This window comes from Rhabdaerophilum calidifontis, assembly GCF_008641065.1.
GTDB lineage: Bacteria > Pseudomonadota > Alphaproteobacteria > Rhizobiales > Beijerinckiaceae > Rhabdaerophilum > Rhabdaerophilum calidifontis.
The window spans coordinates 169,484-226,066 of sequence record NZ_VTRS01000004.1; the positions used below are offsets into that span (position 1 = coordinate 169,484).

A 56,583-nucleotide genomic window follows, 5' to 3' on the forward strand; every position below is an offset into this window, starting at 1 on the left:
CATGACATCCCTGTGATTGGGCATCCCTCGGATGCGGAGGTGGAATCAGGCCCGATATCGAGGCTCGGGACGCGAAAATCAAGCCGCAGAGGGCGGCGCGCCGGACGCGTCGATGCCATCGCTGCCCGAGAGCACCGCGATCAGTGCCTTGCGGAGCCGTTGCTGGCGCGGCGCCTGGGTGATCTTCCCGCCGGTCAGGTCAGTGACATAAAAGACATCCACCGCCTTCTCGCCATAGGTGACGATGCGGGCGGAATTGACATTGAGGTTCTGCTTGCCGAATTCGGTCGTCAGCTCGTAGAGCAGGCCCGGCCGGTCGAGCCCGGTGACCTCGACCACGGTCGCCTTGGCGGAAAGCTCGTTGTCGATCACCACCTCGGGCGGCACCGAGAAGGCCGCCGGCACCACGCTCTGCGCCTGACGCGAGGCGACGATCTCCGGCAGCCGGACCTCGCCCTTCAGCGTGGCGACGATATGGCGTGCCACGCGCTCGGCACGGCGCATCTCGTCGTTATCCTGGTCGAAGGCGCGCGAGATCGCGATCGTGTCGAGGGCAAAGCCGTCATTGGTCGTGAAGATCTGCGCCTCGACGATGTTCGCACCGGCCGCCGCGCAGGCGCCGAAGATGATCGAGAGCAGCCGCGGATGGTCGATCGCCATCACGGTCAGTTCCGTGACGCCGCGGAAGGCATCGGTCGCGGTCTCGACCTGGAAGCGCTCGCCGCTCCGCTCGGCCTTCTCCATCAGCCGCGCGTGCTTGACCTGGTGGGGCAGGTCCACCTTCATCCAATAAGCCGGGGCATGGCGCTGGGCATAGAGGCGCAGCCGCTCGGCGGGCCAGTCCGGTAGCGCGGCCGCCAGCGCCCGCTGCGCCTCGGCGATGCGCGCCGAGCGCTCGATCCCGCCGGATTCGCCGGAGAGCATCACCTCGGTCTCCCGGTAGAGCGCACGCAGGAGCTGACCCTTCCAGCCGTTCCACACGCCGGGGCCGACACCGCGGATATCGCAGACCGTAAGCACCAGCAGCAGCTTGAGCCGTTCGAGCGTCTGGACGATGCCGGCGAAGGTCGCGATGGTGCGCGGATCGCCGATATCGCGCCCCTGCGCCGTCTGCGACATCACGAGATGGTTCTCGACGAGCCAGGAGACGGTGTCGGTCTCCTGCGGCGTCAGCCCGAGCCGCGGGCAGAGCGCGCGGGCGATCCGCGCGCCGACATGCTCGTGCGCCTCGTTCCGCCCCTTGCCGATATCGTGCAGGAACAGCGCGACATAAAGCGCGCGCCGGTTCTGGAGCGTCGGCATCATGTTGTGGGAGAGCGGATGATCGTCGCCGAGTTCGCCCCGGTCCAGGCGCGCGAGGATGCCGATGCAGCGCAGGGTGTGCTCGTCCACCGTGTAATGGTGATACATCGAGAATTGCATCATCGCCGAGATGCGCGCGAAATCCGGGATGAACCGGCCGAGGACGCCGCTCTCGTGCATCAGGCGCAGCACCACCTCGGGCGAACGCTTCGAGGTGAGGATGTCGAGGAACAGCGCGTTCGCCTCGGCATTGCCGCGCAGCGCATCGTCGATATGGCGCAGCGAGAGCGTGACGAGCCGCGTCGCGTGCGGATGGATCGCGAGCTGGTCGCGGTCGGCATACCAGAAAAGCCGGATCAGATTGACGGGATCATCGCGGAAGACGTCGGCATTGGCGATCGAGATCCGGCCCTTGTCGAGGATGAAGGCCCGCGTGCCCTGGAGGGGGCGCGACCGCCGCCGCAGCCGCCGCACGAAACGGTCCAGCATGGCGCGCGGCTTGTCCTCGCGCGCCTCGAGCGCCGCCGAGACGATCGCCGAGAGATCGCCGACCTGTTTCGCGACCAGGAAATAATGCTTCATGAAGCGCTCGACCGCGCTCAGGGCGCCGCGATCGGCATAGCCCATCCGCTGGGCGACCAGGCGCTGCATGTCGAACGAGAGCCGCTCCTCGGCACGGCCGGCAGCGAAATGGAGATGGCAGCGCACGCGCCAGAGGAATTCCTCGCAACGCCGGAACAGCCCGACCTCGCGGGCGGTGAAGAAGCCGGTCTTGATCAGCTCGCGCGGATCCTGCGTGCGGAAGGCGTATTTGACGATCCAGTACAGCGTCTGCAGGTCGCGCTGGCCGCCCTTGCCTTCCTTGACATTGGGCTCGACGAGGTAGCGCGACTGGCCGGCGCGCAGGATGCGTTCGTCGCGCTCCGCGAGCTTGGCCTGCACGAATTCCGCCGCGCGGCCCGCGACGACCTGCCGGTCGAACCGCGCCTGGAATTCCGCGAACAGCGCGGCGTCGCCCGCGAGGAGACGCGCCTCGAGCAGCGCCGTGCGCACGGTGAGATCCTCGCGGCCGGCGCGGATGCATTCATCGACCGTGCGGGTGGCGTGCCCGATCTTGAGGCCGAGATCCCACAGGGCATAGAGCATCGCCTCGGCCACGCTCTCCCCCCAGGGTGTCGAGACCGGCAGCAGGAACAGGATATCGGTGTCCGAGCCCGGCGCGAGCGTGCCGCGCCCGTAGCCGCCGACGGCGAGGATCGCGATCCGCTCGCCGGCGGTCGGGTTGTCGGCCCGGTAGAGCCGCGTCCGCGCGAGGTCGAACAGGGCGCGGATCACATGGTCCTGTGCCTCGGCGAGATAGCCGGCGCAGGCGAAGCCGCCGGAGCTTTCGAGCACGCGCTCGGCCTCCCGGTGCGCGCGGGCGAGGTAATCGCGGGCGGCACGGACGAAGAGGGCGCGGAGTTCGTCCGGCCCCGCGGTTTCCGGGGCCGGCGGGAGGGCGAAGCCGGGCGCCCGCGCCGTCACCCGCGCCGCCTTTCGATCGCATCCCAGATATGCACGGCGAGATCCGGCCCGCCGAGCCGCTTGATGGCGCGGATGCCGGTGGGCGAAGTGACGTTGATCTCGGTGAGATGGCCGTCGATCACGTCGATCCCGACGAAGATCAGCCCGCGTTCCTTGAGCAGCGGGCCGATGCGCGCGCAGATCTCGTGCTCGCGCGGGGTGAGGTCGGTCGCCTGCGCGGCGCCGCCCCGCACCATGTTCGAGCGGATATCGCCCGGCGCCGGCACGCGGTTGACGCCGGCGATCGCGGTGCCGTCGACCAGGATGATGCGCTTGTCGCCGGCATGCACAGCCGGCAGGAAGCGCTGGATCATCCAGGGCTCGCGCCCCGCACCGGCAAAATGGTCCATGAAGCCGTTGAAGTTCATGTCATCGCGGCCGACCTTGAACACGCCGGCGCCGCCATTGCCGTAAAGCGGCTTCATGACGAGATCGCCATGCTCGGCGCGGAAGGCCTCGATCTCGGCGCGGTCACGGCTGATGAGCGTCGGCGGCATCAGATCGGGGAATTCCGTGACGAGGATCTTTTCCGGCGCGTTGCGGACCCAGAACGGATCGTTCACCACGAGGGTGCGGGGATGCACCCGTTCGAGCAGATGGCTCGCGGTGATATAGGCGAGGTCGAAGGGCGGGTCCTGCCGCATCAGCACGACATCGAAGTCGGCGAGATCGGCGCGGATCTCGGCACCAAGATCGGCATGGTTGCCCGGCTCGTCCCGCACCCGCACGGGGCGCATGCGCGCGGTGAGCCGGTTGTCAAGCAGGCTCAGCGCCTCGGCGCCGTAGACATGCATCTCGTGGCCGCGCGCCTGCGCTTCCAGCATCAGCGCGAAGGTCGAATCGCCCTGGATGTTGATCCGCTCGATAGGGTCCATCTGGACGGCGACGCGCAGGGGCATGGGCACTCCGGGCGGAATCAATCGAGCGGAAGTTCGCCGATCGCCTCGATATGGCGCGGCAGCCGCCAGGGCGCAACCAGGATCGCGTCGCAGCGGATGGTTTCGGGCAGGCGCGGCTCACGCGCCAGAAAGGCCCGGGCCGCGCGCCCGATGCGCCGCAGCTTCGCGGCCGAGACCGCGGCCAGCGCCGCGTCGAGATCGGCCCGCGCCTTGACCTCGACGAAGACCAGCGTGGTGCCGCGCCGCGCGACCAGATCGATCTCGGCGCCGGCCGCGCGGAAGCGCCGCGCCCGGATCGCGTAGCCCTTCAGCCGCAGCAGCACCTCCGCCCAGAACTCGGCATCATGGCCGAGCAGGAAGGCAGCCCTGCGGTCAGGCATCGCCGCCCTCGCCGGCCGCAAGGCGCAGCGCACGGGCATAGACGCGCTTGCGCGGCAGGCCGAGTTCACCCGCCACCAGCGCCACCGCGTCGCGCTGGGAATGCGTCGCGAGCGCGGCGGCGAGCGCCCGGTCGATCGCGACCTCGTCGGCCTCCGCCTCGCCGAGCGGCGGGCCGACGATCACCACGATCTCGCCCTTCGGCGGCGGCTCCGCGGCGAAGCGCTCCGCGAGATCCGGCAGGATGCCGCGGCGGATCGTCTCGAATTTCTTGGTCAGCTCGCGCGCCACCGCCGCGCCGCGCGCGCCGAGCAGGGCGGCAAGATCCTGAAGGGTCTCGGCGATGCGATGCGGCGCCTCGAACAGCACCAGCGTCGCGGGAATGGCGGCAAGGGCGCGGATGCGCCGGCGGCGCTCGGCGGTGCGCGAGGGCAGGAAACCCTCGAAATAGAACCGCTCGCCCGGCAGCCCCGAGAGCACCAGCCCCGCCAGCACCGCCGAGGCGCCGGGCACTGCGGTCACGGGATGCCCGGCCGCGATCGCGGCCTCGACAAGACGCTGGCCGGGATCGGAAACGAGCGGCGTGCCGGCATCCGAAACCAGCGCGAGCTTCTCCCCCGCCGCCAGCCGCGCGAGGAGTTGCGGCTGCATCTCGGCGGCGTTGTGCTCGTGATAGGGAATGAGTGGCGTGGCGATGCCGTAATGCGCGAGCAGGATTTTGGTCACCCGGCTGTCCTCGGCGAGCACGCGATCGGCGGCGGCGAGGGTCGAGAGCGCGCGCAGTGAAATATCGCCGAGATTGCCGATCGGCGTCGCGACGATATGCAGGCCGGGCGCCAGGGGCTCGGCCTCGGCGGCCAGCCCCAGAACGGTGTAGCGGGAAACCATCGGCGCCGCCCCCCTCTCTCGCATGGCGCCAACCGGTCTGCCACAGCCGGCGCGGCTTGGCAAAGCCCCGGCTCCGGGCGGCATGGTTTGCAAATATCGTTAACGTTCCTGTGAGAGCATCCTTGAACTTGCCTCAATTTCTGGTTCTGGTGAGGGCTGGCGATCGTCCGGCACCGTTAATCCGGGCCAGGGTCGCAGGCTGGGGACGGTCGCCGGCGCGAAATGCGCCCGGCCGCCGCGAGTGGAGTGGGTCGAATGCGTGTTTCCGGTCAGGATGGGCGCCGCGGCGAAAGCATCGGCATGCGCGGTGTTCCGGGAACGCGCCGGTCCCTGCTCCAGGCGGCTGCGATCGGCGCGCTCGCCGCGGCCTGCGCCGGAACCGGCCTCGACGGCCTCGTCGAATCCAACGCCGAGACGCAGCCGGGCCAGGGCGGCGACGTGATCGGCAACGGCCCGGTCAAGGTGGCGCTGATCCTGCCGCTCTCCGCCGCCAGCGCCCAGGGCGCGGCGCAGAGCCTGCGCAACGCCGCCCAGCTCGCGATGAGCGATTTCGGCAATTCCAGCATCCAGATCCTCGTCAAGGACGACAAGGGCACGCCCGATGGCGCGCGGCAGGCGACGCAGGAGGCCATCCAGGCCGGTGCCGAGCTGATCCTCGGCCCGCTCTTCGGCCCCAGCGTTCAGGCGGCGGGCCAGGTCGCGCGCGCGGCCGGCAAGCCGGTGATCGCCTTCTCCTCGGATGCTTCGGCGGCGCAGCGCGGGGTCTATCTCCTGAGCTTCCTGCCGCAATCCGACGTGCAGCGGATCGTCGCCTTTGCCGGCAGCCGCGGCAAGCGTTCCTTTGCGGCGCTGATCCCCCAGAATGCCTATGGCAACGTGGTCGAGGCCGAGTTCCAGCAGGCGGCGAACCAGGGCGGCCGGCGCGTCGCGCTTGTCGCACGCTACCAGCCCGGCAACAAGGCATCGATCGACGCCGCCGTGCAGCAGATCAAGGGCGTCGTCGGCTCCGCCGACACGCTGTTCATCGCCGAGGGCGCGGACGGGCTCGGCGCCGTGACGCAGAGCATGGCCGCAGCCGGGATCAGCAGCCAGCAGATCCAGATCGTCTCGACCGGCATCTGGAACGATCCGCGCGTATTCGGCATCGGCATGCTGAACGGCGCCTGGTTTGCGGCGCCCGACAATGCCCGCTACAACGCGCTGGCCGGGCGCTACCAGAGCCAGTTCGGCGCGGCGCCGACGCGCATCGCCACCCTCTCCTACGACGCGGTAACGCTCGCCAGCGCGCTGACGCAGAATTTCGGCACCCAACGCTTCAGCGAGGCGACGCTCACCAACCCGAACGGCTTTTCGGGCCAGGACGGGGTGTTCCGCTTCCGCTCCAACGGCGTCAATGATCGCGGTCTCGCGGTCTACGAGATCCGCTCGGGCTCGGCGCAGGCGATCTCGGCCGCGCCGACCAGCTTCACCGGCGCCACGAACTGAGATCTCCGCCTCAGGAGGCGGCGAGATCGGCGACGATCGCGTCGAGAACGGGGAACCCGGCCGGCGCGACGCGCAGGCGGCCATCCGGACAGGTCTCGATCAGCCCCTCGCGCGCGAGATCGGCGACCCGCGCATGGTCGAACCGGCGCCCGGCAAGGGCTTCGAACCGTTTCGGGTCGATCCCCTCCCGCAGGCGCAGCCCCATCAGCAGGAATTCGTCGGCCTCATCCTCGCGGGCCAGCACCTCTTCGGTGACGATGCCGTGGCCGTCGCGCTCGACATAATCGAGCCAGGCTTCCGGGGCGCGCTCGCTCACGAAGGCCCGTCGGCCGCGGGCGGTGACGAGCCGGCCATGCGCGCCGGGGCCGATCCCGGCATATTCGCCATAGCGCCAATAGAGCAGGTTGTGCCGGCATTCCTCGCCGGGGCGGGCATGGTTGGAGACCTCATAGGCCGGCATGCCGAATTTGGAGCAGATATCCTGCGTGACATCATAGAGTTCGCGCGCGCGGTCGGCATCCGGGACATGGAGCTTGCCGGCCGCATGCAGGGCGGCATAGGCCGTGCCGGGCTCGATGGTGAGCTGGTAGAGTGAGAGATGCGTCGGCGCATGTGCGAGCGCCTCGACCAGTTCTTCGCGCCAGGCATCCGGCGTCTGGCCGGGCCGGGCATAGATCAGGTCGAAGGAGAAGCGCTCGAACAGTTTCGCCGCGATTCCGACCGCGACCAGCGCCTCGCCCACCGTGTGAAGCCGGCCGAGCGCCTTGAGATCCGCCTCGACGAGGCTCTGCACCCCGAGCGAGACACGGTTGACACCGGCCGCACGATAGCCGGCGAAGCGCCCGGCCTCGACGCTGGTCGGATTGGCCTCCAGCGTCACCTCGCAATCCGCCGCGATCGGCCAGTGCCGGCCGATCGCGTCGAGGATCGCGCCGACGGTCGCCGGCTTCATCAGCGAGGGGGTGCCGCCGCCGAAGAAGACCGAGCCGACCGTCCGCCCCGGCGCCAGCGCCGCCATATGCGCGATCTCGCGCGCAAAGGCCGCGACATAGCGCGCCTCGTCGATCCCCGCGCGGCGCACATGCGAGTTGAAATCGCAATAGGGGCATTTCGCCTGGCAGAACGGCCAGTGGATATAAACGCCGAACCCGGCATCGAAAGGAGGCATGGCTTGTCCCATGATCCGGCGACCTCCCCGTCAAGGTCGGCCGAGGCCGGCCCGCCCGACGAGACGGATGAAAGCGCGCGCCCGGTGCGAAAGCCCCTGAAGCTGGCCGGCGACCCGCGTCAGGCCGTGCTTCTCCCCGGCATCCATCTCGCCGAAGGTCCGCGCATGACCATCCGGCACAAAGATCGGATCGTAGCCGAAGCCCAGGCTGCCGCGCGGCGGAAAGGTGAGCGCGCCGAACACGCGCCCCTCGGCGATCAGCGTCTCGCCATCCGGCCAGGCGACGACGAGCGCTGAGACGAAATGCGCCCGCGCCCCCTCCGGCTCGATCTCGCGCAGCCGCAATTCGCGCTCCACCCGCGCCATGGCGGCGGAAAAATCGCGCGGTTTTCCCGCCCAATCGGCGGTGAACAGGCCCGGCGCACCATCCAGCGCATCCACCGCCAGGCCGGAATCATCCGCAAGCGCCGGCAGGCCGGTCGCGCGCGCCGCGGCGAGCGCCTTGATCGCGGCGTTCTCGGCGAACATCGTGCCGTTCTCGACCGGCTCCGGCAGGCCGAGCGCGCCGGCCGAGACGAGATCGAGCCCGTAGGGCGCCAGCAGATCGCGCATTTCGGCCAGCTTGCCGGCATTGTGGGTCGCGAGGACGACGCGGCCGGTGAGCGGACGCACGCTCATTGTCCGATCGCGGCCTTCTGAAGCGCGACAAGCTCGCCGATACCCTTCCGCGCGAGCGCCAGCATCGCCTGGAGATCGGCCTCGGAGAACGGCACCCCTTCGGCCGTGCCCTGGACCTCGACCAGGCCACCCTTGCCGGTGAGGACGAAATTGGCGTCGGTCTCGGCGACGGAATCCTCGGCGTAGTCGAGGTCCAGCACCGGCGTGCCGCGATAGATCCCGCAGGAGATGGCGGCGACATGATCGCGCAGCGGGATGGCGGCGAGCATGTTGCGCGCCTTCATCCACTGGAAACAATCATGAAGCGCCACCCAGGCCCCGGTGATGGCGGCGGTGCGGGTGCCGCCATCCGCCTGGAGCACGTCGCAATCGAGGGTGATCTGCTTCTCGCCGAGCGCGGGAAGATCGACCACGGCGCGCAGGGCGCGGCCGATCAGCCGCTGGATCTCCTGCGTGCGCCCCGTCGGCTTGCCAGCGGTGACCTCGCGGCGGGTGCGCTCCAGCGTGGCGCGCGGCAGCATCGCGTATTCCGCCGTCACCCAGCCCTTGCCGGAGCCGCGCAGCCAGGCGGGGCCGCGCTCCTCGAGACTCGCGGTGCAGAGCACATGCGTCTCGCCGAACTTGACGAGGCAGGAACCCTCGGCATAGCGCGCGACGCCGCGTTCGAGACTAACCTGGCGCAGCGTGTCGGGCGCGCGTTTGGACGGACGCATCGATCTCGTTCCTCGTTGAGGCGGCGGGTTGGCGGAAGACGCGCGCTTGTAGTGGGGATTGCGGCCCATCTCAAGCGGGTCTCTTTCAACCCAGCCATTCCACACTAGAATATCGCGGCGGCCGCATCCGCCCCGGAGGCGGCGCGCCATAAGGAACAAGCCGATCATGACCAAGGATCCCAGCGAATCCGCGTCCGGCGCCGCGCTGGCAGAGCTCGACCAGCGTTCGCGCGACATCTTCCGGCGCATCGTCGAGGGCTATCTCGAAACCGGCGAACCTGTGGGCTCCCGCAACATCTCCAAGGTGCTGCCGATCGCGCTCTCGCCGGCCACCGTGCGCAACGTGATGCAGGATCTCGAGGATCTCGGCCTCGTCTACGCCCCACATGTCTCGGCCGGCCGGCTGCCGACCGAGCAGGGGCTCAGGCTCTTCGTCGATTCCATCCTCGAGATCGGCGACATTCCGGCGGAGGACCGCGCGCGGATCGAGACCCAGCTCGCGGCCGGCGGCAGCCGCCGCAGCTTCGAGGACGCGCTTGCCGAGGCCACCTCGCTGCTTTCCGGCGTCAGCCGCGGCGCGGGCGTCGTCGTCACCTCGAAATCGAACAAGCGGCTGAAGCATATCGAATTCGTGCGGCTCGATCCGAGCCAGGCCCTGGTGGTGCTGGTGGCGGATGACGGCTCGGTCGAGAACCGTCTCGTCGCGCTGCCGCCGGGGCTGCCGGCCTCGGCGCTTATCGAGGCCTCCAACTACCTCAATCATCGCCTGAAGGGCCGCACCATCGGCGAGGTGCGCGCCGAGATCGCCGCCAACCGGGCGGCGATGGAGGCCGAGATCAGCGCGCTGACCTCGCGGCTCGTCGAGGCCGGGCTCGCGAGCACGGCGGACGAGGCCGGCGAGATGCGCCTTATCGTGCGCGGGCAGGCGAACCTGCTCGAAGACCTCACCGCGCTCGCCGATCTCGAGCGCATGCGCCGGCTCTTCGCCGATCTCGAACGCGAGAAGGACGTGATCGACCTGCTCTCCCGCGCCGAGGAGGGTGACGGCGTGCGAATCTTCATCGGCTCGGAGAACAAGCTGTTCTCGCTCTCCGGCTCATCGATGATCGCCGCGCCCTTCCGCGATTCGAGCCAGAAGATCGTCGGCATCGTCGGCGTCATCGGCCCGACGCGGCTCAATTACGCACGCATCGTGCCCATGGTCGATTACACCGCGCGGGTGATGGGGAAGCTGCTCGAGCGGGGGTAAGATATCCCCGGCGAGAGGGGCGGGGCTATTCTCCGGCAATCTTCGTTGATGAAGAGTGCCCGATGCTTGTCGCCAGCCGAACTGCCCTTGCCGTCTTGCGCCTTGCAGAGGCCGCGCGCCTTGAGCGCCTCGAACACCTGCGCGCAGAATTCAATGCGATCCGCGAAGAGATCAAGGCCCGACGGGAGATCAAGTATTCGCTCGACCAGCCCCGCGACCAACGTGGCCGCTGGACTTTCGGACAGGGGAGTGGATCGGACCAGGCGCGCGACGACGCTAATCTTGACCTGAACGATCTTGATAACGGCTCAACCAACGGAGCGGGCTTCGGCGAAGCTCCCGATGGGACACCGGTCGAGCCGGCCGGGGGCATTCCAAAGGATAAGTTGAACTGGACGACACAGCAGTTTGTGTCGCAACACTGCAAAGGCAGCATCCGTTCCGTCATGCCTGGAGAAATGCTCGGGCTGGCACTTTCAGAAGTACTCCGCCTCGCCAAAGAGGGCAACAGAAGCGCCAGGACCTGTCTCAAGCTCTTGAATCAGGACGAGTATCGAAAATGACAAAGCCAATCTCAGCCCCGCGCGACATTCGTGATATCTTTTGTTTTCTGAACGAGTTGCGCGCGCTTTCGATCAAGTTCAGGCTTCGATCAAGCCGAGATGATTCGATCTCGGTTGATTTCACCCTTGTCGGATGCCGGGTCGAGGTCGACTTTTTCGACGATCACATCGAATTCAGCTATTTCACCGGCGACGAGGGCGTACATGACGATTGGGCGCTGATGCAGCGCCTGCTCGACACCCACTGGAGCGACGATTGACGAAAAACCCCCGTCTCCGGGGGTTTCGCGCATTCTCAAGTCGCGGTTGACCGGGTCAGGCCCAGCTTTGACGCGCTGGTGATTGCTTACGCCGCCACCAGCATCTGCGGCGCGGCGCTCTTCACGTCCTGATCCACATGCGCCTCGAAGCGCGTGAAATTCTCGCGGAACATCATCACCAGCCTGCGCGCGGTCTCGGCGAAGGCGGCCTTGTCCTGCCAGGTCTTCACGGGGTAGAGGATATGCGGCTCGACGCCCGGCACGCTCTGCGGCACCGCGAAGCCGAAATAGGGGTCGCGGCGGAATTCGGCCCTGGCGAGCGAGCCATCGAGCGCCGCCGAGAGCAGGCGGCGCGTGACGCGGATCGGCATCCGGCGGCCCACGCCGTATTTGCCGCCGGTCCAGCCCGTGTTGACGAGCCAGCAATCGACATGATGCTTGGCGATCAGGTCGCGCAAGAGGTTGCCGTAGACCGCCGGATGGCGCGGCATGAAGGGTGCGCCGAAGCAGGTGGAGAAGGTCGCTTCCGGGTCCTTCACGCCCTTCTCGGTGCCGGCGACCTTGGCGGTGTAGCCCGAGAGGAAGTGATACATCGCTTCCGCCGGCGTCAGCTTGGCGATCGGCGGCAGAACGCCAAAGGCATCGCAGGTCAGCATCACGATGTTCTTGGGGTGGCCGGCGCGCCCGGTCGCCGAGGCATTCGGGATGAAGGGCAGCGGGTAGGCGGCGCGGGTATTCTCGGTCTTCGAGCCGTCGTCGAAATCCGGCACGCGGGTTTCGGGATCGACGACCACGTTCTCGAGCACGGTGCCGAAGCGCTGGGTGGTGGCGAAGATCTCCGGCTCGGCCTCGGCCGAGAGGCGGATGGTCTTGGCGTAGCAGCCGCCCTCGAAGTTGAAGATGCCGGTCTTCGACCATCCGTGCTCGTCATCGCCGATCAGCGTGCGGTTCGGATCCGCCGAGAGCGTGGTCTTGCCGGTGCCGGAGAGGCCGAAGAACACCGCCGTGTCATCCGCCGGACCGACATTGGCCGAGCAATGCATCGGCATGATGCCTGCATCGGGCAGCGCGTAGTTCAGGTAGGTGAAGACGCTCTTCTTCATCTCGCCGGCATAGGAGGTGCCGCCGATCAGCACCGTCTTCGAGGCGAAATCCACCGCGATGATGGTCTCGCTCCGGCATCCGTGCCGCGCGGGATCCGCCCGGAAGGAGGGCAGATCGACGATCGTCATCTCCGGGATGAAGGCGGCGAGTTCATGCGCCTCCGGGCGGATCAGCAGGTTGCGGATGAACAGCGAATGCCAGGCATATTCCGTGTAGACGCGCACGCGCACGCGGCTCGCAGGATCGGCGCCGCCGTAGAGATCCTGCGCGAAAAGATCCCTGCCCCGGGCATGGGCGCGGAAATCCGCCAGCAGCGCCGCGAAATGCGCCGGCGTCATCGCGTTGTTGTTCTCCCACCAGACCTGATGCTCGGTGCTCGAATCGCGGACGACGAACTTGTCCTTCGGCGAGCGGCCGGTGTGCTGGCCGGTTTCGGCAAGCAGGGCGCCGCCGGCGGTCATCATGGTCTCGCCGCGCTTGAGCGATTCCTCATAGAGCGCGGGCGCCTCGAAATTCAGGAAGAGCCGACCTGGAGCCTCGAAGCCGAAGGTATTGGGCCCGAGCGCGAGATTGTAGCGGCCTTTGCTGTCCATCCGGCCTTTCCTCCTGCTGGTCCGGCTGCGGCGCGGCAATGATGCGTCCCGCCGGCGCCGGCTGCTGCATGTTGCGGCGGCGCGCCGCTGGGGCGCGTTCAACCGAATGGCGGAGCCGAATAGCAGGAATCCCCGCAAGCGCAATGCGGCCATCGGCGTAAATCGCGGAATATTCGTCGGCAGGGTGAAGATCACAATCTGCCATACAAGTATCTCTCAAGTATGGTGGCAAATCTCCCCTGCGATTGTCCGCCCGTTACATGGTCTGGCGCGCCTTTTCCGCCAGCCGCTTCAGCGCGAGACGCAGACTCGCCGGATCGTCGAGCCGATCCGGAAAGTCGAGCCGCGCCACGCGGTCGCCCGCGACGAGATCGAGCCCATGCGGATCGAGGCCGGACGCGCGCCACGCACCCGGCGGCATGCCGCACAGGCGCGTGGCATAGAGGGCAAGCGCCTCGGCATGATCAGCATTGAGATGGGCGACCGCCTCCGCCTCGAGTTCGGCGAAGGCCGAGCGGTCGGCGAGCGGTGACAGGATGAGCCCGGCATCGCCGTCGAAGGCGCGCGCAAAGCCGCCATTGAGGTGCATCGTCTCCGGAACCAGACGGAAGAACGTGAAATCTGGAAGTTCGGCATAGAGCTTCGCCTTGGGTTGCCGGGCGAGGAAGCGCCGGCGGACCACGGGATCCTCCGCGCGCATCGCCCGGCATTGCAGGGTGAGCCGGGGATGGGCGAGCGGATCGCCCTTGCCGCCGCCGGCGAGCAGCAGCGAGCAGCGCGGATCGGCGCCGAGATTGCCGGTATGCGCGGCCAGCCCCGAGATCAGGATCAGCGGCACGCCGTCGAGATCGGTCGCGACATTGGTGAGCGACACGAAGGGCATGCCGCTCGCGCGGTCGAGCGTGCCCAGCGCGCCCGCGCGGATCGTGCGCAGTAGGGTGCGGCCCAGGGCCACGGGATCGAAATCCGCGGGCTGACGCGGGTCGCGCGCGGGCAGAATGCCCGGTTCAGGGCGGGTTTCACCGGGATTTTCAGCCATCATCGCGGAATCCGTCACGAGCATCGGCGCCGCCGCCACAATTCGGCCTGTCTTTGTTCTAGAACTCGCGGCGATCCTTCCCATGGTAGGCGGAGGATGCGGCGCGCGCCAGAGGCGAAGCGGCGCCCAGCAGGAAGGACATGCCATGCCGACGATCGCGCTGGTCGATGATGACCGCAACATCCTGACTTCGGTCTCGATCGCGCTCGAGAATGAAGGGTTCCGCATCCAGAGCTATACCGACGGCGCCTCGGCGCTCGACGGGATCCGCCAGAACCCGCCCGATCTCGCGATCTTCGACATCAAGATGCCGCGCATGGACGGCATGGAATTGCTGCGCCGCCTCAGGCAGAAATCCGACCTGCCGGTGATCTTCCTAACCTCGAAGGACGAGGAGATCGACGAATTGTTCGGCCTCAAGATGGGCGCCGACGATTTCATCCGGAAGCCGTTCTCGCAGCGCCTGCTCGTCGAGCGCGTCAAGGCGATCTTGCGCCGCGCCGGTGCCAAGGACCTGCCCGCGACCAAGGAGAGCGATGCCAAGGCGCTGGAGCGCGGTCAGCTCCGCATGGACCCCGAGCGTCATACCTGCACCTGGAAGGGCGAGCCGGTGACGCTGACGGTGACGGAATTCCTGATCCTGCAATCACTGGCGCAGCGCCCGGGCGTCGTGCGCAGCCGCAACGCGCTGATGGACGCGGCCTATGACGATCAGGTCTATGTCGACGATCGCACCATCGACAGCCACATCAAGCGGCTGCGCAAGAAATTCAAGCAGGTCGACGACGAATTCGAGATGATCGAAACGCTTTATGGCGTAGGCTACCGTTTCAAGGAGGCCTGAGACCCGGCCGCTGCCGGAACGCCATTCGGGAGACGCTCGCGTGCTCGATCGAACGCCGCCGCCACGCGACGATGCCGGCGAGATGCCCCGCCGGCTTGGGTCGCGCGCGGTTCTGCGCCGGGTGCTGACGCCGCTGCGGCGCGGCCTGACGCGCCGGCTCTCGTCGAGCCTCACGCGGCGCATCGCCTTCCTCAATCTCGCCGGGCTCGCGGCGCTGTTCCTCGGCTTCCTGTGGCTCAACCAGACGCGCGTGGGCGTCATCGATGCCCGCAGCCAATCGCTCTCGCTTCAGGCCGAGATCATCGCCGCGGCGATCGCCAGCGCCTCGAACACCGAGAGCGGGACCCTGACGCTCGACCCCGATGCGCTGCTCCGCCAGCAGCTCGTGGAGCCGCAGCCGCGCGACGACCAGGCGATGAACTGGATCGAATTCTCCATCAACCCCGCGCGCGTGGCGCCGATCCTCAAGCGGCTCGTGACGCCGACCCGCACCCGCGCCCGCGTCTACGACCGCGATGGGCTGCTGCTGCTCGACACCCGCGCCTTCTACAATCCCGGGGATTTCCTTGAACCGCGCCCCGTGCCGAAGGAAGACGAGGCGCTGACGCTGTTCAGCCGCACCTGGAACGCGGTGCGCCAACGTTTCGGCCGGGTCGACATCACCCAGCCGGAAGTCGGGCCGAGCGGCCAGACGACCACCGAGGTCAAGCGCGCGCTGGCGGGACAGCCGATCACGCTGGTTCGCGTCACCGCCGACGGGCAGACCATCGTCTTTGCCGCAAGCCCGATCCAGCGCAGCAATGTCGTGCGCGGCGTGCTGCTGCTCTCGACCCAGGAAGGCGATGTCGACCGCGTGATCGCCGAAGAGCGCTGGGGCTTCATCCTCGTGTTCCTGATCGCCTCCGGCGTGATGCTGGTGCTCTCGATCCTGCTCGCCGGCACGATCGCCGAGCCGGTGCGGCGGCTGTCGGAAGCGGCGGACCGCGTGCGCCGCGGCACCCGCAAGCGCGAGGAGATCCCCGATTTCTCGAACCGCTCGGACGAGATTGGCCAGCTCTCCGTTTCGCTCCGCGACATGACGCAGGCGCTCTACCAGCGCATCGAGGCGATCGAGCGTTTCGCCGCCGATGTCGCGCACGAGCTGAAGAACCCGCTCACCTCGCTGCGCAGCGCCGTCGAGACCCTGCCGCTCGCGAAGACCCCGGAAAGCCGCGCGCGGCTCAACGAGGTCATCCTGCACGATGTGCGGCGCCTCGACCGGCTGATCACCGATATTTCCGATGCCTCGCGGCTCGACGCCGAACTCCAGCGCGACGAGGCGCGGCCGGTCGAGATCCGCGCGCTGATCGGCACCGTCATCGGCATGCGCAACGATCTCCTCAAGCCCGGCGAGACACCGATCAAGGTTGCCCCCAGCCTGGCGGCGGATGCGGCCCGGCCGCTCGTCGTGCTCGGGCATGACAGCCGGCTCGTCCAGGTCCTCACCAATCTGATCGACAACGCGCAATCCTTCTCTCCGCCCGGCGCGCCGGTGCGCGTCACCTGCCGACAGGCGGGCAACGCCGTCGCCATCACGGTCGAGGATCAGGGGCCCGGCATCCCGGAACACGCGCTGGAGCGCATCTTCGAGCGCTTCTACACCGATAGGCCGGATCATGGCTTCGGCCAGAATTCCGGGCTTGGCCTGTCGATCTCCAAGCAGATCGTCGAGGCCCATCGCGGCACCATCCGGGCGGAGAACATCCTCGACGCCGCGGGCAACCGGCGCGGTGCGCGCTTCATCGTGCTGCTGCCGCTGGTTCCGCCCGCACGCATGCCGGGGGCCGGCCTCGAACGATGAGCCGCGCGATCCATGCCACCGCGCTCGTCATCGGGGAAAAGGCGCTCCTGCTGCTCGGCGAATCTGGCACCGGCAAGAGCGCACTGGCCGAGCGGCTGATCGCCGAGGCCCGCGCCGAGGGGCGCTTCGCCCGGCTCGTCGGCGATGATCGCATCCTGCTGCGCGCCGAGGGCGGGCGGCTGCTGGCCGCTCCCCATCCCGCGATCACGGGCCGGATCGAACGGCGCGGCCTCGGCATCGGCACCACGGAGTGGCTCGGGGCTGCGGTCGTCGCGCTCGCGGTGACGATCGAGCCCAATCCGCCGCGACTGCCGGAGCCGGAGACGGAAACGCTGGAACTCGAAGGCATCCGCCTGCCCCGGCTGGCCCTGCGCGCGGATCGCGACCTCGCCGCCCGCGCCCATCTTGTTCTCGGCCGGCTCAGGGATTAGTTTTTGCGAATGCGAAAAAATTGCGGGTTCGCAACCGGTTTCGCTTGCCAAGGGCGCGTGGCTCGACAAAATGCGCCCCCTGCGGTGGTGCCTGGCGCGCCGCCCTGCTCCCCGGCCTGAGGGATGCGAAAGGTAGCGGTATCGATCGATGATCGGTCTGGTCTTGGTCAGCCACGGTCAACTCGCCACGGAATTCCGGGCGGCCATGGAGCATGTCGTCGGGCGCCAGCAGCAGATCGCCGTGATCTGCATCGGCCCCGAGGACGACATGGACGCGCGTCGTGGCGAGATCATGGCGGCGATCCGCCAGGTCGATAGCGGATCGGGCGTCGTGGTCCTGACCGACATGTTTGGCGGCACCCCTTCCAATCTTGCGATCTCGGCGATGAACGGCGCCAATGTCGAGGTGATCGCCGGCATCAACCTGCCGATGCTCGTCAAGCTCGCGAAGGTGCGCGAAACCTGCCCGCTTGCCGATGCCGTCGTCCACGCGCAGGATGCCGGGCGCAAATACATCAATGTCGCGAGCCATATCCTTGCCGGCCGCTGAGGCCGCGCCGGCCGCGAGACAGGACGGGCCAGCCATCATGGACAACCCCCTCGACCAGCCCTGCCCGCCCCCGCCCGTGGTCGACGGCGCGCTGGTGCGCGAATTGCCGATCATCAACCGGAAAGGGCTCCACGCGCGCGCCTCGGCGAAATTCGTCCAGTGCTGTGAAGGGTTCGAGGCTGAGATCCGCGTCACCCGCTGCGGCGAGACGGTGGGCGGAACCTCGATCATGGGGCTGCTGACGCTGGCCGCCGCGCAGGGCACGACCGTTTCGGTCTCGGCGCTCGGCCCGCAGGCGAAGGAAGCGCTCGACGCCCTCGAAGCCCTGCTCGGCAACCGTTTCGGCGAGGACGAATAGGCGGCGGCATTCCTGCCACTCGATATAAAGAAATCTTTATATCTTTATTGCCTGACTGCGACTTCTCTGCTAACGAGCGGCCCGATCCGCCGTGCGAAGGCGGGCATGACCCGGCGCAAACGGCGCGGGCAGCATTCGAGGGTTCCATGGATTATATCGTCAAGGACATCAGCCTTGCCGCGTTCGGCCGCAAGGAGATCGAACTCGCCGAAACCGAAATGCCGGGGCTGATGGCCATCCGCGCAGAATATGGTCCGAAGCAGCCGCTGAAGGGCGCGCGCATCGCCGGCTCGCTGCACATGACGATCCAGACCGCGGTGCTGATCGAGACGCTGAAGGCGCTCGGCGCCGATATCCGCTGGGTCTCGTGCAACATCTTCTCGACGCAGGACCATGCCGCCGCCGCCATCGCCGCCGCCGGCATCCCGGTCTTCGCCTACAAGGGCGAGACGCTCAAGGAATACTGGGATTACACCGCAAAGCTCTTCGACTGGCATGGCGGCGGCGTGCCGAACATGATCCTCGACGACGGCGGCGACGCGACGATGCTCGTCCATTACGGGCTGCGCGCCGAGCAGGGCGACACGGGCTTTCTCGCCAAGCCGGGCTCGGAGGAGGAGGAGATCTTCTTCGCGCTCATCACGCGGCTTCTCGCCGAGAAGCCGAAGGGCTGGTTCGCCGAGATTGCCCGGTCGATCCGCGGCGTCTCCGAGGAGACGACCACCGGCGTGCACCGGCTCTACAAGCTCGCGGAGGAGGGCAAGCTGCTCTTCCCGGCGATCAACGTGAACGACAGCGTCACCAAGTCTAAATTCGACAATCTCTATGGCTGCCGTGAATCGCTCGTCGACGCGCTGCGCCGCGGCACAGACGTGATGATGGCCGGAAAGGTCGCCTTCGTCGCCGGCTTCGGCGATGTCGGCAAGGGCTCCGCCGCCTCGCTGCGCCAGGCCGGCGCACGCGTCATCGTCTCGGAGGTCGACCCGATCTGCGCGCTGCAGGCGGCGATGGAAGGCTATGAGGTCACCACCATCGAGGACGCGCTGCCGCGCGCGGACATCTATGTCACCGCCACCGGCAACAAGGACATCATCACTGTCGACCACATGCGACAGATGAAGGACCGGGCAATCGTCTGCAATATCGGCCATTTCGACAACGAGATCCAGGTCTCGGGCCTGAAGAACTTCAAATGGACGAACATCAAGCCGCAGGTGGACGAGATCGAGTTCCCCGCCGGCAACCGCATCATCCTTCTGTCGGAGGGCCGCCTCGTCAATCTCGGCAACGCGATGGGGCACCCCTCGTTCGTGATGTCTTCCTCCTTCTCGAACCAGACGCTGGCGCAGATCGAACTCTGGGCCAATCCCGGAAAATACGAGAAGAAGGTCTACACGCTGCCGAAATTCCTCGACGAGAAGGTCGCGGCGCTCCATCTCGCCAAGCTCGGCGTCAAGCTGACCAAGATGACGAAGGAGCAGGCGGATTACATCGGTGTGCCAGAGGCCGGCCCCTACAAGCCGGATCATTACCGCTATTGAGCACGGGCCGGCCCGCAGCCGGCGCCGAACATGCCAGCGCGTCCGGGAAACCGGGCGCGCTTAATTGTTTGCTAACCACTTCCTGCCGGAGTCTGGCGCTGGTTATATGCGCTCCGGCTCCCGAACCTGCGGTGATTCGCAGAGCGGAGCGAGGTCGCGCGTTGAGGCGGAATGCGCGAGGAGGCCCGGACATGCGATGGGAGGCGGCGGTGGCATGGCGTCGGGCCGGTTGGGGCCTGCCGCGTCGCGCCGGTCTGCTTACGCGGGCGCTGGCGCTGCTGTCGGCGACAGGTGGCGGGGCTCTCGCCCAGGAAGCGATGGAATTGCGGCTTCCCGGTCTCGCCGCCGGGCTCGGCATGGCGCAGACCGCGATCCCCCTCAGCCTCGCCCTGCTGGTCATCACGCTCTATGCAGCCTCGATCTCGATCCTGCATGTTCGGACCCGCAAGAGCTGGAACGACCATTTCGAGGAAATGACCCGATCGCTCCGCGAGGCGCAGGCGGCGGCGGAGCGTGCCAATCTCTTCCTGGTCAAGGATCGCCAGTTCCTCGTCGCCTGGAACGGGCCGGCAGGCGACGCGGAATTCGACGGTGATCCCGGCATCGTCGTCGACGCGGCCAATCCGCAGCGCGTGCTCGACCTCGTCGAATGGCTCGACCCGGAACAGGCGCGGCGCATCGAGCGCTGCATCCTGCAATTGCGCAGCGAGGGTACGGCCTTTTCCGAGCAGGTGCGGTCGCTGCGGGGCGATTATGTCGAGATCGAGGGGCGCCCCGTCGCCGGCCGTGCGGTGATGGCGATCAAGCTCGCGACCGGCGAGAGGCTGGCGCTCGCGCGGATGCTGGACGAGAAGCACGCGCTCGAAGCGGCGCAGGCGCAGCTGCAATCGGTTCTCGATGCCATCCCGCAGCCGATCTGGCTGCGGGACCGGCGCGGCCGGCTCGGCTGGGTCAATTCCGCCTATGCCCAGGCGGTCGAGGCCGCGGGCCCCGACGCGGTGCTCTCCAGCCAGACCGAGATCCTCGATTCCGCCGACCGGGCGCAGATCCGCCGCGTGCAGGCCATCGCGGGGCGCTGGCGCGGCTCGGTCACCGCCGTCATGGCGGGGCAGCGGCGCAAGGTCGATGTCGTCGAGGTGGCGGGGCCGGAGGGCGGCGGCGGCTTCGCGCTCGATGTGTCCGAACTGGACGCGACACGCAAGGCACTGGAACGGCAGATGGAGGCGCATGTCCGCACGCTCGACGAATTGCCGAGCGCGGTGGCGATCTTCGATCACACGCAGCGGCTGACCTATTCGAACCGCGCCTTCGCCGAATTGTTCGGGCTCGACGCCGCCTTCCTCGCCGCCGGGCCGACCAATGGCGAATGGCTCGACCGTCTGCGCGCGACCGGCCGGCTGCCGGAGGCGGCGGATTACCGGGAATGGAAGGCCTCGCTCCTCGCCCATTACGCCCAGACCGAGACCAGCGAATATGGCTGGCGCCTCGCCAATGGCCGGGCGCTGCGCGTCGTCGTCACGCCCGATCCGCAGGGCGGCCTGACCTACCTCTTCGAGGACGAGACCGAGCGCTTCACGCTCGAAACCTCCTATGAGGAGCTGAAGAACACCCAATGGGAGACGCTGATGGCGCTCTCGGAGGGCGTCGGCGTGTTCGGCTCGGATGGCCGGCTGCAATTGTCGAACCCCGCCTTCGCGCGGATCTGGGGCCTCGCACCGGAGGCGCTCCAGGTCGGGGAGCATGTCGAGGCGATCGGCGCGCTCTGCCTGACCTGCCCCCCGGACACCTGGCGGCGGATCGTCGAGATCGCCTGCGGGCTCGCCGAAGCGCGGGAGGACCAGCATTTCGAGGTGACGACCACCGATTCCCGCACCCTGATGGTGGCGACCACGCCCCTGCCGGACCGTGCGACGCTCGTGACGGTCACCGACATCACCGACACGGTTGCGCAGGAACAGCGGCTTCGCGAACATAACGAGGCGCTGAAACAGGCTGCGCGGCTCAGGACCGATTTCATCAAGAGCGTTTCCTTCGAGCTGCGCTCGCCGCTGACCAATGTCGTCGGCCTCGCCCAGGCGCTCGCAGGCGGCGTGGCGGGCCCGCTCTCGCCGAAGCAGCTCGCCTATGCGCAGGATCTCGGCCGCTCCGCCGATGCCGTTCTGGCACTGACGGCCGATATCCTCGATCTCGCCGGGATCGAGACCGGCGATGTCGAGTTCCAGCCGGCGCCCGTCGATCTCGCGGAGGCGATCCGCGACGCGATGGAAGGGCTCAAGGACCGGCTCGGCGACGCCAAGGTCCGGCTCGCGCTCAATCTCCAGACCGGGCTCACGACGATCGAGGCCGATCCGCGCCGCTTCCGCCACATCGTCTTCAATCTCATCGCCAATGCCGTCTCGTTTTCCGAACCCGGCGACACGGTGCGGCTCGCGGTGCGGCGGGAGAATATCGGCGTCGTGATCGAGGTCACGGATGCCGGCAAGGGGCCGGGGATCGGTGGCATGGCCGATCGCGGCCTGCCGGAGGTCGAGCGCGAGAACGGGCTGCGCTATTCCCTCGCCAAGGCGCTCGTCCATCTCCATGGCGGCCGGATCGAGATCGCCGACGACCCCCAGGGCGGCCAGCGCACAATCGTGGTGCTGCCGAATGCCTGATCCCGGCACGCTGCCGTCCGACCGGGCGGAATGGACCCTGCACCTGGCGGACGAGGCCGCGATGCGCCGCTTCGGCGCGCGGCTCGCCGCCGATCTCCGTCCCGGTGACCTGGTGACGCTCTCCGGCGATCTCGGCACCGGCAAGACGACGCTTGCCCGCGCGATCATCCGCAGCCTGGTGCGCGACCCCAACCTCGAGGTGCCGAGCCCGACCTATACGCTGCTCCAGACCTATGACGCGGCCGATTTCCGCATCGTCCATGCCGATCTCTACCGGGTTGGCGACCCGGCGGAACTGATCGAACTCGGCTGGGAGGACGCCGCCGAGAATGCGATCGTCCTGTGCGAATGGGCGGAGAAGGCCGGCGAAATCCTCGCCGAGGACCGCGTGGAGATCCGCCTCGCGATCCCGCCCGACGGTGCGGGGCGGGTGCTCTCGCTCGTCGGGCATGGCCGGCTTAGCGCGCGCATCGCCCGCGCGCAGAAGCTCGATGCGCTTTTTGCGCGCGCCGGATTTCACGAGCCGCGCCGCGATTTCATGCTTGGCGATGCCTCGGTGCGGGCCTATGAGCGGCTGACCGATCCAGAAACGGGGCGGAGCGCGATCCTGATGATCGCGCCGCGGCGGCCGGACGGCCCGCCGATCCGCCTGGGCAAGAGCTATTCGGAACTCGTGCATCTCGCGGAAAGCGTGCACGCCTTCGTCGCCATGGCGCGCGGCCTTCTCGCGCAGGGGCTCTCGGCGCCGGCCATCCTCGCCGCCGATCTCGAGGCGGGGCTGCTGGTCGTCGAGGATCTCGGCGCGGAGGGAATTGTCGACGAAACCGGGCCGATCCCCGAGCGCTACGGGCTCGCGATCGATGTGCTTGCCGATCTCCATGGCCGGGTCCTGCCGCACGAACTGCCGGTCGAGGGGCTCCAGACGCATCGCCTGCACCGCTACGATCTCGAAGCGATGACGATCGAGGCGGAGCTCCTGCTCGACTGGTTCTATCCCTACCGGCTCGCGCGCAACCCCAATGCACTCACCCGGCTCGGCTTCGTGGACAATTGGGTTTCGGCGCTCGAAACCGTGCTCGCCGGCGAGCGGACCTGGACCCTGCGCGATTACCATTCGCCGAACCTGCTCTGGCTGCCGGAGCGCGAGGGTCTGCGCCGGATCGGCCTGCTCGATTTCCAGGATTGCGTGCTGGGCCACCCGGCCTATGACGTCGTCTCGCTGCTTCAGGATGCGCGGGTGACGGTGCCGGAAGCGCTCGAACTCCAGCTTCTCGCGCGTTATGCGCTGCGCCGGCGCGCGGCGAACCCGGATTTCGACATGCAGGCCTTCGCCACCGCCTATGCCATTCTCGGCGCGCAGCGGGCCTCGAAAATCCTCGGCATCTTCGTGCGGCTCGACCGGCGCGACGGCAAGCCGGCCTATCTCCGGCACCTGCCGCGCATCGAGGCCTATCTCAAGCGTTGCCTTCGTCATCCGGCCTTGGCAAAGCTCAGCGCGTGGTATGCGGCCAGCCTGCCGGGTTTCGATATCCCGGCGGCCGCGGCAGGTGACGGGGCGGATGATGGCGATCGGCAAGGCGATGGTGCTGGCGGCGGGCCTCGGGACCCGGATGCGGCCGCTGACCGATGACAGGCCGAAGCCGCTGATCGCCGTCGGCGGCAAGACGCTCCTCGATCATAATCTCGACCGGCTCGCCGAAGCCGGCATCGGCACCGCGATCGTCAATGTGCATTACCTGCCCGACCAGATCATCGCGCATCTGCGGGGCCGGACGCGGCCACGGATCGTGATCTCCGACGAGCGCGGGCGGCTGCTCGATTCCGGCGGCGGGATCGCGCGTGTCATCGACGCGTTCGGCGACGACCCCTTCCTGAGCCTCAATGCCGATTCGATCTGGCTCGACGGGCCGCGCCGCAATCTCGACCGCATGATCGAGGCCTTCGACCCGGCGCGGATGGACGCCCTGCTGCTGGTCGCCCCGGCGGTGACGAGCATCGGCTGGGGCAATCGCGGCGATTTCTTCCTGGAGCAGGACGGCCGCCTGCGCTGGCCGGCAAAGGGCGAGGTGACCGCCTTCGCCTATACCGGCGTCGCGATCCTCAAGCCGGAAAGCTTCCGCGGCCGGCCGGAGATCTTCTCGCTGAAGGCGGTTTTCGACGCGGCGATCGCCGCCGGACGGCTCCATGGTCTCAGGCTGGACGGTGTTTTCATGCATGTCGGCACGCCGGAGGCCCTTGTCGAGGCCGAGCGCGCGCTCGCCAGTTTCGCCCGCTGAGCATGGCACGGGCGCGGCCGGCCGTCTTCACGATCGCGCCGGGGGCCGATTTCGCGCGTGAGACGGTGGCGGCGCTGCTTGCGGGGCGGCTGATCGCGCTGCCCTTCGCGACCGAGCCGGCGCGGCTCGCCGATCTCGTGATCCATGTCCCGACCCGGCGGGTGCGCCCGCTTCTTGAGGCGGCCTTCGCCGCGGCGCTGGCGCCGCGCGCGGCGATCCTGCCGGTGATCCGCCCGCTGGCCGAGCCCGCCGACCCGTTCGAGGCGGGGTTCGACATCGAGGCCGGGTTCGCGGCCGGGGCATCACTCGACCCGCGTCCGGTCGGAGTGGCGGAACGGCGGTTCCGGCTGTTGCCGCTCGTCGAGGCGTGGCGGCGCGGGCTCTCGGGTGCCGGGAAGCCCGACCTGCGGGGAAGCCTCGCACTGGCCGACCAGCTCGGCAGGCTGATCGACGAGATGCGCATCGCCGGCATCCCGCTTGCGGCGCTCGAATCGGCGCCGCCGCCGGGCTATGACCCGGCGCGTTTCGACCTCTACTGGACGCAGAGCCGCGAATTCCTGCGCATTGCGGCCCGCTATTGGCCGCAGGTTCTGGAGGAGATCGGCGGGCGCGACGCGATGGATCTCCGGCTCGCGGCGATCGAGGCGGAAACCGCGCGCCTGGTCGCGACCGACCCGAAGACGCCGGTGCTCGTGATCGGCTCGACAGGCTCGGTGCCGGCGACGGCCCGGCTGATGCGGGCGGTGGCGCGGCTCGATTACGGCGCCGTCGTGCTCCCCGGTCTCGACCGCGACCGGCTCGACCCTGCCGCCTGGGCGCTGATCGGCGCACCGGATTCCTCGCTCGCGACCCGCGTCGGACATCCGCAGGCGAGCCTCAAGCGGACCCTCGCCGAGATCGGGATCGACCGCGCCGATGTCGTGCCACTCGGGCCGGACCATCCCCGCAATTCCCTGATCGTCGAGGCGCTGCGCCCGGCCGAGAGCGTCGATCGCTGGCGCGAGACACGCGCCGGGATCGATCTCGACGCCGCCCTTGCCGGCCTGTGCGTGATCGATGCGCCGGACGAGCGCGAGGAGGCGCTCGCGATCGCGATCCTGATGCGGGAAACGCTCGAAGATCCGGTCCGGCGCGTCGCCTTCGTCACCGCGGATCGCGGCCTTGCCGAACGGGTTGGCGCGGAATTGCGCCGCTTCGGCATCAATGCGACCGATTCCGCCGGCGTACCGCTCGGCGCCCGACCGGCCGGGCGGCTCGCCCGGCTCTTCCTCAAGGCGGCGCGCGAGATGGACGGTGCCGCGCTGCTGGCGCTGCTGCGCGACCCGCTGACGCGCCTCGACCGCGATGCCGCCACGATCGCGCGGCTGGCCGACGCACTCGAAATCCTCGTGTTGCGCGGCCGTCATTTCTCGCCGGCGAGCAGCCTCGCCGAGCGGATCCGCGCCGCGCTCGCCGCGCCGCCCCGCGCACGCGGCCCCGCCGCACGGATCGAGGCCGACCGGCGTGCGGAACTCCCCGCGCTCGGCGCGGCGCTGGACGCGCTGCTCGCGCCCTTCGCCACCCGGCTCCCGGAAACCGCGCTCGGCCCCCTCGTCGCGACGCTTGCGGAGGCGCTGCGGATGCTGACGCGGGACGAGGACGGGACGGTGCTGCTCGAGCAGGATCCCGACGGCGCCGATCTCCTCGACCTCCTCGCCGAAACCGGCGCGCATGGTGCGGCGGCGCCGGTGCGACCCGCCGATCTCGGCCCGGCGCTCGACCTGCTGCTCGAGGGGATGCGCGTTGCGCGCGGCACCCCGGAGGCGCGTGCCGTCATCCTCGGCCCGCTCGAGGCGCGGCTCGTCGCCGCCGACCGCGTCATCCTCGGCGGGTTGCGTGAGGGCGCCATGCCGCCGGTGCCCCCGGAGGATCCGTTCCTCAACCGGGCGATGCGGCTCGATCTCGGCCTCCAGCCGCCGGAATGGCGGATCGGCCAGAGCGCGCATGATTTCCAGATGCTCGCCGGCCATGCCGACCTCGTGCTGAGCCATGCCCGCCGCGCCGGGGACCAGCCCAGCTTGCCCTCGCGCTTCCTGCGCCGGCTCGAAGCGATTCTCGGCGCGGAGCGCTGGAAGACCCTGACGGAGCGCGGCGAGGCGATCCTGGCCCTCGGCCGGGCGCTCGACGCGGCCGGCCCGGAACACCCCGCCCCCCGGCCGACGCCGATCCCCGTCGCGCCGCGCCTGCCGGAACGGCTCGCCATCACCGAGATCGAGACGCTGCGCCGCGATCCCTACGCGATCTATGCGCGGCATCTGCTGGCGCTCGAGCCGCTCGAGCAGATCGACCCCGAGCCCGATGCCCGCGAGAAAGGCACCTTCCTCCACCGCGCGCTCGAACTCTATTGCGCGGCCGAGCCCCCCGCGGATCCCGATCTCGCGGCGCAGCGCCTGCGCGAGATCGGCGCGGAATGCTTCGCCCCCTTGCGGCACGAGCCGGAATTGTTCGAGTTCTGGTGGCGACAATTCGAGGCGATCATCCCCGGTTTCGTCAGATTCGACCGGGCGCGACGGATGGCCGGAAACCGCGTCCTCGTCGAACGCGGCGGGCATTTCGCGCTGTCCCTGCCCTCGGGGCCGCTCGTGACGATCCACGGCAAGGCAGACCGGCTCGAAATGGACGGCGAAGGCCGGCTTACGGTGCTCGACTACAAATCCGGCACGCTTCCCGGCGCCGGCGAGATCGCCGCAGGGCTGGCGGCGCAATTGCCGATCACCGCCGCGCTGGCCTGCCGCGGCGCCTTTGCCGACATCGACCCCTCCGGAGGAATCGCCGCGCTTGCGCATGTGCCGATCGGCGACCGTAACTCCGTTGAAGCGAAATGGATCAAGACCGATCCCGAGACGGCCGACGCCTTCGTCGCACGCCAATTCGCGGCGCTCGTGGCGGATCTCGACGCGCTGGCGCGCGGCGCGATGCCCTATCTCTCCCGCGCCCGCATGAAAGCCGACCGGGACGGCGCCTACGACCATCTCGCCCGGTTCGGGGAATGGAGCCCTGCCGAGGCCGAACCCGATGCCGAGGAGGACGAGGCATGAGCCGGCGCCTCGTCGTCCCCGACGCGGAGCAGGCCACCCGCCTGCTCGCCACGAGCCCGCGGATCGACAGCTGGGTGGCGGCGAATGCCGGTTCGGGCAAGACGACGCTGCTTGCCAATCGCGTCATCCGCCTGCTGCTCGCCGGCGCGGCACCGGACCGCATCCTGTGCCTGACCTTCACCAAGGCGGCGGCGGCGGTGATGCAGGCCCGGATCTTCCACGATCTCGCGCGCTGGGTCGAACTCGACGATGCGGCGCTTGCGGCCGATATCGCGCGGATTTCGGACGCCGCCGAGCCCCCGCCTGCACCGGAGCAGCTGCGGCGGGCGCGGACCCTGTTCGCCCGCGCGATCGAGGCGCCGGGCGGGCTCAAGATCCAGACCATCCACGCCTTTGCGGAGCGGGTCCTGCATCTCGCGCCGATCGAGGCGGGCGTTCCGCTCGGCTTCCGCGTGATCGACGAGGCGGAGACCGCCGAGGAGATCGCCGCCGCCCGGCATGCGACGATCGACGCCGCGCTGAGGCCGCCGGAAAGCGGCCTGACCCTGGCCTTCCGCACGATCGTCGAGACCGGCGGCCGCGACGGGTTCGCCCGCGCGCTCCAGGATGCGCTCGGCCTTCTCGCGGGACTCGCCCTGCGCGGCGAACCGCTTCCGCCCCCCGAGGCGCGCGAGCGCGCCTACAGGCAGGCGCTCGGCGTGCCGGAGGACGAGACCATGGCCCGGATCGAGGCCGATCTCGCCGCGGCCATCATGCCGGCGCCGATGCTGCGCACCGCCGCAGCAGCCATCCGGGCCGGGAAGACCGTCTCGAAGCAGCAGGAAGAGCGCGCGAAGCGCTTCGATGCGCTCGCCACGCATGACCGCCGCAGCCCGACCTGGCGGGAGACGGCCCTCGAACTGTTCCTCACGAAAGAGCAGGCGCGCTACCAAAGGTCGATCTTCCTCGCCGAAACGCAGCGTGCCCATCCCGAACTCCAGCCGGCGGCGGAGCGCGCGGCCGATGCCTGCCTCGCCTATCTTGCCCGCCGCACCGCATTCCGGGCCCTGGAGCGCTCCCGAGCGCTCTCGGCCTTCGCGGAAGCGGTGCGCATCCGCTACGAGGCTGCGAAGCGCGCACGCAGCCTGCTCGATTTCGGCGATCTGATCGCGGCGCTGCGGCGGCTGCTGCAGGACGGGCATGCCGCCTGGCTGATGATGAAGCTCGATGCCGGGATCGAGCACGTGCTCGTTGACGAGGCGCAGGACACCACCCCGGAAATGTGGGACATCATCCGCGCCCTGACCGATGAATTTTTTGCCGGCGAAGGACAGGCCCTCCGACGTCGGACGCTGTTCGTCGTCGGCGACGAGAAGCAATCGATCTATTCGTTCCAGGGCGCCGATCCGCATGCCTTCGACGCCGCCCGGCGCCATTTCGCCGCCCTCGCTCCGGCGGAATCGCGCATCGCGGCGCCGGTCCGGCTTGCCTCGTCGTTCCGCTCGGTCGATGCGGTGCTCGACGCGGTGGACGCGGTTTTCGCCACGGACGACCGCGCGCGCGGCCTCGGCGCCGAGATGGGCGCCATCCGCCATGTGGCGGCACGGGCCGGCGCGCCGGGCCTCGTCGAACTCTGGCCGCCGGAGCCCAGGCCCGAGGCGGGCGGGATGCCGGCCGAGCAGGCGCTCGCCGAACGGATCGCCGGCACCATCGCCCATTGGCTCGCGACCGGGGAGCGGCATCTCGATGATGGCCGCCCGGTGCGGGCAGGCGATATCCTGATCCTCGTGCGCCGGCGCAATGCCTTCACAAGCGCGATGCTGCGGGCGCTGAAGCGGCACGCCGTCCCGGTCTCGGGCGCGGACCGGCTGAAGCTTCAGGGCGCGCTCGCAGTGCGGGATCTGCTTGTGATCGGTGAGGCTCTGCTCTGCGGGGAGGACGATCTGGCGCTTGCGACCGCGCTGCGGACGCCGCTGTTCGATCTCGCTGAAGAGGAACTCGCAGCCCTGGCGCGCGGGCGCGCCGGCTCCCTGCGGCAGGCCTTGCGGGAGAAGGCCCAGACGCCGCGCCTCGCGGGGATCGCCGCCGCGCTCGACCGGCTCGGCGCGACGGCCCGCTCCATGAGCCCCTTCGCCTTCTTCGCCACGCTGCTGACCGACCCGGCGCCGGGCATGCCGGAAATCGACGGCCGCCGGGCGATGCTGCGGCGGCTCGGCACCGACGCGGCCGAACCGCTCGATGCCTTCCTCGACGAGGCGCGTGCCTTCGCCGAGCGGGAGCCGGCCTCGCTTCTGGCCTTCATCGCCGCGGAACGCCGCCGCGAGACCGAGATCAAGCGCGATCTCGAACAGGGCCGCGACGCGGTGCGCGTGATGACGATCCACGGCGCGAAAGGGCTGGAGGCGCCGATCGTCTTCCTCGCCGATACCTGCGCAACGCCGGACCCGAAGCTTGAATCGCGCGTGCTGCTGCTGCGTGCCCCTTCCGGTGCGCCGGTGCTCGCCTGGGGCGGGCCGGCAAAGAGCGACGAACCCGACAGCATGCGACACCGTCGCGATGCGATGCGGCAGGCGACGCTCGAGGAATATCGCCGCCTGCTCTATGTCGGCCTGACCCGCGCCGGAGATCGGCTTTATATCGCCGGATATAAGCCGGCGAAGCAGCCGGATTCACCCCTCGAACGCACCTGGTATCAGCTGGTCGAGACCGGATTGGCCGAACTCTCCGGGCTGGCGGAGATCCCGCGTGAGGATGGCGGCACCCTCCGCCGCTTCGCACCGCGCTCCGCCGCAGCACCGACGCGGGAGGAGGCGGTGAAAACCCCGGCGCCGCCACCGGATCCGCCCGGCTGGCTGTTCCGCCCCGTGCCGGAGGCGCCGGCGGCACCGCCTCCGCTGCGCCCCTCGCGGCCTGCCTTCGCCATTGAGCCGGAGGGCGGCGGGCGCGGCGAGGCCAGGCGGCGCGGCCTGCTGATCCACCGCCTGCTCGAACTGCTGCCCGGCTTGGCGGAAGCCACGCGCGCGGAGGCCGGCCTGCGGCTCGCCATGCGCCTCGCGCCGGATCTGGATCGCGACCAGGCGCAGCGGCTCGTTGCGCCCCTGCTCGAATTGCTCGCGCGACCCGAGGCGCAGCCGCTCTTCGGGGCGGATGCGCGGGCCGAAATCGGGCTTGCCGGCGCGATCCGGCTGCCGGACGGCACGCGGCGGCCGGTGCGGGGGCGCGTCGACCGCCTGGTGCTCACCCCCACCTGCACGATTGTCGCCGATATCAAGACCGGCCGTGCGCGCAACGGCGCGGAGGATGATGCCATCCTCCACCAGATGGCGCTTTACCGCGCCCTGCTTGCGGAGCTGCATCCCGGACGCCCCGTTGCCTGCCGGATCGTCTGGACGGAGACGGGACGGATCGAGCCCCTGCCGGAAGCGGCGCTCGACGGAGCGCTGGCGCGCATCACACAGGCGTGAGGCCAGGCGCGGCTTGATTCCCTTCCTGCGCCTTCCTACGTTGATTGCAACCGCTCGAACCGAAAGGACCCGCCATGGGCACCCACACCCACACCGTCACCGACAAGAGCTTCGCCGCCGAGGTCCTGCAGGCCGCCGAGCCGGTGGTCGTCGATTTCTGGGCGCCCTGGTGCGGCCCGTGCAAGATGATCGCCCCGGCGCTCGAGGAGATCGCCGGCGAGATGGCCGGCAAGGTCAAGATCGCGAAAATCAATGTCGACGAGAACCAGGAAATCGCCGCGCAATACGGCATCCGCTCGATTCCGACGCTGATGCTGTTCAAGGACGGCAAGCTCGCGGCGACCAAGGTCGGCGCCTCGCAGAAGAGCGATCTCGTCAAGTGGATCTCGACCTCGGCCTGAACCCGCCGCGCTGATTTCCCGCCTGCAGGGCCCATCCATCCCGCGCCCCGGCGCGGGATGCTCTGTGGCAGCGTCAGGATGGCACCCAGCCATCCGCCGTCAGCACCTCGCCGGCGAGATAAAGCGATCCCATGATGAGGATGCGCGGCGGTGCCGGCCAGGCGCGCGCAGCGAGATAATGCAAGGCGGCTTCGACCGAACCGGCCTCGACGGCCGGAAGCCCGAGCCGCCGCGCCAGCGCCGCCAGTTCGCCCGGCGGACGCGCCGCCTCCTGCTCCACCGGCACCGCGAGCATCTCCTGCGCAAGCCCGAGGAAGGGGCGCAGCATCGCCTCGGCATCCTTCCGCGCCATGGTGGCGGCGATGAGCACCAGCGGCTTGGGCGCACGCTCCTCCAGCGCCGCGACGGTTTCGGCGAGCACACGCGCGCCGTCGGCGTTGTGGCCGCCATCGAGCCAGAGCTCGGCGCCGGCCGGCGCCCGCGCGGCGAGGCGGCCGGTGAGGCGCTGGAACCGCGCCGGCCATTCCACCGTCTGCATTCCGCGCTCGATCGCCGCCTGCGTCGCGCGCTCGGGCGCAACCGCGAGCAGGGCGGCGATGGCCAAGGCCGCGTTGCCGAACTGGTGCCGGCCGAGGAGACGCGGCAGCGGCAGATCGAGCATCACGCGCTCGGACTGGAACAGCAGCCGCCCGCCCTCCTCATGGACGTGGAAATCCTCGCCGGCCACCAGCGGCCGGATGCCGAGCCGCGCCGCCTGGCGCCGACAGACCTCCAAGGCGGCGGGGTCCATCTCGGCGAGGATCGCCGGTGCGCCGCGCTTGAGGATGCCGGCCTTCTCCCCGGCGATCGTCGCGACGTCATCGCCGAGGAATTCGCGATGATCCATCGAGACCGGGGTGATGATCGTGGCCAGCGGATGCGCAACGACATTGGTCGTGTCGAAGCGCCCGCCAAGCCCCACTTCGAGCAGCAGGAAATCCGCCGGATCGGCCGCGAAAAGCTCGAAGGCGGCGGCGGTCGTGATCTCGAAGAAGGTGATCGGGTCCCCGGCATTGGCCGTCTCGGCGCGGTCGAGGGCGGCGACGAGCGTGTTATCATCCACCAGCCGCCCCCCGAGGCGGATGCGCTCGTGGAACCGCACGAGATGCGGCGAGGTATAGGCATGCACGCGCGCGCCCGATGCTTCGAGGATGGCGCGCAGGAAGGCAAGGGTCGAGCCCTTGCCATTGGTGCCGGCGACATGGATCACCGGCGGCAGGCGCCGCTCGGGATGGCCGAGCCGCGCCAGAAGCCGCGCGATGCGATCGAGCGAGAGGTCGATCAGCTTCGGATGCAGCGCCAGGAAGCGCGCGAGATAGGCATCGGATGGCAACATGGCGGCACGCGTCAGGCCGCCGCCTCGCGCTTCATCAGGATCCGGCACAGCCGCGACACCGCAGGCCGGATCTCCGCGCGCGGCAGGACCATGTCGACCATGCCGTGATCGCGCAGATATTCCGCGCGCTGGAAGCCCTCGGGGAGCTTCTCGCGGATCGTCTGCTCGATGACGCGCGGGCCGGCGAAACCGATCATCGCGCCGGGCTCGGCGATATGCACGTCGCCGAGCATGGCATAGGAGGCGGTGACGCCGCCGGTCGTCGGGTTGGTCAGCACGACGATATAGGGGAGGCCGGCCTCGCGCAGCCGACGGGCGGCGACCGTGGTGCGGGGCAGCTGCATCAGCGACAGGATGCCCTCCTGCATGCGCGCGCCGCCGGAGGCCACGAACAGGATGAAGGGCGTCCGCCGCTCCAGCGCGGTGAGGAAGGCGGTGATGATCGCCTCGCCGGCCGCCATGCCGAGCGAACCGCCCATGAAGGCGAAATCCTGCACGGCGATCGTCACCGGCAGCGCATCGAGCCGGCCGGCGCCGATCAGCACCGAATCCTGCATGCCGGTCTTGGCGCGGGCATCCTTGATGCGGTCGGTGTAGCGCTTCTCGTCACGGAACCTGAGCGGGTCCGCCGGCACCTCGGCGACCCTGATCACCTCGTATTCGGCGCCGTCGAACATGTGATCGAGCCGCGCCCTGGCGTTCATCCGCAGATGATGGCCGGAACCCGGGATGACCCAGAGATTGTCCTCGACCTCCTTCTGGAACACCATCTGCCCGGTATCCGGGCATTTGATCCAGAGATTTTCCGGCGTCTCGCGGCGGAGCAGCGAGCGGATCTTGGGCCGAACCAGATTGGTGATCCAGTTCATCGTGCTTTCGGTGGTGGAGGACATGTCCTGTTCCCGGCTGCGCCGGGTTCCCTCGCATAAGCTCGGCGTCGCATTCGCTCCTCGCCCTTCGGGCGGTGCCCAAGGTAAGGCGGCTCAACTACAGACGCAGCGTTAAGTCACTTCCTAACAGCCTTCACGGCATCGGCCAAACCGCGCACGAGGCTCGTGACCGCCGCGACGGTGCCCTCCGTGGCTTTCCCCGCGCCATCGAGCGAGGTGCGGATCGTCTCGACCAGCGCCGAGCCGACGACCACGCCGTCCGCCCCTTGCGCGACGGCGGCCGCGTGCTCGGGCGTCTTGACGCCGAAGCCGACCGCGACCGGGAGCGCCGTGTGCCGCTTGATCCGCGCGACCGCCGCGCTCACCTTCGAAAAATCCGGCGTCGCCGCGCCGGTGATCCCGGTGATCGAGACATAATAGACGAAGCCCGAGGTGTTCGCGAGCACGGCGGGCAGGCGCGCATCGTCGGTTGTCGGGGTCGCAAGGCGGATGAAGTTGAGGCCGGCGGCGAGCGCCGGCAGGCAGAGTTCGTCATCCTCCTCCGGCGGCAGGTCCACCACGATGAGGCCGTCGACGCCCGCTTCCCTCGCATCGGCGAGGAAGCGCGCGACGCCATAGACATAGATCGGGTTGTAATAGCCCATCAGAACGATGGGCGTCTGCGCATCGGTCTTCCGGAACGTGGCGACGAGCGCGAGCGTGCCCTTCAGCGTCATGCCCGCCTTCAGCGCGCGCATCGACGACCATTGGATCGCCGGGCCATCGGCCATCGGGTCGGAGAAGGGCATGCCGAGTTCGATCACGTCGGCCCCCGCGCCTGGCAGGGCCTTGACGATCGCGAGGCTGGTCTCGGGGTCCGGATCGCCGGCGGTGACGAAGGTCACGAGGCTGGCGCGGCCGGCTGCGGCGTTGGCGGCGAAGGTGGTGGGGAGGCGGGACATGCTCACATCCCCCCGAGATGTTCGGCGACGGTGAAGATGTCCTTGTCGCCACGCCCGCAGAGATTCATCACCATGAGATGGTCGCGCGGCTTCTTCGGCGCGAGTTCCATCACCTTGGCCAGCGCATGCGCGGGTTCGAGCGCCGGGATGATGCCTTCGAGCTTCGCGCAGAGCTGGAAGGCGGCGAGCGCCTCGTCATCGGTCGCGGAGAGATAGGTCACGCGGCCGGCATCGTGCAGGAAGGCATGTTCCGGCCCGATGCCGGGATAATCGAGCCCGGCGGAGATGGAATGGGCGTCCTGGATCTGCCCGTCCTCGTCCATCAGCAGATAGGTGCGGTTGCCGTGCAGCACGCCCGGCCTTCCGCCGGTGAGCGAGGCTGCGTGCAGACCCGAGGAGAGGCCGTGCCCCGCCGCCTCGACGCCGAAAATCTCGACCGACGGATCGTCGAGGAAGGGATGGAACAGGCCGATGGCGTTCGAGCCGCCGCCGATCGCCGCGACGAGGCTGTCCGGCAGCCGCCCCTCGGCTTCCATCATCTGCGCGCGTGTCTCGTTGCCGATCACGCATTGGAAATCGCGCACCATGGCCGGATAGGGATGCGGACCCGCCACCGTGCCGATGCAGTAGAACGTCTCCGCGACATTGGTCACCCAATCGCGAAGCGCCTCGTTCATCGCATCCTTCAGCGTCTTCGAGCCGGAGGTGACGGGGACGACCTCGGCGCCGAGCATCTTCATGCGGAAGACGTTCGGCTTCTGCCGCTCCACGTCCACCGCGCCCATATAGACGACGCATTGCAGGCCATAGCGCGCGCAGAGCGTCGCGGTCGCGACCCCGTGCTGGCCGGCGCCGGTTTCGGCGATGATGCGCTTCTTGCCCATGCGCCGCGCGAGCAGGATCTGCCCGAGCACATTGTTCACCTTATGCGCGCCGGTATGGTTGAGTTCATCGCGCTTGAAGTAGATCTTCGCGCCGCCGGAAAGGCCGGAAGCAGCGGCAACTTCCCGGAGATGCTCGGTCATCCGTTCGGCGAAATAAAGCGGCGAGGGCCGGCCCACATAATGGGTGAGCATGCTCGCCATTTCGGCCTGGAAGGCAGGGTCGCCCTTCGCCGCCTCATAGGCTTTCTGCAGATCGAGAATCAGCGGCATCAGCGTCTCGGCGACAAAGCGCCCGCCGAACAACCCGAACCGGCCGTTCTCGTCCGGCCCCGTGCGGAAGGAATTCGGCCTCTCGTTCGGCCTCGCGTGCAGCACCATTCGCCTCAAACCCCGTCTGCCTCTCGCGCGGCGGCGATGAAGGCGCTGATCCTGGCCGGATCCTTGACCCCCGGCGCCGATTCGACGCCGGAGGACACATCCACGCCGGCGAGGTTCAACCCCATGGCGCGGATCGTCCGGATTGCTCCGCCGACATTCTCCGGCGCGAGACCGCCCGATAGCATGAAGGGAAGCCCGGGGGGAAGCGCGGCAAGAACGCCCCAGTCGAACGCCCTGCCATGCCCGCCGGGATAGGCCGCATCCTTCGGCGGCTTGGCGTCGAGGAGGATGCGGTCCGACACCGCGGCATAGGCCGGAACGGCGGCGAGATCGGCGGCGGTCGCGACACCGAGCGCCTTCATCACCGGCAGGCCGAACACGGCGCGCAGGTCGCGGATGCGCTCAAGGCTTTCGGCGCCGTGAAACTGCCAGAGATCGGGCGCGACGGCGGAACGCAAGGCGCTCAGCTGCGCATCGGCCGGCTCCACCGCCAGCGCCACGATCGCGGCCCGACCGCGCGCACGCCGCGCCAGATCTGCGGCCATGCCGGGCTCGACATAGCGCGGGCTTGCCGGGTGGAAATTGAGGCCGAGCATGTCCGCACCGGCCGCAATGGCCGCTTCGACCGCCTCCGCCGTCCGAACCCCGCAGATCTTGACGAGAAGCGGGAGGGCGCTCCGCGGCGTCATGCCACGATCCCCGAGGCTTCGGCGACCAGCCCCGCGGCCGCGAGATCGAAGATCGCCCCACCGGTCGATTTGTAGAGCGTGATGTCTTCTTCCGCGCGGGTGATCGTCACATTTCCCCGCGCGAGATCGAACAGATCGGCCTCGACCTTGCTCTCGGCGATCACACCGGCGCGGATCGGCTGGACGAGATCGCCGCCCTCCTTCAGCGCGCCGCCGCGCGTGTCGCAGAAGAGCCGCGCGCGGCGGACGCAATCGTCGTCGCTCTCGCGCATCTCGGGCGTGAAGGCCCCGACGAGATCGAGATGGCAGCCGGGCTTGAGCCAGGCGCCGCGCACGAGCGGCGTCTTCGCGAGTGTCGCGGTCGAGACGATGTCGGCCTGCCGGACGGCCGCTTCGAGATCATCCGCCACCTCGACCGCGATTCCATGCGCGGCGAGCCCGGCCGCGACCGCCTCGGCATGGGCGCGGCTGCGGTTCCAGATCAGGCTGCGGCCGATCGGACGCACCGCGCGATGGGCGCGGAGGAAGAACGGCGCCAGCGCCCCGGCGCCGATCATCAGATGCGTCCGCGCGCCCTGTCGCGCGAGATAGCGTGCCGCGAGCGCGGAAGCCGCCGCTGTCCGCCACAGGGTGAGCCGGGTGCCGTCGAGCATTGCAAGCGGCGCGCCGGTCTCGCCCGACATCAGGACATAGCTCCCCATCACGCTCGGCAGGCCCCGCGCGGCATTGCCGGGGAAGACATTGACGAGCTTCACCCCGATATAGCCACCCGCCTCCTTGGCCCAGGCCGGCATGAGGAGATGGGTCGCGTTGCCCTCCGCCCGCTCGATCGTGTGATGATGGCGCACCGGCACCACGATCTCCGCCCGAAGCGCGGATTCGATCGCGGCGATCAGGCGCGGGAAGGTCAGCGCGGCATCCACCCCGGCCGCATCGATGATGTGCATCGCCGCGCTCAATCGCGCAGCGAGAGGGCGGCGGAGGCGGAGCCGCCCGCGCCCTTGAGGCGGGCATTCTCACCCTCGAGTCGGGTGCATTCGCGCCGGAAATGCCGCTCCGCCCGGCGATGCCGGCCTTGCGCGAACCAGGAGGTGACCGAACCGACAACAATTCCGATCGCCAGCGTCACGAAGAAGAAGGCGAAGAGCGGAATCGTCACCCGCAGGGCCTCCGGCCCGGCCCCGAACGGATCGAGGATCAGCGTCACCGGTTGCCGGTTCGCAACCGCGAACAGGATCAGCAACGCCGCAACCGGCAGGATGACGAGAAGCTTCAGCACGCGCAGCATGGGGGCCTCCGGGGCGGGCTCGACGGGAAGCCCATCGTGATCAGGCGCGGCGCGCGGCGCCGGGCTTGGCGTTAAGCCGGTCGCGCATTTCCTTGCCGCTCTTGAAATAGGGCACGACCTTGCTCGAAACCGGCACCTTCTCCCCGGTGCGCGGGTTGCGGCCCTGCCGCGCCTCGCGCGCCTTGATCGAGAAGGTTCCGAAGCCGCGCAGCTCGACCCGGTCCCCGCGCCGCAGCGCGTCGGTGATCTCGTCGAGGATGGCGTTGACCAGGATCTCGACATCGCGCTGGTAGAGATGCGGATTGAGTTCGGACAGCTTCTGCACGAGCTCGGACTTGATCATCGATCGTACCTCTTGTTGGGGGTCTCGCCCGATTGAAGTTATGATATTGAAAAAGAATGATTATTAGCGTGCAGGGTGCCAGACGGAGACCAGCCCGTCAAGCGCGTCTACGCCAAGCGCCGCACGGGCGGCGGCGCCAAGCCCCGCCGCTTCCGCCTCGAACCCGAGCAGCCCGAGGAGGGCCCGGAAGCCGGAGAGGCGGCGCAGCGAATCATCCGGCGCATAGGCGCGGACCCGCAGGCCCTTCGGCAGGCCCTTCTCGGTCTCGAGCCAGGCGATGGCCTCCTGCTCGCCGCCAAGTGCATCAACCAGCCGCAAGGTGATCGCCTGCCGCCCGGTGAAGACGCGGCCATCGGTGACAAGCGCCAGCGCCTCGCCCTCAAGTCGCCGCCGCTCGCCGACCAGCGCGCGGAACCAGCGATAGGTGTCGAGCACGGTTTCCTCCAGCGCGGCGCGCGCCTCGGGGGTCGTCGGCTCGATCCCGTTCGGCATCGCCTTCAGCGGCGTCGAGCGCACCGCCTCGACCTTGACGCCGAGCGTCTCCAGCAGTTTCGCGACATTCGGGATCTGGGCGATCACGCCGATCGAACCGACCAGCGCCGAGCCGTTGGCGAAGATCCGCTCTGCGCCGAGCGCGGTCATGTAGGCGCCGGAGGCGCCGATCCCCTCGATCACGGCGACCACCGGCTTCTTCTGCGCGAGTCGCCGAACCTCATTGTAGAGCGCTTCCGAGCCGGCCGTGGTGCCGCCGCCGGAATTGATGCGCAGGATCACCGCCCGTGCACCGGATTCCTCGGTGCGGCGGAGCAGGTCGAAGGTTGTCTGGCTGCCGGTGATCAGCCCCTCGATGCGGATCCGGGCGATATGCGGCTGCGCCCCGCCGAGCCCGCCACGGCCGAACACCAACCCGGCCGCAATGATGGCGCCGACAAGGACGAGGATGGCAAGCACCCGCCAGAACGTCACCTGCCGGCGAAGCCTGCGCCGGTCGACGATCAGATCGGCACTCGCATGCATCGCCATCGCCCTTCTTCCCGTGCGGCCGCCGAAGAGCGACCCGCGCATGCTGCTGCCATGCCAGCGCGGCTTATGCAAGGCGCGCCGGTTCCCGCACCGGCGTCAGATCCCCTGCGGCCGGCCGGCCACCACGATCAGCGGCCGTGCATCGGCAAACAGCCGCCGTCCGGCCTCGGCCATGGAATCGAGGTTGACGGCGTTCACCTCGTCGTTGCGACGGTCGATATAATCGATTCCGAGTTCCTCGATGCGGATTTCGAGAAGCTGATGCGCGATCTTGCGCGAGGTATCGAAGCGCAGGGCATAGGAGCCGGTAAGATAGCTCTTCGCGCGGGCGAGTTCCTCGGCGCCGGCGCCCTCGCGGGTGATGCGCTCGATCTCGTCGAGGATCACCGCCAGCGATTGCGCCACCCGCTCGTTGCTGGTCGCGGTGCCGGCCAGGAACAACGCGCCATGGCGGCGATTGGCCAGCATCGACCAGACCGAATAGGCGAGGCCGCGCTTCTCGCGCACCTCCGTCCAGAGCCGCGAGGTGAAGCTGCCGCCGCCGAGAATGTGGTTGAGAACCATGGCAGGCATGTGCAGCGGATCCTTCCGCGCAATGCCGGGCAGGGCGAGCAGCAGCGTCGATTGCGGGATGTCGAGATCGACGATCTCGCGCAGGCCGGCATTCTGCATCGCGGCCGGCGCGATCGCGTCCAGCCGCGCGCCGGCGGGCAGGTTCGCGAAGGCCCGGTCGAGCCCGGCCGCGAGCGCCTCCGCCGAAATGGCGCCGACGGCGACGATCCGCAGCGCGTCGCGCGCGAAAAGCCGCCCGTGCTGCGCCAGCACGAGATCGCGGTCGATGGCCGCGAGTTCGGCGATCACGCCGTCCGCCGACCGGCCATAGGGATGGCCGGCATAGGCGCGGCTCTGGAGCGTCTCCCGCGCCCGAACATTGGGATCGGATTCGTCGCGCTTCAGCCCCGCGATGATCTGCGCGCGGACGCGGTCGATCGCCCCGGTCTCGAAGCGCGGCGCCGAGACCGCGAGCCCGAGCAGTTCGAAGGCACGGCCGGCATGCTCGGCGAGGAAGCGGAGCGACCCGTCAACCCGATCGCGGCTGGCATCGAAGGACAATTCGATCGCCTTCTCCTCGAGCGCCTCCTGGAACGCCTCGGCTCCGAGATCGCCGGCGCCCTCGTCGAGCAGGCCCGCGACGAGATTGGCGAGCCCGGCCCGGCCCGCCGGATCCTGCGCGGCGCCGCCGAGAAAGGCGAATTCGATCGAGACGACGGGAACCGTGTAATCCTCGACATGCCAGACGACGAGGCCGGCGGGCGTCACCAGTTCGCGGACGCGGGCCGGGCTCGCGGCCCGCGCGGCGGGGACGGATTTCGGAAGCGTGGCATCGGCGGAGCGCATCAGGCGGCGGCCTTCACGAGATGGCCGGTCACGACGCGGCCTGGCTGGAGATATTTCACGGCAACGGCCTGCACCTCCGCCGCCGTGACGGCGCGGATGCGTTCCGGCCAGGCGAGGACATCCTCGACCGCGCCGCCGGTCGTCAGCGTCGAGCCATAGATGCGGGCGAGATGCGCCTGATTGTCCTGCGCATAGATCATGTCGGCGATCAGCCGCGTTTTGGCGCGCTCCAGCTCCGCCGCGCCCACCGGCTCCTCGCGCAGGCGGGCCAGGACCGCCTCGGTCGCGCTGTCGAGCGCGTCGAGATCGACGCCTTCCGCCGGCACGGCATAGGTGCCGAACTGGCCCATATCGAGCGCGTCGTTCCAGTACCAGGCACCGGTCGAGACGGCGAGGCCGCGCTCGAGCACGAGGCTGCGGTAGAGCCGGCTCGTCGCCGAGCCGCCCAGAAGCTGGGACAGCACTTCGAGCGCGAAGGCCTCGCCGCCTTCCGCGGTGGCATGCGAGGGCACGATATAGGCGCGCTGCGCGGTCGGCTGCTCGACCTTGGCATCGGCGAGGCGGACATGGCGGCTGGCGCGGATCTCGGGCTCGCGCACCCGCGCCCGACGCGGCGGCTCGGCGTCGCCCGGCTTCAGCCGGCCATAGGTCTCCTCGGCGAGGCGCAGCACCTCGGCGGTCTCGACATCGCCGGCGACGATCAGGATCGCGTTGTCGGGGCGGTAGAAGCGGCGGTAATAGGCGAGCGCATCCTCGCGGCCGAGCCCCTCGATCTCGTGGCCCCAGCCGATCACCGGCGTGCCATAGGGATGGTGGACGTAGAGCGTCGCCAGCAGGCTTTCCTGCAATTGCGCCGCCGGATCGGCATCGGTGCGCATCTTGCGCTCCTCGATGACGACATCGCGTTCGGAATCGACCTCCGGCCCCTCCAGCACCAGATGCACCATGCGGTCGGCCTCCAGCGCCATCATCCGGCCGAGATGCTCGCGCGCGACGCGCTGGAAATAGGCGGTGTAATCATAGGAGGTGAAGGCATTCTCCTGCCCGCCCAGCGCCGCGACGATTTCCGAGAACGCGCCTTTCGGATGCATCTTCGTGCCCTTGAACATCAGATGCTCGAGGAAATGCGCGATTCCGGACTTGCCGGGCGGATCATCCGCGGCACCGTTGCGGAAATAGACCATATGCGTGACCACCGGCGCCCGGCGATCCGGGATCACCACCACCTCCATGCCGTTGGCGAGGCGGAGATGATCGACTGGCGCGGGTTTCGGCATCGGAGGCCCTCGAAAGCAGGAATGATGGTCGCCCATGCGCCGGGAAGCCGGCGCGACGGGCGCGCATGGCGCAAGAATGGGGGCCTATGGGCGTCACGGCAAGGGCCGCGACGCCGGGTCGCCATCAGGTCTAGCGATTCATCAATCCTGGCGTTTCCAGGCGTCGTTGACCTTGAGGTTGTCCACGGCCGGACCATCCGAGCCCGTCTTGCGGCCGATCGGCGCCGTCGAGGCCGGAAGACGCAGGCCGGTCGGCGGATCGGTCAGATAGCGGCGGGGCGGCTCGGTGCCCGGCGGATAGCTCGGCGCCGAGGCGGTGCGTTGCGCCGCGTCGATATCCTCGATGGACATCCGGACGCCGGCCTTGTCGTTGATCGGGATGCTGCTCTCGCCGAGCGTGTCGCGCCGCCCCGAACGGCCGGCCGCCATCTCGTTGACGCTGAGCCGGCCGCCCTCGATCGGATCGTTGCGCGAGGGGAAGAGCCCGCCGGCATTGCGGCGCGCGCGCTCGCGGTCCCGCGCCACGACATCCGGATCCTTCGGCCATTGCGCCGATTTCGTATGCCCCTCGGTCGGCTCGGGGGGGCGCAGCGTGTCGAGCTGCTTGGGGACGACGAGGCCCGGCCGCTCGCGATATTCGATCGGCTCCTTCTCCTCGGGGAGCAGGCCGATCCGCCCGAGAATATTGCGCATGATGATGCCATCCTGCGCGGAGGCCGGGGCCAGCGCCGCCATGCCGGCAAACGCGCCGCCAAGAAGCGCCAGGCTCAGCAGGGCCCGCGCGATCATCGCCTTCAGATGCATCTCTCACTCCACCGAAAGGCCGCTTGATACCACCAATGGTCTTTGAGCGAAAGATCAGGGCAATTTGGGGGCGGAACGCGCCTGACCGAGCTGCCCGAGCAGCATGGCGCCAACGCCGGCAACGATCGCGGCATCGGCGACATTGAAGACATACCAGCTGAAATCGCCGACATGGACATGCGCGAAATCGAACACCGCGCCGTGCAGGATGCGGTCGATCGCGTTGCCCAGCGCGCCGCCGATGATCAGGCCGATGCCCGCCGCCTCGGCCCGGCTTGCGGCACGCCGGAGCCAGACCAGCAGGAAGATCGCCGCGCCGATCTTGAAGGCCGTCAGCGCCCAGCGGCCCCATTCCGCCTCCTGCTGGAAGAGCCCGTAGGAGATGCCGCGGTTCCAGACGACCGTGAGATCGAGGAACGGCAGCACCGCCCAAGGGTAGGTGAGGCGGATGTCGCTGGCGAAGAGCAGCCAGAGCTTCGATGCCTGATCGAGCGCGAGCGTCAGCGCGGCGACGAGGAGGCCGAGCCGCACGAGGCGGGGCGAGGCCGTCGGCACGGCGCCCCCCGCCTCAGGCGGCATCCGGGTTCGCCTTCAGCCATTCCCGCATCGCCCGCGCATCGCGGGGGGTGATGCCGGGGAAATCCGGATCGGCGGTTTCCGGGTCGAAATAGCGCCAGGAGCGCGCGCATTTGACGCCGGCGGCCCTGGCCGGGACGACAGCAACGCCCGGAACCTCCGCCAGCCGGAACGCCTCGGTCGGCCCCTCCCCGGCCTCGATCGTGATGCCGGAAGTGATGCAGATATCGGCGAACTCGATCCCGTCGAGCGCCGCGCGCATCGCCGCATCGGCGACGAACACGCGCGGCGCCGCTTCCAGAGACGAACCAAGCCGCTTCTCGGCGCGCTCGATCTCCAGCGCGCCGGTGACGACGCGGCGGATGGCGCGGATATTCTCCCATTTCGCGGCGAGCGCATCGTCGCGCCAGGCGGCGGGAATGGCGAGGAATTCGCCCTCGTGGATCGAACCTTCCGCACCCGGATGGCGCGCGAGCCAGGCCTCTTCGGCGGTGAAGACCAGCACCGGCGCGAGCCAACCGAGAAGGCAATCGCAGAGCCGGTCGATCACCGTCAGCGCGGCCTTGCGCTCAGGGCTGGACAGGGGATCGCAATAGAGCGTGTCTTTCCTTATGTCGAAATAGAACGCCGAAAGCTCGGTATTCATGAAGGTCGAGAGCTCGGTCACAACCTTCCTGTAATCGAATGCCGCATAGGCCCCGCGGATCACGGGATCGAGTTCCGCGAGGCGATGGAGCATCAGCCGTTCGAGTTCGGGCATCCCCGCGGTCTCGACCGGCCGGCCGTCGAAATGCTTCAGCGCGCCGAGCATCCAGCGGATGGTGTTGCGCAATTTGCGGTAATGCTCGGAGAGGCTCTTCAGGATCTCCGGCCCGATGCGCTGGTCATCGGAATAATCGACGCTCGCGACCCAGAGCCGCAGGATATCAGCGCCGGACGCCTTGATGACCTCCTGCGGCACGGTGACGTTGCCGAGCGATTTGCTCATCTTGCGGCCGTGCTCGTCCATCGTGAAGCCGTGGGTGAGCACCACGTCGAACGGCGCGCGCCCGCGCGTGCCGCAGCTTTCGAGCAGGCTGGACTGGAACCAGCCGCGATGCTGGTCCGAGCCTTCGAGATACATCACCCGATCCCTGCCGCCCTCGATCTGGCGGTGGATGCCCGCGAGCGTGGGGAAATTCACCGGGTCTTCGAGCACGTAGGAATGCGTCGAACCCGAATCGAACCAGACGTCGAGAACGTCGGTCACCATCTCGTAGGCTGCCGGATCATGCCCGAAGGGCGCGAGGAACCGCTCGGCCGCGCCATCCGCGAACCAGGCATCCGCGCCTTCGGCCTCGAAGGCCGCCGCGATCGCCGCATCGACACGCGCGTCCATCAGCATCTGCTTCGTATCGCGATGCACGAACACGGTGATCGGCACGCCCCAGGCGCGCTGGCGGCTCATCACCCAATCCGGCTTGTTCTCGACCATGCCGCGGATGCGGTTCTCGCCGGCGGCGGGCACCCATTCGGTTTTCGCGATGGCCTCGAAGGCGCGCTGGCGCAGCGAAACCTCGCCCGGAAGCCCATCGACCTTGAACGGCTTGTCCATCGCAATGAACCATTGCGGCGTGTTGCGGAAGATCACCGGCTTCTTCGAGCGCCAGGAATGCGGGTATTGATGCTTCAGCCGGCCCCTGGCCACCAAGGCATTCGCCTTGATGAGTTCGGCAATCACGGCCTCGTTGGCATCGCCCTTCTCGCCCTTGTCGGTGATGACGCGCTTGCCCTCGAAGCCGGGGGCTTCGGCGGTGTAGAAGCCGTCGTCATCCACGGTGAAGGGGATGGCGGGGTCGATTTTGTATTTGCGCAGCATCGCTTGCGTCGCCGCAGCGGTCCAGATCTCGAAATCCTCGCGGCCATGCCCCGGTGCGGTGTGGACGAAGCCCGTGCCGGCATCATCGGTGACGTGGTCGCCATCGAGCAGTGGGACGTAAAAATCAAACCCAAGGTCACGCAGGGGGTGGTGACACATGCAGCACGCAAGCTCGCTCGACGTGACCGCATCCAATCGGCTCAGCGTGATTTTCGCCGCCCCGGCAACAGCTTCGGCAAGCTTGTCGGCAAGAATGTATTTCTCGCCGACCTTCGGCCCGAAATCGCGCTCATTGCCCGTAACTTCATAAAGCCCATAGGCAATCTTTGAAGAGAATGCGATGGCGCGGTTGCCGGGCAGCGTCCAGGGTGTCGTCGTCCAGATGATGATACTGGCATCGAGAAGCCCGGGCGGAACAGCAGCTGGATGTGCGGTGGCCGCGCCTTGCCCAGCGGCAGGAGGCTTCACCGGAAACTTCACCCACACCATGTCGCTCTGGTGGTCGTGATACTCGATCTCGGCTTCCGCGAGCGCGGTTTTCTCGACCACCGACCACATCACCGGCTTCGAGCCGCGGTAGAGCAGGCCGTTATCCTTGAACTTCATGATCTCGCGGGCGATCTGCGCCTCGGCGGGGTAGGTCATGGTCTGGTAGGGGTTGGCCCAATCGCCGGTGACGCCGAGGCGCTTGAACTCCTCGCGCTGGACATTCAGCCAATGCGTCGCATAGGCGCGGCATTCGGCGCGGAAGGCGTTGATCGCCGCGCCGGATTTCAGCTCGGGCTTCGATTTGCCCTTAGCGCGGTATTCCTCCTCGATCTTCCATTCGATCGGCAGGCCGTGGCAATCCCAGCCCGGCACGTAATTGGAATCGAAGCCGAGCATCGATTGCGAGCGCGTCACCAGATCCTTGAGGATCTTGTTGAGCGCGTGCCCGATATGGATGTTGCCGTTGGCGTAAGGGGGGCCGTCGTGGAGCACGAATTTGGGCTTGCCCTTGGAGGCCTGACGGATGCGCCGGTAAAGATCGATCTTCTCCCAGCGCGCGAGGATTTCCGGTTCCTTTTGCGGCAGGCCGGCCCGCATGGGAAACTCGGTGTCGGGCAGGAACAGGGTCTTCGAATAATCGAACGCGGGTTTGTCGGTCATGGCGGAAGGATCAGCTTTCGGCGTGACGGGAAGATACAGGAAGGGAACACCCGGCCCGGGGCGCGTCGCGGTCAACGCGCGCGGGCCGGGATCATAATTCGTCCCGCGAGGAGCATCCGTCCGATCATGCGGCTGGCTATAACAGGGCTTCGCCGCTTGGGGAAGCATCGCGGCCGGGCATCGCGAGCAGGCGGCGGGCCGCATCGCGATCCTGGTCCATCTGCGCAATCAGCGCCTCCAGGCTCTCGAACCGCGCCTCGGCGCGCAAATAGGCGTGGAAGGCGACGCGCAGCCGCTGGCCATAGAGATCGCCGGCGAAGTCGAGCAGATGCACCTCCAGCAGCGGCGCGCCATTATCGAATTGCGGACGGCGGCCGAAACTCGCCACGCCGTCGAACCGGCGCCCCAGGCCCGAAGCCCGCACCGCATAGATGCCATGCGCGAGCCCGCAGCCGGGATCGAGCGCGATATTCGCGGTCGGGTAGCCGAGATCCCGCCCCCGCTTCGCGCCATGGATCACCGCCCCCTCGATCGTATAAGCGTGGCCGATCAGACGATTGGCGCGCGCGAGCTCCCCGGCCGCGAGCGCGGCCCGGATCGCCGAGGACGAGATGACGCCGCCTTCCGCATCGCGCAGGGGCGGCACCAGCGCCACGCGGAAGCCGTGCCGCGCGCCTTCGGCAACGAGGAAATCCGGCGTGCCGGCGCGGCCCTTGCCGAAATGGAAATCCTCCCCCACCGCCACCGCCGCCACGCCGAGCCGCGCGACCAGGATTTCGCGCACGAAATCCCCCGCGGAGAGATCGGCCAGCGCGCGATCGAACGGCAGGATCACCGCGCCGTCGAAACCGATCCCCGCCAGGGCCTCGGCACGCAGTTCCGGCTGCGTCAGCCGGAAGAAGGGCCGGTCCGGCTGGAAGAAGCGGCGGGGATGCGGCTCGAAGGTCAGCGCGAGGATCTCGGCCGGGCCGGGGCCGGCCGCCGCACGCGCGGCCGCGGCCACCGCCGCATGGCCGCGATGCGCGCCGTCGAAATTGCCGATCGCGACCGCGCGGCTCCGTGCGGAGGGCGCCGGCGGATAGCCAGCGCCCAGCGCAGCCCCCGGTTGCCACTCGGAATAGTCACGGCAGGCGCGTTCGTTCATTGTCAACCACGTCGGAAGGTTCATGCCGGCCAGGGGCCGGTGCGGATGCCGGAATCTCCGTTGCCGCCGCGACGCATTAACGCGTTGGCAATCGGCCCCTGCATAAGGTGAGTGCTGAAGGGGATACAACTCCTGGGTGAGATAGTTCCTTCCAGGCAAGAGACCGGCAGGCCAAACGGGGGCCGGACTCCTTGGGATGAGCGTTTTTGGAGCGGGTCATGACTTTCGACAGTTCGATGCCGATTCTCGTCGTTGACGACTACCAGACCATGGTTCGGATCATCCGCAACCTGCTGAAGCAACTTGGCTTCGAGGAAGTGGACGAGGCTTCCGACGGCTCGGAGGCGCTGGCGAAGATGCGCGAGCGCAAATACGGCCTCGTGATCTCGGACTGGAACATGCAGCCGATGACGGGCTACGAACTGCTCAAGCAGGTGCGTGCCGATCGCGACCTTCATGCCACCCCGTTCATCATGGTCACGGCCGAATCCAAGACCGAGAACGTCATCGCGGCCAAGCGCGCCGGCGTCAACAATTACATCGTGAAGCCGTTCAACGCCCAGACGCTGAAGGCCAAGATCGACGCCGTCTGCCAGTCGCTGCACGCCTGACCCCCGCGCCCCACATCTTACCAGACGAGGCTGACCATGCTCATGGTCGGCCTCGCGGCGTTTTCGGCCGCAAGCCGCGCGAAGGCGGCGGGATCATAGCCGCCATCCGGCGCAAGGCCGATCTCGTGGCCGTGAATGCCGGCCAGGATCATCAGGCTGTCATGGCCTGCGCCTTCCGCGCCGGCGATATCGGTGCGGAAGGCATCGCCGATGCACAGGATGCGGTGGGGGGGAATGTCCCGCCCAGAAATCTCGGCCAGCGCCTTCCGCGCCGCCGCGTAGACCAGCGGCTTCGGCTTGCCGATCCAGATCGTCTCGCCGCCCAGGCTTTCATAGAGTGCCGCCACCGACCCGGCGCAGGGGATGAGCCGCCTCCCGCGCTCCACCAGGAGATCGGGATTGGCGCACAGGAGCCGCAGGCCGCGCTGCCGTGCCGCCTCGAGCAGCGGGCGATAGCTCTCCGCCTGCTCGCGCTCATCGTCGAAAAGCCCGGTGCAGAGGATGAAACGCGCGGCCTCGAGCGGCGCGGGTCGTGCGATGAGCCCGGCATAGACCGGCCGGTCGCGCGCGGGACCCAGATGGAAAAAGGGTGCATCGCCCTCGGCCGCGATCAGTTCGCGCGCAACCCCACCGGACGAGACGATTACGTCATAGGCGGTGTCGGCGATTGCGAATTCGCGGAGCTGGGCCCGGATCGAATCCGGCGGCCGCGGCGCATTCGTCAGCAGAACCACCGGCAGGCCCGCAGCCCGCGCCGCCGCCAGCGCCGGTGCGGCACCCGGCGTGGCGACCACGCCGTTGTGGAGCACGCCCCAGACATCGCTGATGATCGCATCGTAGCGGGCAACGAGGTCGCGGAGGCCCGCGACCAGCGGAACAGGTTCGATCATGACAATCCGGGCTCGACCGCTTCCGGCCGGGCGCCGGACATCCGCCGCGTAGCCGCCTCAGGCGCGGCGCGCAAGATCCCGCAGGCTGCGCCGTTCCGGCGCCGGCTCCGGCGGCCGCGGCGGATCGGTCTGGCTCGGCGGATCGAGCACATCGGAGCGGACCGCCTGCGGCGGCGCGAAGGCGAGCCCATGCCCGAACTCCACGTTCAGGTCGAGCAACTCCGCAATCTCGCGCTCGTCCGTCACCTGGTCGGCGATGAAATTCACGCGGCGACGTGCGAGGAGCGCGACGAAATCCGTCGTCGCGACATCAAGCAGCGTCTCGTTCTCCTGGGCCACGGCAAGGAAGCGGTTCGCGGGCATCCGGATCCAGCGCACGCCGCTCTGTTCCAGCCGCACCGGATCGATATCGAGATCCTCGACATCCCGCATCGCAAACGAAAACCCCATCTTGCCGAGCGTGCGCAACGCCTCATGCTCGAAGGCCACGGCCTTCTTGAAGAAGCGCTGCGGCAGGCAGAGCACGATGCGGCGCGGCGCGGCAGGCACATCGGCCACCAGCGCGTCGAGTTCGTCGAAGGCCGCCTCGCTCATCAGGAAGCGCTGCGAGATATCGGTGAACAGGAAGACGTCGCGCTCGCGCTGCTCGAAGACGCGCGCCAGGCGCACGGCCTGGATCATCAGCTTGCGGTCGAAGGTCAGCTGGTTGCCGACCGCCTCCACCGCCTGACGGATATCGGTATTCGGGATCGCGACATCGCTGCCATCCGGACGCAGCGAAACGTCATAGCCGCGGGTGCGCCGCTGCGGCAGCCCGACGACGCGCTGGAGGAAGAGATCGAACCGGTCCGCGGCGATCGCGGCGGCGACAAGCTGACGCACGGCCCGCGGCGGCTCGTTGGCCGCGGGCATGCGCGGCGCGAGCGGAACCTCGTGGACGGCGCGCGGCTCGGGCGCGGCCGGCGGCGCCTCGATCGGCTCGCGCGGCCGCTCGGGCTCCGGCATCGCGGGCATGCGCGGAGCGGGAGGGGGCATTCTCGCGGCGAATTCCGCCGAACCCTGGCTCGCCGGCCCTTGCCCCGCCTGGGGGCGATACGGCTCCGCCGGCGGGATCTGCGATGCATGCAGACCGGAATCGCGGAAGCCGGCACCGGCGGCCCGACCTGCGCCGCCAAGCTCCGGAAGTTCCGCCTCGCCTGCTGCCGCGGCGCCGAAGCCGGGGCGGGCGGGCGCGGAACGGGGCATTGCCGGCGCATGCGACGCCTTGCCCGCAGCCAGCCAGCCCGGCGTCGGCGCGGCCGCCCGCTGCGCGGCGCCCCGCGTCCGGTGCAGCTCCGCGATCTCCGCTTCCACAGCCTCGCTGCGGCGATCGAGTTCGGCAACACCGTCGGCGAGATCGCGCACCAGCGCGCTCAAGGTGGCGAAATCGGCCGGATGAACCGGCGTCTCTTCACCATTGCCCCCGGCATGCAGAAAGGTCTCGCGCAACTCCCGGGTATGACGCGCCAGCAGGCCGGCATGCTGGCGCGTGGCCTCCAGATGCTCGCGCAGCACATCAAGCTCACGCAAGATCGCCCCGCCGCGGAAATGCAGCAACAACCCGCCCCCCGCGAAGACGAAGGACATCCCCGCCACCGCGACCCAGAGCTGGTCGAACCGATGTGCCAGAACGGATAGCCCCGCCGCCAGCGCGGCGAGCATGCTTACCAGAAGAATTTGTCGAAAACGCATTGTTTGCGCCGCCAGCCCAGCCCGAATCACCCGAAAAAGGCTACGCGCTCCGCCGGCACTTGGCGAGGCCCGGCCCGACAACGAGCCTGTGGAAATCCTCCTGTTCAAGCTTGTTTCGCCTCCCTAGATTGACATCGGGATGGCTGCCGAGTCGCATTCTGGGCGCGGGCGCCTTCCCTGGTTGCATCACCTGATCTCTGCGCGCATCGCGTGTTGCGCGCCTGCGGAGGCGAAGCCGGGCATGCCGAAGACGATCAATCCACGTTCGATCGCGCCGTCAGCCTCGCGCTACGCCCATGGCATCGTCCATTCCGCCCGCGCCCGCCGCCTGGTGATTTCCGGGCAGGTCGGAATCGGTCTTGACGGCAAGCCAATGGACGGGCTGCGCGCGCAATTCGAACAGGCCTGGGACAATATCGAGGCCATTCTCGCCGAGGCCGGAATGGCGATCACCGATCTCATCCGCATCAATGTCTACACGACCGTGCCGGGCTCGGCGGGGCTGCACCGCTCGATCCGCGACCGACGGCTCGGCGGACACCTGACAACGGCGACCTATATCGAGGTCGCCGGCCTTGCGCATCCCGATTACCTCGTCGAAATCGAGGCCGAGGCCGTGTGCGAGGAGCCGGACCTGCCGTTCCTCGAACTCGACCAGGATATTCCGGGGGTCGATATCCCCGGCGGCAATCTTTGAGCCGCGCGTCGCCGGCGTTGCGCGCGCAGTGCGGCTCCCCATCTTCCGAAGACGTCCTACCCAAGGAGCATCGCCATGAGCGAGACGATCGAGATCAAAGTCGACGGCATGGGCTGCCAGAGCTGCGTCGCTGCGGTGGAAAGGGCGGTGAAGGGTGCCGCGCCGGCGGCCGAGGTCGCGATCGATCTCGCCTCCGGCCAGGTGCGCATCGCCCATGCCGGCGCCGCGCGCGAGACCCTGATCCGCGCCATCGAGGCGGCCGGCTACGACGTGGTTTCTCCGGCCCCCGCCCGCTGATTCCACCAAGATTGCGCGGTTTTTGGGGGTTGTTTCCCGGCGGAGCGGGCGTATCGTTGCAATTCCACGCGCTCAGCCTTGGGAGAGCTTCATGGCGAAATCCGGCGCCCTGCCCCTGACGACCCTCAGCCAGCCGAACGATCTCGAAGCCTTCTGGATGCCGTTCACGGCGGAGCGGGCGTTCAAGAAGGCGCCGCGCATCGTCACGCGCGCCAAGGACATGCATTACTACACCCAGGACGGCCGGGCGATCCTCGATACCACCGCCGGGCTCTGGTGCTGCAATGCCGGCCATAACCGCGACCCGATCGTCGAGGCGATCAAGGCGCAGGCCGACACGCTCGATTATTCGCCGCCCTTCCAGTTCGCGCATCCGCTCGGCTTCCAGCTCGCCTCCCGGCTCGCGGCCATGGCGCCCGGCGATCTCGACCATGTCTTCTTTGTCAATTCCGGTTCGGAAGCGGTTGATACCGCGCTGAAGATGGCGCTCGGCTATTGGCATGCGAAGGGCGAATCGAATCGCTGCCGCTTCATCGGGCGCGAGCGGGGCTATCACGGCATCGGCTTCGGCGGCATCTCGGTCGGCGGCATGCTGGCCAATCGCAAGGCCTTCGCGACGCAGCTCCTGCCGCATATCGATCATCTGCCGCATACCTATAACCGCGCCGAGCAGGCCTTCACCAAGGGCGAGCCGGAATGGGGCGGGCATCTCGCCGACGAGCTGGAGCGGATCGTCGCGCTGCACGACGCCTCGACCATCGCGGCGGTGATCGTCGAACCGATGGCGGGCTCGACCGGCGTATTGCCGGCGCCGAAGGGCTATCTCAAGCGCCTGCGCGAGATCTGCGACAAATACGGCATCCTGCTCATCTTCGACGAGGTGATCTGTGGCTTCGGCCGGCTCGGCGCCGCCTTCGCGGCCGAGCGCTACGGCGTGGTGCCGGACATGATCACCTTCGCCAAGGGCGTGACCTCCGGCACGGTGCCGATGGGCGGCGTGATCGCCCGCCGGCATATCCACGACGCCTATATGAAGGGCCCGGAGCATATGGTGGAGTTCTTCCACGGCTACACCTATTCGGCGCATCCGCTGGCCTGTGCGGCGGCGATGGCCTCGCTCGATGTCTATCGCGACGAAGACCTCTTCGCCCGTGCCCGGCGGCTCGAACCGGTCTGGGCCGATGCGATCTTCACGCTCAAGGGCCTGCCGAACGTGCTCGACATCCGCACGGTGGGGCTCACGGCGGCGATCGACCTCGCCTCGATCCCCGATGCCTTCGGCAAGCGCGCCTTCACCGCGATGCATCGCGGTTTCGAGGATTACGGCTTCATGGTCCGCAATACCGGCGAGACGCTGGCGCTCACGCCGCCGCTGGTGATCTCGGAGGCTGAAATCGACGAGACCGTCGACAAGCTCGGGCGGCTGATCCGCGCCATCGCGTAACTTTGGCTTGACGCGGGCGGGTTTGCCGCGGATCAAGGCAAGGTGCCGCGTGATCCCGCATGGTTCGCGCGCCTGCCACGACGAGGAGTCGCCGTGATGTCCGATGCCCGCATGCTCGCCGCCCTCTTCGCTCGTTTCGGCGTCGCGCTTTCCGAGGCGGAACTCGCGGTGGAGGCGGGCCGTCCGCCGCGCGAGGCGATCACGATGCTGCTGGCGAACCGCGAGATCGCCGCGCGCTTTGACGCCGCGCATGGCCGCCCGCCCGACGAGAACGATATCGACGAGCTGCTCGACATCTACCTGACGCTCAAGGCACGCGAGACCGGCGAGGCATGACGGGGTGACAATCCCCGCCCCGCGCGCTAGACGCGCGGCATGAGCGAAAACGCCCCGAAGCCCGAGACCGCCCCAAAACCCGAGACCTCGGCCGCCCGCGCCGAGGCCCGCAAGCCGCGCGGGTTGCAGGACCGCAATGCCGCCGATATCGCCGCCACCGAGGCGATGATGGCGAAAATCCGCGCGGTCTATCACCGCTACGGCTTCGAGGCGGTGGAGACGCCGTTCCTCGAATATACCGATGCGCTCGGCAAGTTCCTGCCCGATCAGGACCGGCCCAATGCCGGCGTCTTCTCGCTCCGCGACGACGACGAGCAATGGATGTCCTTGCGCTACGATCTCACCGCGCCGCTTGCCCGATATGTCGCGGAGAACTGGCAGAACCTGCCGAAACCCTATCGCAGCTATCGCGCCGGCTGGGTGTTCCGCAACGAGAAGCCGGGGCCGGGCCGCTTCCGCCAGTTCATGCAGTTCGATGCCGATACGGTGGGGGCATCATCCGTCGCTGCCGATGCCGAGATCTGCATGATGGCCGCGGATACGCTGGAGGCGCTCGGCATTCCGCGCGGGCAATATGTCATCAAGGTCAACAACCGGAAGATCCTTGATGGCGTTCTCGATGCCTTGGGGCTGGACAGGGAGCGGGACCAGACGCGTCGACTGACGGTCCTCCGGTCGATGGACAAGGCCGACAAATTGCCCCCGGATCAAATCAAGCTGCTGCTGACCTCTGGCCGAAAGGACGAGAGCGGAGATTTCACCGCCGGCGCCGGCCTGTCGGACCACGAGGCGGATTTCGTTCTCGGCCTCCTCGCCGCGCAGGACATGGCGTCCCTCATTCCGCTGATGAGCCAGTTCACCGCAGCCAGGCACAGCCCCCCCGACCTGCATGCTGGCGTGGTTCCCCGCGTTTACTTCGATGCAATCGACGAGATGCGGACGCAATTCGAACCGCTTGTTCGCGCTGCCGGCTACGGCCCGGACCGCATCCGCATCGACCCATCCGTCGTCCGTGGGCTCGAATATTACACCGGCCCGGTTTTCGAAGCCGAATTGCTGTTCGAGGTGAAGGACGAGGATGGCCGCCCCATCCGCTTCGGCTCGGTGGGGGGCGGCGGGCGTTATGACGGGCTCGTCTCGCGGTTTCTCGACGAGAAAGTGCCGGCAACCGGCTTTTCGATCGGCGTCTCGCGGCTGCTCGCCGCGCTTCAGGCGCTCGGCAAGGTTTCAACCAGGCCCGAACCCGGCCCGGTGATCGTGCTGGCGATGGACCGCACGCCAGAGGCCATGGCGAGCACCCAGAAAATCGTCGCGGACCTGCGCGGCAACGATATCCGCGCCGAACTCTATCTCGGCGATTCCGGCATGAAGGCGCAGCTCAAATACGCCGACCGGCGCAATTCGGCGGTCGCCATCATCCAGGGCTCGAACGAGCGCGCGGCGGGGACGGCGCAGGTGAAGGACCTGATCCTCGGCGCGACCCTCTCCGGCATCAAGGACCGCGCCGAATACCTCTCGAAACAGGCCGAGGCGCAGGTCACCGTGCCGGTTTCCGGCGTGGTCGAGGCGGTGCGGAACATTCTGGCGCGGCATGGACGCTAACCCAAACCATTAAGCGCGGCGGCGCTTTCCGCTCGCGCGGGGGGCCTCGCGATGCTATGCGCTGCCCCATTCCCCGTTGCCGCCATGCGGCGACCAGGAGGCGAGCTGATGAGCGACATGCGAAGCAAGGCTGCCGGAGCGGCGCGGATGCCGGCATTGCTGCCGGAGGGCGAGGTTGCGCGGCTTGTCGCGCGGCTCGGACGCGCAGGGTTCCAGCCAGCCGAGATCGGCGTGCTGCACCCGGTCGAGCCGTTCCTCGAACTCTCGGGCGAGGAAATCCGGCGGCGGCTGTTCGTCACTGCGGACGAGGCCGGCGACGAACTCTGCCTCAGGCCGGAATTCACCATTCCCGCCGCACTCGCCTATCTCAAGGGCGGCGTGATCGGTCGGCGGGTCGAGCAGGTCTTCGCAGGGCCGGTCTTCCGCCACAGGCCGGGCGAAACCGGCGAGTTTCTCCAGATCAGCCTCGAATCGATCGGCCGGACGGATCGCGAGGCCGCCGATGCCGACATCCTCGCCGAGACATTCCTCGCCGTCAGCGAGGCGGTGGAGGGAGGCGATCTTGCGGTGACCATCGGGGATCTCGGGCTGTTCGCGGCGCTGATCGGCGCGATGAGCCTCGATGCCGCCACGGCGCGCAAACTGGTGCTGGCGCTCGGCGAGGGGCGGCTCGCGGCTTTGCTCGATCCCGGTCGCCTTGCCGAGCGGAAGGCCGAGCCGCGCGGGCTCGCGCGCTATCCCGGCGTGCTGGATGCGCTCAAGGGCGCCGATCCGGACGAGGCGCGCGCCTTCGTGAAGGATCTCCTGTCGATCGCCGGGATTTCCGCCACCGGCGGCCGCTCGGCGGAGGATATCGCGCGGCGCTTTCTCGATCGCGCGCGGGAGGAAGCGCAGGCGCTCGGCGCCGAGCAGGCCGAAATCCTGCGCCGCTTCCTCGCCATCGAGGGCGAGCCGGATGAGGTCGCGCAACGCCTGCGCGCGCTCGCCGCCGAGACGGGGCTCGATCTCGGCACGGCGCTCGACCGGTTCGATCTGCGCACCGGCTTTCTCGAGGCGCGCGGGCTGCCGCTCGCGCGGATCCAGGCCGGCGCCGGGTTCTCGCGCAGCATGGATTATTATTCCGGCTTCGTCTTCGACATCCGCCGCGCGGGCGCGGAGCGGCCGATCGCCTCGGGTGGGCGCTATGACCGGCTGTTCGAGCGGCTGGGGCATAATGTGCCGGCGATCGGGGCCGCAATTTGGGTCGACCGGCTCGCCGGGGAGATCGGGGCATGAGCGGGCCGGTGCTGACGATCGGGCTGCCCTCCAAGGGCCGCCTGCAGGAAAACGCCTTCGCCTTCTTCGCCCGCGCCGGGCTGCCCATCGTGCAGCCGCGCGGCGCGCGCGATTACCGGGGCAGCGTGACGGGCATGCCGGGCGTGGAGATCGCCTTCCTCTCGGCCTCCGAGATCGCCGGGGAACTGGCGCGCGGCGGCGTGCATTTCGGCGTGACGGGGGCCGACCTGCTGCATGAATCGCTCGCCGAGCCGGAAACAAGGGTCGAGATGCTCGCCCCGCTCGGCTTCGGCCACGCCAATGTCGTGGTCGCGGTGCCCGAGGCGTGGATCGATGTCCATGCCATGGCCGATATCGAGGAGGTCGCGGCCGATTTCCGCCAGCGT

At 68.6% G+C, this 56,583-nt stretch carries 51 protein-coding genes (2 of these 51 only partly in view); 24 read left to right on the forward strand and 27 right to left on the reverse strand.

What is annotated here, in order from left to right; genetic code table 11:
- From grpE to rsmI, 5 genes are all read right to left on the reverse strand, one after another.
- Positions 1 to 3, reverse strand: partial view of a nucleotide exchange factor GrpE gene (gene grpE, locus FWJ24_RS08945; protein ID WP_150287468.1) — the 5' end (the start) only. Its footprint begins 660 nt before the window's first position; the window shows 3 of its 663 coding nt (coding positions 1–3); its start codon is at positions 1 to 3; its stop codon lies beyond the left edge, outside the window.
- Between the two features lie 75 nt (positions 4 to 78).
- Positions 79 to 2,826: a [protein-PII] uridylyltransferase gene (locus FWJ24_RS08950; RefSeq protein ID WP_150287469.1), complete on the reverse strand. Its 2,748-nt coding sequence runs from the start codon at positions 2,824 to 2,826 to the stop codon at positions 79 to 81.
- Positions 2,823 to 3,764: a glutathione synthase gene (gene gshB / locus FWJ24_RS08955; protein ID WP_150287470.1), complete on the reverse strand. Its 942-nt coding sequence runs from the start codon at positions 3,762 to 3,764 to the stop codon at positions 2,823 to 2,825. The genes FWJ24_RS08950 and gshB overlap by 4 nt, the downstream gene beginning before the upstream one ends.
- 17 nt (positions 3,765 to 3,781) lie before the next feature.
- A complete protein-coding gene (locus FWJ24_RS08960; protein ID WP_425468916.1) occupies positions 3,782 to 4,165 on the reverse strand; it encodes a YraN family protein in 384 nt (127 codons plus the stop codon).
- Entirely contained in the window at positions 4,137 to 5,030 is an 894-nt protein-coding gene (gene rsmI / locus FWJ24_RS08965; RefSeq protein ID WP_246155627.1) for a 16S rRNA (cytidine(1402)-2'-O)-methyltransferase, read from the reverse strand. Before rsmI ends, FWJ24_RS08960 begins: the two co-directional genes overlap by 29 nt.
- 300 nt (positions 5,031 to 5,330) lie before the next feature.
- On the opposite strand from rsmI, the gene FWJ24_RS08970 reads away from it, so the two are divergent.
- A complete protein-coding gene (locus tag FWJ24_RS08970; protein ID WP_150287473.1) occupies positions 5,331 to 6,515 on the forward strand; it encodes a penicillin-binding protein activator in 1,185 nt (394 codons plus the stop codon).
- Between the two features lie 10 nt (positions 6,516 to 6,525).
- On the opposite strand, the gene hemW is transcribed toward FWJ24_RS08970, so the two are convergent.
- The 3 genes from hemW to rph are packed head-to-tail and all read right to left on the reverse strand — an operon-like array spanning position 6,526 to position 9,074.
- Entirely contained in the window at positions 6,526 to 7,683 is a 1,158-nt protein-coding gene (gene hemW, locus FWJ24_RS08975) for a radical SAM family heme chaperone HemW (RefSeq protein WP_246155628.1), read from the reverse strand.
- A gap of 30 nt (positions 7,684 to 7,713) precedes the next feature.
- On the reverse strand, positions 7,714 to 8,361 hold the full coding sequence (locus tag FWJ24_RS08980) for a non-canonical purine NTP pyrophosphatase (protein WP_150287475.1): 648 nt from the start codon (positions 8,359 to 8,361) through the stop codon (positions 7,714 to 7,716).
- Complete coding sequence (gene rph, locus FWJ24_RS08985; protein ID WP_150287476.1) at positions 8,358 to 9,074, reverse strand: ribonuclease PH; 717 nt, start codon at positions 9,072 to 9,074, stop codon at positions 8,358 to 8,360. Before rph ends, FWJ24_RS08980 begins: the two co-directional genes overlap by 4 nt.
- A gap of 166 nt (positions 9,075 to 9,240) precedes the next feature.
- Between rph and hrcA the strand changes: the two genes are divergently transcribed.
- The 3 genes from hrcA to FWJ24_RS09000 all read left to right on the forward strand — a co-directional run bounded on the left by hrcA (position 9,241) and on the right by FWJ24_RS09000 (position 11,146).
- Positions 9,241 to 10,323: a heat-inducible transcriptional repressor HrcA gene (hrcA, locus tag FWJ24_RS08990; RefSeq protein WP_150287477.1), complete on the forward strand. Its 1,083-nt coding sequence runs from the start codon at positions 9,241 to 9,243 to the stop codon at positions 10,321 to 10,323.
- Between the two features lie 62 nt (positions 10,324 to 10,385).
- Entirely contained in the window at positions 10,386 to 10,886 is a 501-nt protein-coding gene (locus FWJ24_RS08995) for a hypothetical protein (protein WP_150287478.1), read from the forward strand.
- Entirely contained in the window at positions 10,883 to 11,146 is a 264-nt protein-coding gene (locus tag FWJ24_RS09000; RefSeq protein ID WP_246155629.1) for a hypothetical protein, read from the forward strand. Before FWJ24_RS08995 ends, FWJ24_RS09000 begins: the two co-directional genes overlap by 4 nt.
- Positions 11,147 to 11,232: 86 nt before the next feature.
- Here the strand turns inward: FWJ24_RS09000 and FWJ24_RS09005 are convergent, their stop codons facing one another.
- Together FWJ24_RS09005 and FWJ24_RS09010 are read right to left on the reverse strand one after the other, a co-directional pair.
- Complete coding sequence (locus FWJ24_RS09005; protein ID WP_150287479.1) at positions 11,233 to 12,843, reverse strand: phosphoenolpyruvate carboxykinase; 1,611 nt, start codon at positions 12,841 to 12,843, stop codon at positions 11,233 to 11,235.
- A gap of 256 nt (positions 12,844 to 13,099) precedes the next feature.
- Complete coding sequence (locus FWJ24_RS09010) at positions 13,100 to 13,885, reverse strand: HugZ family pyridoxamine 5'-phosphate oxidase (RefSeq protein ID WP_425468917.1); 786 nt, start codon at positions 13,883 to 13,885, stop codon at positions 13,100 to 13,102.
- A gap of 142 nt (positions 13,886 to 14,027) precedes the next feature.
- Here FWJ24_RS09010 and FWJ24_RS09015 point away from each other — a divergent pair, with 142 nt between their 5' ends.
- From FWJ24_RS09015 to trxA, 12 genes are all read left to right on the forward strand, one after another.
- Entirely contained in the window at positions 14,028 to 14,726 is a 699-nt protein-coding gene (locus FWJ24_RS09015; protein WP_150287481.1) for a response regulator transcription factor, read from the forward strand.
- Positions 14,727 to 14,808: 82 nt separating this feature from the next.
- Positions 14,809 to 16,566, forward strand: a complete 1,758-nt coding sequence (locus tag FWJ24_RS09020) for a stimulus-sensing domain-containing protein (RefSeq protein WP_150287547.1) — start codon at positions 14,809 to 14,811, stop codon at positions 16,564 to 16,566.
- Entirely contained in the window at positions 16,563 to 16,997 is a 435-nt protein-coding gene (locus FWJ24_RS09025) for an HPr kinase/phosphorylase (protein ID WP_150287482.1), read from the forward strand. The genes FWJ24_RS09020 and FWJ24_RS09025 overlap by 4 nt, the downstream gene beginning before the upstream one ends.
- A 148-nt stretch (positions 16,998 to 17,145) precedes the next feature.
- The gene (locus FWJ24_RS09030) at positions 17,146 to 17,547 is read left to right on the forward strand and encodes a PTS sugar transporter subunit IIA (RefSeq protein ID WP_150287483.1); all 402 of its coding nucleotides are present in this window, start codon (positions 17,146 to 17,148) and stop codon (positions 17,545 to 17,547) included.
- 37 nt (positions 17,548 to 17,584) lie between these two features.
- Positions 17,585 to 17,905: an HPr family phosphocarrier protein gene (locus FWJ24_RS09035; RefSeq protein ID WP_150287484.1), complete on the forward strand. Its 321-nt coding sequence runs from the start codon at positions 17,585 to 17,587 to the stop codon at positions 17,903 to 17,905.
- A gap of 146 nt (positions 17,906 to 18,051) precedes the next feature.
- Complete coding sequence (gene ahcY, locus FWJ24_RS09040; RefSeq protein ID WP_150287485.1) at positions 18,052 to 19,446, forward strand: adenosylhomocysteinase; 1,395 nt, start codon at positions 18,052 to 18,054, stop codon at positions 19,444 to 19,446.
- 191 nt (positions 19,447 to 19,637) lie between these two features.
- Entirely contained in the window at positions 19,638 to 22,100 is a 2,463-nt protein-coding gene (locus FWJ24_RS09045) for a sensor histidine kinase (RefSeq protein WP_150287486.1), read from the forward strand.
- Positions 22,093 to 23,730, forward strand: a complete 1,638-nt coding sequence (tsaE, locus tag FWJ24_RS09050; protein WP_150287487.1) for a tRNA (adenosine(37)-N6)-threonylcarbamoyltransferase complex ATPase subunit type 1 TsaE — start codon at positions 22,093 to 22,095, stop codon at positions 23,728 to 23,730. Before FWJ24_RS09045 ends, tsaE begins: the two co-directional genes overlap by 8 nt.
- Complete coding sequence (locus FWJ24_RS09055; RefSeq protein ID WP_246155630.1) at positions 23,663 to 24,376, forward strand: nucleotidyltransferase family protein; 714 nt, start codon at positions 23,663 to 23,665, stop codon at positions 24,374 to 24,376. The genes tsaE and FWJ24_RS09055 overlap by 68 nt, the downstream gene beginning before the upstream one ends.
- Positions 24,377 to 24,378: 2 nt before the next feature.
- Positions 24,379 to 27,453 (forward strand): double-strand break repair protein AddB, encoded by a 3,075-nt coding sequence (gene addB, locus FWJ24_RS09060; RefSeq protein WP_150287489.1) that lies wholly within the window; start codon positions 24,379 to 24,381, stop codon positions 27,451 to 27,453.
- Positions 27,450 to 30,896 (forward strand): double-strand break repair helicase AddA, encoded by a 3,447-nt coding sequence (addA, locus tag FWJ24_RS09065; protein ID WP_166443644.1) that lies wholly within the window; start codon positions 27,450 to 27,452, stop codon positions 30,894 to 30,896. The genes addB and addA overlap by 4 nt, the downstream gene beginning before the upstream one ends.
- Positions 30,897 to 30,970: 74 nt before the next feature.
- Complete coding sequence (trxA, locus tag FWJ24_RS09070; RefSeq protein ID WP_150287491.1) at positions 30,971 to 31,297, forward strand: thioredoxin; 327 nt, start codon at positions 30,971 to 30,973, stop codon at positions 31,295 to 31,297.
- A 73-nt stretch (positions 31,298 to 31,370) separates the two neighbouring features.
- On the opposite strand, the gene FWJ24_RS09075 is transcribed toward trxA, so the two are convergent.
- From FWJ24_RS09075 to FWJ24_RS09145, 15 genes are all read right to left on the reverse strand, one after another.
- Positions 31,371 to 32,672 (reverse strand): bifunctional folylpolyglutamate synthase/dihydrofolate synthase, encoded by a 1,302-nt coding sequence (locus tag FWJ24_RS09075; protein ID WP_150287492.1) that lies wholly within the window; start codon positions 32,670 to 32,672, stop codon positions 31,371 to 31,373.
- A gap of 11 nt (positions 32,673 to 32,683) precedes the next feature.
- A complete protein-coding gene (accD, locus tag FWJ24_RS09080; protein ID WP_150287548.1) occupies positions 32,684 to 33,541 on the reverse strand; it encodes an acetyl-CoA carboxylase, carboxyltransferase subunit beta in 858 nt (285 codons plus the stop codon).
- A 137-nt stretch (positions 33,542 to 33,678) separates the two neighbouring features.
- Entirely contained in the window at positions 33,679 to 34,503 is an 825-nt protein-coding gene (trpA, locus tag FWJ24_RS09085; RefSeq protein WP_150287493.1) for a tryptophan synthase subunit alpha, read from the reverse strand.
- A gap of 2 nt (positions 34,504 to 34,505) precedes the next feature.
- Complete coding sequence (trpB, locus tag FWJ24_RS09090) at positions 34,506 to 35,765, reverse strand: tryptophan synthase subunit beta (protein ID WP_150287494.1); 1,260 nt, start codon at positions 35,763 to 35,765, stop codon at positions 34,506 to 34,508.
- 5 nt (positions 35,766 to 35,770) lie between these two features.
- Complete coding sequence (locus FWJ24_RS09095) at positions 35,771 to 36,454, reverse strand: phosphoribosylanthranilate isomerase (RefSeq protein ID WP_150287495.1); 684 nt, start codon at positions 36,452 to 36,454, stop codon at positions 35,771 to 35,773.
- The gene (gene lhpI / locus FWJ24_RS09100; RefSeq protein WP_150287496.1) at positions 36,451 to 37,401 is read right to left on the reverse strand and encodes a bifunctional Delta(1)-pyrroline-2-carboxylate/Delta(1)-piperideine-2-carboxylate reductase; all 951 of its coding nucleotides are present in this window, start codon (positions 37,399 to 37,401) and stop codon (positions 36,451 to 36,453) included. Before lhpI ends, FWJ24_RS09095 begins: the two co-directional genes overlap by 4 nt.
- Before the next feature lie 8 nt (positions 37,402 to 37,409).
- Positions 37,410 to 37,742, reverse strand: a complete 333-nt coding sequence (locus tag FWJ24_RS09105; RefSeq protein WP_150287497.1) for a lipopolysaccharide assembly protein LapA domain-containing protein — start codon at positions 37,740 to 37,742, stop codon at positions 37,410 to 37,412.
- A gap of 40 nt (positions 37,743 to 37,782) precedes the next feature.
- Positions 37,783 to 38,085, reverse strand: a complete 303-nt coding sequence (locus tag FWJ24_RS09110; RefSeq protein ID WP_150287498.1) for an integration host factor subunit beta — start codon at positions 38,083 to 38,085, stop codon at positions 37,783 to 37,785.
- Positions 38,086 to 38,148: 63 nt separating this feature from the next.
- Entirely contained in the window at positions 38,149 to 39,108 is a 960-nt protein-coding gene (gene sppA / locus FWJ24_RS09115; RefSeq protein WP_246155631.1) for a signal peptide peptidase SppA, read from the reverse strand.
- Positions 39,109 to 39,204: 96 nt separating this feature from the next.
- Positions 39,205 to 40,506: a M16 family metallopeptidase gene (locus FWJ24_RS09120; RefSeq protein ID WP_150287499.1), complete on the reverse strand. Its 1,302-nt coding sequence runs from the start codon at positions 40,504 to 40,506 to the stop codon at positions 39,205 to 39,207.
- Positions 40,506 to 41,783: a M16 family metallopeptidase gene (locus FWJ24_RS09125; protein ID WP_246155632.1), complete on the reverse strand. Its 1,278-nt coding sequence runs from the start codon at positions 41,781 to 41,783 to the stop codon at positions 40,506 to 40,508. Before FWJ24_RS09125 ends, FWJ24_RS09120 begins: the two co-directional genes overlap by 1 nt.
- A 141-nt stretch (positions 41,784 to 41,924) precedes the next feature.
- Entirely contained in the window at positions 41,925 to 42,587 is a 663-nt protein-coding gene (locus tag FWJ24_RS09130; protein ID WP_150287501.1) for a hypothetical protein, read from the reverse strand.
- Between the two features lie 54 nt (positions 42,588 to 42,641).
- The gene (lspA, locus tag FWJ24_RS09135) at positions 42,642 to 43,166 is read right to left on the reverse strand and encodes a signal peptidase II (RefSeq protein WP_150287502.1); all 525 of its coding nucleotides are present in this window, start codon (positions 43,164 to 43,166) and stop codon (positions 42,642 to 42,644) included.
- On the reverse strand, positions 43,156 to 46,170 hold the full coding sequence (ileS, locus tag FWJ24_RS09140) for an isoleucine--tRNA ligase (protein ID WP_150287503.1): 3,015 nt from the start codon (positions 46,168 to 46,170) through the stop codon (positions 43,156 to 43,158). The genes lspA and ileS overlap by 11 nt, the downstream gene beginning before the upstream one ends.
- Positions 46,171 to 46,306: 136 nt before the next feature.
- A complete protein-coding gene (locus FWJ24_RS09145) occupies positions 46,307 to 47,314 on the reverse strand; it encodes a bifunctional riboflavin kinase/FAD synthetase (RefSeq protein ID WP_150287504.1) in 1,008 nt (335 codons plus the stop codon).
- A gap of 218 nt (positions 47,315 to 47,532) precedes the next feature.
- Between FWJ24_RS09145 and FWJ24_RS09150 the strand changes: the two genes are divergently transcribed.
- Positions 47,533 to 47,925 (forward strand): response regulator, encoded by a 393-nt coding sequence (locus tag FWJ24_RS09150; RefSeq protein ID WP_150287505.1) that lies wholly within the window; start codon positions 47,533 to 47,535, stop codon positions 47,923 to 47,925.
- Positions 47,926 to 47,942: 17 nt separating this feature from the next.
- Here the strand turns inward: FWJ24_RS09150 and FWJ24_RS09155 are convergent, their stop codons facing one another.
- Both FWJ24_RS09155 and FWJ24_RS09160 read right to left on the reverse strand, forming a co-directional pair.
- Positions 47,943 to 48,815 (reverse strand): TIGR01459 family HAD-type hydrolase, encoded by an 873-nt coding sequence (locus tag FWJ24_RS09155; RefSeq protein WP_150287506.1) that lies wholly within the window; start codon positions 48,813 to 48,815, stop codon positions 47,943 to 47,945.
- 57 nt (positions 48,816 to 48,872) lie between these two features.
- Entirely contained in the window at positions 48,873 to 50,516 is a 1,644-nt protein-coding gene (locus tag FWJ24_RS09160) for an EAL domain-containing protein (protein WP_206110819.1), read from the reverse strand.
- Positions 50,517 to 50,787: 271 nt separating this feature from the next.
- Between FWJ24_RS09160 and FWJ24_RS09165 the strand changes: the two genes are divergently transcribed.
- From FWJ24_RS09165 to hisG, 7 genes are all read left to right on the forward strand, one after another.
- Positions 50,788 to 51,243, forward strand: coding sequence for a RidA family protein (locus FWJ24_RS09165; protein WP_166443645.1), 456 nt, complete (start codon positions 50,788 to 50,790; stop codon positions 51,241 to 51,243).
- A 75-nt stretch (positions 51,244 to 51,318) separates the two neighbouring features.
- Positions 51,319 to 51,540: a heavy-metal-associated domain-containing protein gene (locus FWJ24_RS09170; RefSeq protein ID WP_150287509.1), complete on the forward strand. Its 222-nt coding sequence runs from the start codon at positions 51,319 to 51,321 to the stop codon at positions 51,538 to 51,540.
- A gap of 91 nt (positions 51,541 to 51,631) precedes the next feature.
- Positions 51,632 to 52,984 (forward strand): omega-aminotransferase AptA, encoded by a 1,353-nt coding sequence (gene aptA / locus FWJ24_RS09175; protein WP_150287510.1) that lies wholly within the window; start codon positions 51,632 to 51,634, stop codon positions 52,982 to 52,984.
- Positions 52,985 to 53,080: 96 nt separating this feature from the next.
- Positions 53,081 to 53,320 (forward strand): hypothetical protein, encoded by a 240-nt coding sequence (locus tag FWJ24_RS09180; protein ID WP_150287511.1) that lies wholly within the window; start codon positions 53,081 to 53,083, stop codon positions 53,318 to 53,320.
- Positions 53,321 to 53,359: 39 nt separating this feature from the next.
- The gene (gene hisS, locus FWJ24_RS09185) at positions 53,360 to 54,922 is read left to right on the forward strand and encodes a histidine--tRNA ligase (protein ID WP_150287512.1); all 1,563 of its coding nucleotides are present in this window, start codon (positions 53,360 to 53,362) and stop codon (positions 54,920 to 54,922) included.
- Positions 54,923 to 55,030: 108 nt separating this feature from the next.
- Entirely contained in the window at positions 55,031 to 56,197 is a 1,167-nt protein-coding gene (locus FWJ24_RS09190) for an ATP phosphoribosyltransferase regulatory subunit (protein WP_166443646.1), read from the forward strand.
- Positions 56,194 to 56,583, forward strand: the 5' portion of a protein-coding gene (hisG, locus tag FWJ24_RS09195; RefSeq protein ID WP_150287514.1) for an ATP phosphoribosyltransferase. Its footprint extends 612 nt past the window's final position; only the first 390 of its 1,002 coding nucleotides appear in the window; it begins with the start codon at positions 56,194 to 56,196; its stop codon lies off the right edge, out of view. Before FWJ24_RS09190 ends, hisG begins: the two co-directional genes overlap by 4 nt.

Bases quoted from the DNA above. Each gene is read 5' to 3' on its own strand.
- gshB (WP_150287470.1), bottom strand. From the start codon at position 3,764: ATGCCCCTGCGCGTCGCCGTCCAGATGGACCCTATCGAGCGGATCAAC.
- rsmI (WP_246155627.1), bottom strand. From the start codon at position 5,030: ATGGTTTCCCGCTACACCGTTCTGGGGCTGGCCGCCGAGGCCGAGCCC.
- FWJ24_RS08970 (WP_150287473.1), top strand. From the start codon at position 5,331: ATGCGCGGTGTTCCGGGAACGCGCCGGTCCCTGCTCCAGGCGGCTGCG.
- hemW (WP_246155628.1), bottom strand. From the start codon at position 7,683: ATGCCTCCTTTCGATGCCGGGTTCGGCGTTTATATCCACTGGCCGTTC.
- FWJ24_RS08980 (WP_150287475.1), bottom strand. From the start codon at position 8,361: ATGAGCGTGCGTCCGCTCACCGGCCGCGTCGTCCTCGCGACCCACAAT.
- rph (WP_150287476.1), bottom strand. From the start codon at position 9,074: ATGCGTCCGTCCAAACGCGCGCCCGACACGCTGCGCCAGGTTAGTCTC.
- hrcA (WP_150287477.1), top strand. From the start codon at position 9,241: ATGACCAAGGATCCCAGCGAATCCGCGTCCGGCGCCGCGCTGGCAGAG.
- FWJ24_RS08995 (WP_150287478.1), top strand. From the start codon at position 10,386: ATGCTTGTCGCCAGCCGAACTGCCCTTGCCGTCTTGCGCCTTGCAGAG.
- FWJ24_RS09000 (WP_246155629.1), top strand. From the start codon at position 10,883: ATGACAAAGCCAATCTCAGCCCCGCGCGACATTCGTGATATCTTTTGT.
- FWJ24_RS09005 (WP_150287479.1), bottom strand. From the start codon at position 12,843: ATGGACAGCAAAGGCCGCTACAATCTCGCGCTCGGGCCCAATACCTTC.
- FWJ24_RS09010 (WP_425468917.1), bottom strand. From the start codon at position 13,885: ATGATGGCTGAAAATCCCGGTGAAACCCGCCCTGAACCGGGCATTCTG.
- FWJ24_RS09015 (WP_150287481.1), top strand. From the start codon at position 14,028: ATGCCGACGATCGCGCTGGTCGATGATGACCGCAACATCCTGACTTCG.
- FWJ24_RS09020 (WP_150287547.1), top strand. From the start codon at position 14,809: ATGCCCCGCCGGCTTGGGTCGCGCGCGGTTCTGCGCCGGGTGCTGACG.
- FWJ24_RS09025 (WP_150287482.1), top strand. From the start codon at position 16,563: ATGAGCCGCGCGATCCATGCCACCGCGCTCGTCATCGGGGAAAAGGCG.
- FWJ24_RS09030 (WP_150287483.1), top strand. From the start codon at position 17,146: ATGATCGGTCTGGTCTTGGTCAGCCACGGTCAACTCGCCACGGAATTC.
- FWJ24_RS09035 (WP_150287484.1), top strand. From the start codon at position 17,585: ATGGACAACCCCCTCGACCAGCCCTGCCCGCCCCCGCCCGTGGTCGAC.
- ahcY (WP_150287485.1), top strand. From the start codon at position 18,052: ATGGATTATATCGTCAAGGACATCAGCCTTGCCGCGTTCGGCCGCAAG.
- FWJ24_RS09045 (WP_150287486.1), top strand. From the start codon at position 19,638: ATGCGATGGGAGGCGGCGGTGGCATGGCGTCGGGCCGGTTGGGGCCTG.
- tsaE (WP_150287487.1), top strand. From the start codon at position 22,093: ATGCCTGATCCCGGCACGCTGCCGTCCGACCGGGCGGAATGGACCCTG.
- FWJ24_RS09055 (WP_246155630.1), top strand. From the start codon at position 23,663: ATGGCGATCGGCAAGGCGATGGTGCTGGCGGCGGGCCTCGGGACCCGG.
- addB (WP_150287489.1), top strand. From the start codon at position 24,379: ATGGCACGGGCGCGGCCGGCCGTCTTCACGATCGCGCCGGGGGCCGAT.
- addA (WP_166443644.1), top strand. From the start codon at position 27,450: ATGAGCCGGCGCCTCGTCGTCCCCGACGCGGAGCAGGCCACCCGCCTG.
- trxA (WP_150287491.1), top strand. From the start codon at position 30,971: ATGGGCACCCACACCCACACCGTCACCGACAAGAGCTTCGCCGCCGAG.
- FWJ24_RS09075 (WP_150287492.1), bottom strand. From the start codon at position 32,672: ATGTTGCCATCCGATGCCTATCTCGCGCGCTTCCTGGCGCTGCATCCG.
- accD (WP_150287548.1), bottom strand. From the start codon at position 33,541: ATGAACTGGATCACCAATCTGGTTCGGCCCAAGATCCGCTCGCTGCTC.
- trpA (WP_150287493.1), bottom strand. From the start codon at position 34,503: ATGTCCCGCCTCCCCACCACCTTCGCCGCCAACGCCGCAGCCGGCCGC.
- trpB (WP_150287494.1), bottom strand. From the start codon at position 35,765: ATGGTGCTGCACGCGAGGCCGAACGAGAGGCCGAATTCCTTCCGCACG.
- FWJ24_RS09095 (WP_150287495.1), bottom strand. From the start codon at position 36,454: ATGACGCCGCGGAGCGCCCTCCCGCTTCTCGTCAAGATCTGCGGGGTT.
- lhpI (WP_150287496.1), bottom strand. From the start codon at position 37,401: ATGCACATCATCGATGCGGCCGGGGTGGATGCCGCGCTGACCTTCCCG.
- FWJ24_RS09105 (WP_150287497.1), bottom strand. From the start codon at position 37,742: ATGCTGCGCGTGCTGAAGCTTCTCGTCATCCTGCCGGTTGCGGCGTTG.
- FWJ24_RS09110 (WP_150287498.1), bottom strand. From the start codon at position 38,085: ATGATCAAGTCCGAGCTCGTGCAGAAGCTGTCCGAACTCAATCCGCAT.
- sppA (WP_246155631.1), bottom strand. From the start codon at position 39,108: ATGGCGATGCATGCGAGTGCCGATCTGATCGTCGACCGGCGCAGGCTT.
- FWJ24_RS09120 (WP_150287499.1), bottom strand. From the start codon at position 40,506: ATGCGCTCCGCCGATGCCACGCTTCCGAAATCCGTCCCCGCCGCGCGG.
- FWJ24_RS09125 (WP_246155632.1), bottom strand. From the start codon at position 41,783: ATGCCGAAACCCGCGCCAGTCGATCATCTCCGCCTCGCCAACGGCATG.
- FWJ24_RS09130 (WP_150287501.1), bottom strand. From the start codon at position 42,587: ATGCATCTGAAGGCGATGATCGCGCGGGCCCTGCTGAGCCTGGCGCTT.
- lspA (WP_150287502.1), bottom strand. From the start codon at position 43,166: ATGCCGCCTGAGGCGGGGGGCGCCGTGCCGACGGCCTCGCCCCGCCTC.
- ileS (WP_150287503.1), bottom strand. From the start codon at position 46,170: ATGACCGACAAACCCGCGTTCGATTATTCGAAGACCCTGTTCCTGCCC.
- FWJ24_RS09145 (WP_150287504.1), bottom strand. From the start codon at position 47,314: ATGAACGAACGCGCCTGCCGTGACTATTCCGAGTGGCAACCGGGGGCT.
- FWJ24_RS09150 (WP_150287505.1), top strand. From the start codon at position 47,533: ATGACTTTCGACAGTTCGATGCCGATTCTCGTCGTTGACGACTACCAG.
- FWJ24_RS09155 (WP_150287506.1), bottom strand. From the start codon at position 48,815: ATGATCGAACCTGTTCCGCTGGTCGCGGGCCTCCGCGACCTCGTTGCC.
- FWJ24_RS09160 (WP_206110819.1), bottom strand. From the start codon at position 50,516: ATGCTCGCCGCGCTGGCGGCGGGGCTATCCGTTCTGGCACATCGGTTC.
- FWJ24_RS09165 (WP_166443645.1), top strand. From the start codon at position 50,788: ATGCCGAAGACGATCAATCCACGTTCGATCGCGCCGTCAGCCTCGCGC.
- FWJ24_RS09170 (WP_150287509.1), top strand. From the start codon at position 51,319: ATGAGCGAGACGATCGAGATCAAAGTCGACGGCATGGGCTGCCAGAGC.
- aptA (WP_150287510.1), top strand. From the start codon at position 51,632: ATGGCGAAATCCGGCGCCCTGCCCCTGACGACCCTCAGCCAGCCGAAC.
- FWJ24_RS09180 (WP_150287511.1), top strand. From the start codon at position 53,081: ATGTCCGATGCCCGCATGCTCGCCGCCCTCTTCGCTCGTTTCGGCGTC.
- hisS (WP_150287512.1), top strand. From the start codon at position 53,360: ATGAGCGAAAACGCCCCGAAGCCCGAGACCGCCCCAAAACCCGAGACC.
- FWJ24_RS09190 (WP_166443646.1), top strand. From the start codon at position 55,031: ATGAGCGACATGCGAAGCAAGGCTGCCGGAGCGGCGCGGATGCCGGCA.